The sequence below is a fragment of the Fibrisoma montanum genome (assembly GCF_003583365.1).
Classification (GTDB): domain Bacteria; phylum Bacteroidota; class Bacteroidia; order Cytophagales; family Spirosomataceae; genus Fibrisoma; species Fibrisoma montanum.
On sequence record NZ_QXED01000016.1, the window covers coordinates 57,672 to 104,482 of the forward strand.

At 56.4% G+C, this 46,811-nt stretch carries 48 protein-coding genes (1 of these 48 only partly in view); 20 read left to right on the top strand and 28 right to left on the bottom strand.

Annotation, left to right across the window (positions count from 1 at the left end; all coding sequences use genetic code 11):
- From DYU11_RS31135 to DYU11_RS31145, 3 genes are all read left to right on the top strand, one after another.
- On the top strand, nucleotides 1–609 hold the 3' portion of the coding sequence (locus DYU11_RS31135; RefSeq protein WP_119671662.1) for a hypothetical protein. The gene continues 168 nt to the left of window position 1, outside the view; only the last 609 of its 777 coding nucleotides appear in the window; its start codon lies off the left edge, out of view; it ends in the stop codon at nucleotides 607–609.
- A gap of 27 nt (nucleotides 610–636) precedes the next feature.
- The gene (locus tag DYU11_RS31140; protein ID WP_119671663.1) at nucleotides 637–1,485 is read left to right on the top strand and encodes a phytoene/squalene synthase family protein; all 849 of its coding nucleotides are present in this window, start codon (nucleotides 637–639) and stop codon (nucleotides 1,483–1,485) included.
- A 184-nt stretch (nucleotides 1,486–1,669) separates the two neighbouring features.
- Nucleotides 1,670–2,401, top strand: coding sequence for a head GIN domain-containing protein (locus DYU11_RS31145; RefSeq protein ID WP_119671664.1), 732 nt, complete (start codon nucleotides 1,670–1,672; stop codon nucleotides 2,399–2,401).
- Nucleotides 2,402–2,447: 46 nt separating this feature from the next.
- Here the strand turns inward: DYU11_RS31145 and DYU11_RS31150 are convergent, their stop codons facing one another.
- Nucleotides 2,448–3,212, bottom strand: coding sequence for an SDR family NAD(P)-dependent oxidoreductase (locus DYU11_RS31150; protein WP_119671708.1), 765 nt, complete (start codon nucleotides 3,210–3,212; stop codon nucleotides 2,448–2,450).
- A 211-nt stretch (nucleotides 3,213–3,423) separates the two neighbouring features.
- On the opposite strand from DYU11_RS31150, the gene DYU11_RS31155 reads away from it, so the two are divergent.
- On the top strand, nucleotides 3,424–4,368 hold the full coding sequence (locus DYU11_RS31155) for a 1-phosphofructokinase family hexose kinase (protein ID WP_119671665.1): 945 nt from the start codon (nucleotides 3,424–3,426) through the stop codon (nucleotides 4,366–4,368).
- An 84-nt stretch (nucleotides 4,369–4,452) separates the two neighbouring features.
- Here DYU11_RS31155 and DYU11_RS31160 read toward each other — a convergent pair whose 3' ends face one another.
- Complete coding sequence (locus DYU11_RS31160) at nucleotides 4,453–5,100, bottom strand: cation efflux transmembrane domain-containing protein (protein ID WP_119671666.1); 648 nt, start codon at nucleotides 5,098–5,100, stop codon at nucleotides 4,453–4,455.
- 68 nt (nucleotides 5,101–5,168) lie between these two features.
- On the opposite strand from DYU11_RS31160, the gene DYU11_RS31165 reads away from it, so the two are divergent.
- Genes DYU11_RS31165 through DYU11_RS33400 form a run of 4 tightly spaced genes read left to right on the top strand, consistent with a single transcriptional unit; the run spans nucleotide 5,169 to nucleotide 7,631 of the window.
- On the top strand, nucleotides 5,169–6,134 hold the full coding sequence (locus DYU11_RS31165; protein WP_199736851.1) for an IS1595 family transposase: 966 nt from the start codon (nucleotides 5,169–5,171) through the stop codon (nucleotides 6,132–6,134).
- Between the two features lie 56 nt (nucleotides 6,135–6,190).
- Nucleotides 6,191–6,991 carry a hypothetical protein gene (locus DYU11_RS31170; RefSeq protein ID WP_147368089.1) on the top strand — a complete coding sequence of 267 codons (801 nt, stop codon included), beginning with the start codon at nucleotides 6,191–6,193 and terminating at the stop codon, nucleotides 6,989–6,991.
- A 2-nt stretch (nucleotides 6,992–6,993) separates the two neighbouring features.
- The gene (locus DYU11_RS31175) at nucleotides 6,994–7,488 is read left to right on the top strand and encodes a hypothetical protein (protein WP_119671668.1); all 495 of its coding nucleotides are present in this window, start codon (nucleotides 6,994–6,996) and stop codon (nucleotides 7,486–7,488) included.
- Between the two features lie 2 nt (nucleotides 7,489–7,490).
- Nucleotides 7,491–7,631 (top strand): hypothetical protein, encoded by a 141-nt coding sequence (locus DYU11_RS33400; protein ID WP_158600400.1) that lies wholly within the window; start codon nucleotides 7,491–7,493, stop codon nucleotides 7,629–7,631.
- Nucleotides 7,632–8,059: 428 nt separating this feature from the next.
- On the opposite strand, the gene DYU11_RS31180 is transcribed toward DYU11_RS33400, so the two are convergent.
- From DYU11_RS31180 to DYU11_RS31190, 3 genes are read right to left on the bottom strand one after another with little or no spacing between them, the layout of a single operon-like run.
- Nucleotides 8,060–8,455, bottom strand: coding sequence for a hypothetical protein (locus tag DYU11_RS31180; RefSeq protein ID WP_119671669.1), 396 nt, complete (start codon nucleotides 8,453–8,455; stop codon nucleotides 8,060–8,062).
- Between the two features lie 14 nt (nucleotides 8,456–8,469).
- Nucleotides 8,470–9,357 (bottom strand): universal stress protein, encoded by an 888-nt coding sequence (locus DYU11_RS31185; protein WP_119671670.1) that lies wholly within the window; start codon nucleotides 9,355–9,357, stop codon nucleotides 8,470–8,472.
- Nucleotides 9,358–9,385: 28 nt separating this feature from the next.
- Entirely contained in the window at nucleotides 9,386–9,628 is a 243-nt protein-coding gene (locus DYU11_RS31190) for a hypothetical protein (RefSeq protein ID WP_119671671.1), read from the bottom strand.
- 179 nt (nucleotides 9,629–9,807) lie between these two features.
- On the opposite strand from DYU11_RS31190, the gene DYU11_RS31195 reads away from it, so the two are divergent.
- Nucleotides 9,808–10,929 (top strand): L,D-transpeptidase family protein, encoded by a 1,122-nt coding sequence (locus DYU11_RS31195; protein WP_119671672.1) that lies wholly within the window; start codon nucleotides 9,808–9,810, stop codon nucleotides 10,927–10,929.
- Nucleotides 10,930–10,954: 25 nt separating this feature from the next.
- On the opposite strand, the gene DYU11_RS31200 is transcribed toward DYU11_RS31195, so the two are convergent.
- Together DYU11_RS31200 and DYU11_RS31205 are read right to left on the bottom strand one after the other, a co-directional pair.
- On the bottom strand, nucleotides 10,955–12,016 hold the full coding sequence (locus DYU11_RS31200) for a response regulator (RefSeq protein WP_119671673.1): 1,062 nt from the start codon (nucleotides 12,014–12,016) through the stop codon (nucleotides 10,955–10,957).
- Nucleotides 11,994–13,610 (bottom strand): sensor histidine kinase, encoded by a 1,617-nt coding sequence (locus DYU11_RS31205; protein ID WP_119671674.1) that lies wholly within the window; start codon nucleotides 13,608–13,610, stop codon nucleotides 11,994–11,996. Before DYU11_RS31205 ends, DYU11_RS31200 begins: the two co-directional genes overlap by 23 nt.
- 192 nt (nucleotides 13,611–13,802) lie before the next feature.
- Here DYU11_RS31205 and DYU11_RS31210 point away from each other — a divergent pair, with 192 nt between their 5' ends.
- The 3 genes from DYU11_RS31210 (at nucleotide 13,803) to DYU11_RS31220 (ending at nucleotide 15,500) form a co-directional block, all read left to right on the top strand.
- A complete protein-coding gene (locus tag DYU11_RS31210; protein ID WP_119671675.1) occupies nucleotides 13,803–14,147 on the top strand; it encodes a thioredoxin family protein in 345 nt (114 codons plus the stop codon).
- Nucleotides 14,148–14,258: 111 nt separating this feature from the next.
- On the top strand, nucleotides 14,259–14,654 hold the full coding sequence (locus DYU11_RS31215) for a hypothetical protein (protein ID WP_119671676.1): 396 nt from the start codon (nucleotides 14,259–14,261) through the stop codon (nucleotides 14,652–14,654).
- A 30-nt stretch (nucleotides 14,655–14,684) separates the two neighbouring features.
- Nucleotides 14,685–15,500, top strand: a complete 816-nt coding sequence (locus DYU11_RS31220) for a universal stress protein (RefSeq protein WP_119671677.1) — start codon at nucleotides 14,685–14,687, stop codon at nucleotides 15,498–15,500.
- Here DYU11_RS31220 and DYU11_RS31225 read toward each other — a convergent pair.
- From DYU11_RS31225 to ccoS, 15 genes are all read right to left on the bottom strand, one after another.
- Complete coding sequence (locus DYU11_RS31225; protein ID WP_119671678.1) at nucleotides 15,461–17,791, bottom strand: DUF2309 domain-containing protein; 2,331 nt, start codon at nucleotides 17,789–17,791, stop codon at nucleotides 15,461–15,463. The genes DYU11_RS31220 and DYU11_RS31225 overlap by 40 nt on opposite strands.
- A 27-nt stretch (nucleotides 17,792–17,818) precedes the next feature.
- Nucleotides 17,819–19,360 carry a proton-conducting transporter transmembrane domain-containing protein gene (locus tag DYU11_RS31230; RefSeq protein WP_229366139.1) on the bottom strand — a complete coding sequence of 514 codons (1,542 nt, stop codon included), beginning with the start codon at nucleotides 19,358–19,360 and terminating at the stop codon, nucleotides 17,819–17,821.
- Between the two features lie 150 nt (nucleotides 19,361–19,510).
- Nucleotides 19,511–20,296, bottom strand: a complete 786-nt coding sequence (locus DYU11_RS31235; RefSeq protein ID WP_119671679.1) for a LytR/AlgR family response regulator transcription factor — start codon at nucleotides 20,294–20,296, stop codon at nucleotides 19,511–19,513.
- A complete protein-coding gene (locus tag DYU11_RS31240) occupies nucleotides 20,293–21,339 on the bottom strand; it encodes a sensor histidine kinase (RefSeq protein WP_229366140.1) in 1,047 nt (348 codons plus the stop codon). Before DYU11_RS31240 ends, DYU11_RS31235 begins: the two co-directional genes overlap by 4 nt.
- A 231-nt stretch (nucleotides 21,340–21,570) precedes the next feature.
- Nucleotides 21,571–21,996: a hypothetical protein gene (locus DYU11_RS31245; RefSeq protein WP_119671681.1), complete on the bottom strand. Its 426-nt coding sequence runs from the start codon at nucleotides 21,994–21,996 to the stop codon at nucleotides 21,571–21,573.
- A gap of 166 nt (nucleotides 21,997–22,162) precedes the next feature.
- On the bottom strand, nucleotides 22,163–22,852 hold the full coding sequence (locus tag DYU11_RS31250; protein ID WP_119671682.1) for a hypothetical protein: 690 nt from the start codon (nucleotides 22,850–22,852) through the stop codon (nucleotides 22,163–22,165).
- Nucleotides 22,849–23,994, bottom strand: coding sequence for a serine hydrolase domain-containing protein (locus DYU11_RS31255; protein WP_119671683.1), 1,146 nt, complete (start codon nucleotides 23,992–23,994; stop codon nucleotides 22,849–22,851). Before DYU11_RS31255 ends, DYU11_RS31250 begins: the two co-directional genes overlap by 4 nt.
- 8 nt (nucleotides 23,995–24,002) lie before the next feature.
- Nucleotides 24,003–24,614 (bottom strand): hypothetical protein, encoded by a 612-nt coding sequence (locus DYU11_RS31260; protein WP_119671684.1) that lies wholly within the window; start codon nucleotides 24,612–24,614, stop codon nucleotides 24,003–24,005.
- A 172-nt stretch (nucleotides 24,615–24,786) separates the two neighbouring features.
- Nucleotides 24,787–25,485, bottom strand: a complete 699-nt coding sequence (locus DYU11_RS31265; RefSeq protein WP_119671685.1) for a sulfite exporter TauE/SafE family protein — start codon at nucleotides 25,483–25,485, stop codon at nucleotides 24,787–24,789.
- Nucleotides 25,482–25,910 carry a FixH family protein gene (locus DYU11_RS31270; RefSeq protein ID WP_119671686.1) on the bottom strand — a complete coding sequence of 143 codons (429 nt, stop codon included), beginning with the start codon at nucleotides 25,908–25,910 and terminating at the stop codon, nucleotides 25,482–25,484. The genes DYU11_RS31265 and DYU11_RS31270 overlap by 4 nt, the downstream gene beginning before the upstream one ends.
- A gap of 113 nt (nucleotides 25,911–26,023) precedes the next feature.
- Nucleotides 26,024–27,610: a 4Fe-4S dicluster domain-containing protein gene (locus DYU11_RS31275; RefSeq protein ID WP_119671687.1), complete on the bottom strand. Its 1,587-nt coding sequence runs from the start codon at nucleotides 27,608–27,610 to the stop codon at nucleotides 26,024–26,026.
- Nucleotides 27,611–27,644: 34 nt separating this feature from the next.
- The gene (locus DYU11_RS31280; protein ID WP_119671688.1) at nucleotides 27,645–28,478 is read right to left on the bottom strand and encodes a cbb3-type cytochrome c oxidase N-terminal domain-containing protein; all 834 of its coding nucleotides are present in this window, start codon (nucleotides 28,476–28,478) and stop codon (nucleotides 27,645–27,647) included.
- Nucleotides 28,479–28,484: 6 nt separating this feature from the next.
- Nucleotides 28,485–28,655, bottom strand: a complete 171-nt coding sequence (locus DYU11_RS33545) for a hypothetical protein (protein WP_199736852.1) — start codon at nucleotides 28,653–28,655, stop codon at nucleotides 28,485–28,487.
- Nucleotides 28,656–28,746: 91 nt separating this feature from the next.
- Entirely contained in the window at nucleotides 28,747–30,975 is a 2,229-nt protein-coding gene (gene ccoN / locus DYU11_RS31285) for a cytochrome-c oxidase, cbb3-type subunit I (protein WP_119671689.1), read from the bottom strand.
- Between the two features lie 16 nt (nucleotides 30,976–30,991).
- Nucleotides 30,992–31,162 carry a cbb3-type cytochrome oxidase assembly protein CcoS gene (gene ccoS, locus DYU11_RS31290; RefSeq protein ID WP_119671690.1) on the bottom strand — a complete coding sequence of 57 codons (171 nt, stop codon included), beginning with the start codon at nucleotides 31,160–31,162 and terminating at the stop codon, nucleotides 30,992–30,994.
- Between the two features lie 298 nt (nucleotides 31,163–31,460).
- Here ccoS and DYU11_RS31295 point away from each other — a divergent pair, with 298 nt between their 5' ends.
- The 6 genes from DYU11_RS31295 (at nucleotide 31,461) to DYU11_RS31320 (ending at nucleotide 37,424) form a co-directional block, all read left to right on the top strand.
- Complete coding sequence (locus DYU11_RS31295; protein WP_119671691.1) at nucleotides 31,461–33,953, top strand: TonB dependent receptor; 2,493 nt, start codon at nucleotides 31,461–31,463, stop codon at nucleotides 33,951–33,953.
- A gap of 132 nt (nucleotides 33,954–34,085) precedes the next feature.
- The gene (locus DYU11_RS31300) at nucleotides 34,086–34,433 is read left to right on the top strand and encodes an ArsC family reductase (protein ID WP_119671692.1); all 348 of its coding nucleotides are present in this window, start codon (nucleotides 34,086–34,088) and stop codon (nucleotides 34,431–34,433) included.
- An 80-nt stretch (nucleotides 34,434–34,513) separates the two neighbouring features.
- A complete protein-coding gene (locus DYU11_RS31305) occupies nucleotides 34,514–35,422 on the top strand; it encodes a Nif3-like dinuclear metal center hexameric protein (protein ID WP_119671693.1) in 909 nt (302 codons plus the stop codon).
- Between the two features lie 97 nt (nucleotides 35,423–35,519).
- Nucleotides 35,520–35,906, top strand: a complete 387-nt coding sequence (locus DYU11_RS31310; RefSeq protein ID WP_119671694.1) for a group III truncated hemoglobin — start codon at nucleotides 35,520–35,522, stop codon at nucleotides 35,904–35,906.
- A 227-nt stretch (nucleotides 35,907–36,133) separates the two neighbouring features.
- Nucleotides 36,134–36,799: a GNAT family N-acetyltransferase gene (locus tag DYU11_RS31315; RefSeq protein ID WP_119671695.1), complete on the top strand. Its 666-nt coding sequence runs from the start codon at nucleotides 36,134–36,136 to the stop codon at nucleotides 36,797–36,799.
- A 178-nt stretch (nucleotides 36,800–36,977) separates the two neighbouring features.
- The gene (locus tag DYU11_RS31320) at nucleotides 36,978–37,424 is read left to right on the top strand and encodes a response regulator (protein WP_119671696.1); all 447 of its coding nucleotides are present in this window, start codon (nucleotides 36,978–36,980) and stop codon (nucleotides 37,422–37,424) included.
- A 10-nt stretch (nucleotides 37,425–37,434) separates the two neighbouring features.
- Here the strand turns inward: DYU11_RS31320 and DYU11_RS31325 are convergent, their stop codons facing one another.
- From DYU11_RS31325 to DYU11_RS31340, 4 genes are all read right to left on the bottom strand, one after another.
- Nucleotides 37,435–39,360: an ATP-binding protein gene (locus DYU11_RS31325; RefSeq protein ID WP_158600401.1), complete on the bottom strand. Its 1,926-nt coding sequence runs from the start codon at nucleotides 39,358–39,360 to the stop codon at nucleotides 37,435–37,437.
- Between the two features lie 31 nt (nucleotides 39,361–39,391).
- Nucleotides 39,392–39,817 (bottom strand): response regulator, encoded by a 426-nt coding sequence (locus tag DYU11_RS31330; RefSeq protein ID WP_229366141.1) that lies wholly within the window; start codon nucleotides 39,815–39,817, stop codon nucleotides 39,392–39,394.
- A 215-nt stretch (nucleotides 39,818–40,032) separates the two neighbouring features.
- Nucleotides 40,033–40,482 (bottom strand): response regulator, encoded by a 450-nt coding sequence (locus DYU11_RS31335; RefSeq protein WP_119671699.1) that lies wholly within the window; start codon nucleotides 40,480–40,482, stop codon nucleotides 40,033–40,035.
- Between the two features lie 427 nt (nucleotides 40,483–40,909).
- Nucleotides 40,910–43,375 (bottom strand): TonB-dependent receptor domain-containing protein, encoded by a 2,466-nt coding sequence (locus DYU11_RS31340; protein ID WP_229366142.1) that lies wholly within the window; start codon nucleotides 43,373–43,375, stop codon nucleotides 40,910–40,912.
- 171 nt (nucleotides 43,376–43,546) lie between these two features.
- Between DYU11_RS31340 and DYU11_RS31345 the strand changes: the two genes are divergently transcribed.
- Nucleotides 43,547–43,987 carry a MarR family winged helix-turn-helix transcriptional regulator gene (locus DYU11_RS31345; RefSeq protein WP_119671711.1) on the top strand — a complete coding sequence of 147 codons (441 nt, stop codon included), beginning with the start codon at nucleotides 43,547–43,549 and terminating at the stop codon, nucleotides 43,985–43,987.
- 49 nt (nucleotides 43,988–44,036) lie between these two features.
- Nucleotides 44,037–44,474 carry a hypothetical protein gene (locus tag DYU11_RS31350; protein WP_119671701.1) on the top strand — a complete coding sequence of 146 codons (438 nt, stop codon included), beginning with the start codon at nucleotides 44,037–44,039 and terminating at the stop codon, nucleotides 44,472–44,474.
- Here the strand turns inward: DYU11_RS31350 and DYU11_RS31355 are convergent.
- Both DYU11_RS31355 and DYU11_RS31360 read right to left on the bottom strand, forming a co-directional pair.
- On the bottom strand, nucleotides 44,399–45,151 hold the full coding sequence (locus DYU11_RS31355) for an acyl-CoA desaturase (protein ID WP_119671702.1): 753 nt from the start codon (nucleotides 45,149–45,151) through the stop codon (nucleotides 44,399–44,401). The two genes, DYU11_RS31350 and DYU11_RS31355, sit on opposite strands and share 76 nt — an antisense overlap.
- Nucleotides 45,152–45,261: 110 nt before the next feature.
- Nucleotides 45,262–46,811, bottom strand: a 1,550-nt coding sequence (locus tag DYU11_RS31360; protein WP_119671703.1) for a heavy metal translocating P-type ATPase, incomplete at its 5' end; no start/stop codon positions are given.

A 46,811-nucleotide genomic window follows, 5' to 3' on the forward strand; every position in this document is an offset into this window, starting at 1 on the left:
GCTCCTTTGGCGCTCCCGGTTCTGCGACAGTTTCGAGCCGATACCTACTGGGCAATGGGGGGCGGGGTCAGAACGAACCCATTGCTGCATTCATTTAGTCAGGTCTGCGCCCGGTTTGCCATCACTCTGCTGGAAGTAGATACCTTTCTGGCCGCCAAGGAGGGCTATCTGCTGGCTCTAGCCAAAGCGCAGCCTGATTCGCTCCCACCCCTTGACAGTTCGCACCGACCGCTGATCCGAATGCTGCTGAGAATCATTCTGTCGCCGACCGCCTTAAACGATTCACTGGTTGCAACATGCCAGCGACTGGCCGATTGCCTCCAGGCGATTAACTGGCTCAGCAGCGTATTGAATGCCCGGTCTATCCTGGCAGAACCCTTGGGCCGCCGACAACTGGAGTTGGTATTAGACAGCATACGCACCGAACTGGAAACGCTCGACCTACCGGTCGAATCCCTGCCCGCGGAAGTCCGGTCGGCAATTGGAGTCATTGGCCGTCATTTTGTCGATAAACTGGACGAATTGGAGCAGCTTATGGCCTGTTCAGCATGCCAGATCGCCAGGCGCAGTTGCTGCCGGAACGGTCTGACCACCAGTAAATCTGCTTAATTCGAAAAATTCACCTTTTCATCAGTAATGTCTCTTGATCTGTTTCACTCGACGGCAATAGGCTGTAGTCGGCTGATAACCCAAGCCTACAGTACATCGTTTTCCATTGGCGTCCGGCTGCTCAATTCACAGTACCGGGGAGCGATTTACGCCATTTATGGGTACGTCCGGCTGGCCGATGAACTTGTCGATACGTTTCATCAATTTGATAAAGCAGAGCTATTCCGGCAACTCAGTCAGGAGACCGCTCAGGCTTTGCAGGATGGGCTCAGTCTCAATCCCGTAATTCACGCGTTCGTTCAGGCCGTACGCCGGTACCGAATCGATCCCGCTTTACTTGATGCATTTCTCAATTCGATGGAAATGGACCTCACGGTTCAGACCTATCAGGTATCCCAATACCAGCAGTACGTGTATGGCTCGGCTGAAGTTGTTGGGCTAATGTGTTTACGAGTGTTCTGTGATGGCGATGACACGTTGTATTTTCAGCTTCGGGAGCCAGCCCGTAGATTGGGGGCAGCTTTCCAAAAGGTTAACTTCCTACGCGACATCGCGTCTGATCTGCACGACCGGGGCCGTCTGTATTTCCCGGGCGTTGATTTTATCCAATTTAAAGCAGCGGACAAACAACGCATTGAAGCCGAAATAACCCAGGATTTTGCGGCTGCGCTCCCTGGTATCGTCCGGTTGCCCAGAGGTGTGCGATTAGGGGTGTACGTGGCCTATCGATACTACCTTGATCTGTTTGCTCAGCTTCGGCGTCATGCACCGACAGCCATCCTGACGCAACGGGTCCGTGTGTCGAACCAACGTAAAGTGTGGATTCTGATCCGTAGCTCATTCAGACACCTCCTCCTACCCGTATTGGGCGGATAACCTGGCTGTTATTTTGCGATCACATCGCTATCTGTTACCGCCTTTGGCGAGTCGCTGGTAGCTGTAGGTCGCTATTGTCTATAACCGGAGTTCGTCAATGAAATTTTTTTTCGGTCCTGCGTAGGGGGACGTTCTCCCTTCGCTGTCATACGATCAGAATGCAGTAATCAAACACACAAATCGTATGAACCGTATTATAAACCTTGTAAAGAAATCGCTGTTGTTGTCAACCATTCTCCTGTCTGCTTCCAGTTGTTACATCAATACCATATCGCCGGAGCCGGGCCGGATCACGACGGAAGTACGCAACACGTCCAGCTTCACGGGTCTTGACATCGAAAGTGGCATCCGCGTAACGGTTACGGCCGGCACTTCTGAAACGGTGGAGATTGAAGCCCGCGAAGGGTACCAGCCCTACATCCTGACGGAGGTTCGGAACAACACCCTGCGCGTGTACATCGACCGGCGGCTGAGTAACCGGCGCGGTAGCGACATCCAGGCGTATATCACGATGCGCACCCTGAACTACGTATCCGCTTCGGGTGGGTCGCGGGTAACTACGGGCGATATGTTCCGCCCCGACCGGTTCGATGCGTCGCTGAGCGGGGGCAGCTACCTGCGCGTACCGGTCACAACCAACGCCATTACGGTCGATGCGAGCGGTGGTTCTGAAGCCAGCATCTCGGGCTCAGCGCAACGTATCAATGCCGATGAGCTCTCCGGCGGCAGTCGGCTGCTGGCGGCTGATCTGCGGGTAAGCAGTTGCACCATCGACGCGTCGGGGGGCAGCACCGCCGACGTCAATGTCAGCGATGAACTGAACGTCCGGGCATCGGGCGGCAGCATTGTCCGCTACAAAGGGTCGCCCCGCATCACGCAGAGCGTCAGTGGCGGGTCGCGGGTTACGCCACTGTAAGGTTTACAAAACGGGCCGGCGCAAGTCCGGCCCGTTTTGGGATCGATCAGACCGTCTGCCCGCCGTCGACGGTGAACTGCCCTCCGGTGAGATACGACGATTCATCACTGGCCAGAAACAATACCAGATTCGCTACATCGATTTCCTGGGCGTAGCGCTTCAGCGGAATGGCCTCGGCAAACTGCTTCTGCGCCTGCGTTCCCGCTCCCGGCGCGAAACCCTCCTCCAGCGACCGCATCATCCGGTTATCGACCGGTGCCGGGTGCACGGTGTTTACCCGGATATTGGCGGGTGCCCCCTCCAGGGCAGCGACCTTCATCAGCCCAACGACAGCGTGTTTGCTGGTAACGTACGCCGAGACATTCGGCGTACCGCGCAGCCCCGCTACCGACGACGTAATGATGATGCTCCCTCCTCCGCCCGACTGCATGAGCGGCATTACGTATTTCAGCCCCAGCCAGACGCCAAATACGTTGACGTCCATCACCTTGCGAAACATCTCTTCCGGGTATTCCTGAATGGGTTTTACTACCCCTTCGATACCCGCGTTGTTGAAGAACACATCCACCCCACCCAGCTTTTCGACCGCAGCCTCCGCGTAGACCTTCACCTGATCGGGCTGGGTTACGTCGGCCTGTACGTAGTAAACCCGGTCCGAACCCAGCGTTTCAGTAACTTCCCTAAGTTTGTTCTCGTCCAGATCGACCAGCAGTACACTGGCCCCTTCGTCGAGAAAAAGTTTAGCCGTGGCGGCACCGATGCCCCCTGAACCACCCGTAATAATGGCTCGTTTCCCCTGTAATCGATTCATAATCATAGCATGAGGTTCATAAGACTAACCGCCCCGTACCCCTAATGTTCGGTCGTCGTCAGGCTTTTATTGCCTTCAGACCATGCGCCTGAACTGGTTAACGATCAACGCTGTATTTACGCCCTCTGACAATCGTCAGGCCACGAACTAAGGCCGGTCATAGCACAGGGCGGGTGAATTATCTATCTTTATAGTAGAAAATCGTACCGCTATGATCGTTACGCTCACGCTCAACCCAGCCGTGGATATCAGCATGACCCTGGATCGGCTGATTCCCGAACACAAGCTGCCTTGCTCGCAGCCGCGCTACGATGCCGGTGGTGGTGGCATTAATGTTTCCAAAGCCATTCACCGACTGGGTGGTCAGTCGCTCGCGCTGTTTACGGCCGGCGGCACCACTGGCCTGAACCTGGAAGGACTCGTTGAAGCCGAGGGGATTACGTACCAGATTATCGGTATCGAATCCATCACCCGTGAATCGTACGTCGTTACGGAAACCAGCACCAACAACCAGTACCGGTTCGGAACGCCCGGCCCGGTGCTGACGCCCGCCGAAGCGGCCTGCTGTCTGGCCCGCGTGGAAACCCTGCCGGCTATGGTCGACTACCTCGTTGCCAGCGGGAGTCTGCCGCCCGGCCTGCCGACTGATTTTTACGCGGAGATTGCTCACTACGCTAAATCCCACAACATCCGGCTGGTACTCGATACGGCCGGTGAACCACTGCGGGCGGCTCTGGAGACAGGCGTTTTTCTGATCAAACCTAACGTCGGCGAACTGGCTGCTCTGCTTGGTGTGGACCAACTCGAACCGGATCAGATCGGGGAAGCCGCTACGGCCCTGATTCAGGCTGGTAAGTGCGAACTGGTGGCGGTGTCGCTCGGTCCGCGGGGGGCTATGCTCGTGAGCGCCGATGGGCAGGAATACGTTCAGGCACCGCCCGTTCGAAAGATGAGTACCGTGGGGGCCGGCGACAGCCTCGTGGGCGGCCTTGTGTATGCGTTGTCGCAGGGACGCTCATCGGCCGACGCCATTCGCCTGGGCGTTGCCTGCGGCACGGCGGCCACCATGAACGCCGGCACCGAACTGTTCCATGCTGAGGACGCCGAGCGGCTGCTGGCCTGGATCAACCGACAACAGACTGTTGAACCGGTCTAAAACAGGGGCTATTTCATGGGTATAACAACAGGCAAACCAGCGGTTGATTTGCACAAATCAACCGCTGGTTTGCCTGTTGTGTAATTAGCAGTGACCGCAGCAGGTCGCAGCACCCCTGGTTTTTTCAAAACTCTCCTGCCCTTCTCTGAATGAAAACCAGGCCAGGCCAATCATACCAGCCGCATCAATGTAGGGTACATGAACTAGTTCGTAGAGGACACTTGACGCCAGCAGCACCAGCGACATATACACGCATACCATCGTGCATTTGCCATCGGCGATGATGGCAGCCGAGGCAAGGCGCTGGCCGGTTCGAATTTTCCATCTGGCCAGCACCCGCATGATGGCAATTGAAAGCACCGACACCAGAATTCCGGCTACGGTTGTGTCGGGTTGCCGGCCTTCGCTGATGCTTACTACGGCCCCAGACAGCAGCCCCGCTACCAGCAGGTAAAAACAGGTGCCGGTACTCTGCAGGGCCAGTTTCTCAAAGCGCCCCCGGCCGGCGTTGCCGTACCGGCGCAACCGGGCGATCATGGCCAGGATACCCACCCCGGAAATGACTTCAATGAAGCTATCGACACCAAACCCCGCCAGCGTCAGGGCTTCGTCCTGAACGCCGAAGTAAAGCGAGACGAACCCTTCGCCGAGGTTATACAGTACGGTAAAGACAGCCAGGCCAATCGCTACGTTCCACCCGTTCTGCACGGGCATCATACGGGTCGTTTCCATAGTACGGAAACATTGACAGGTCAGAAATGATTTTTTTGGGAATGATATACTTATGTAACCCAAAATTAATGCTTATCTTTGTCTTACAAAGGCAAAGAGCCATGTGTAAGAAGAAAAGTGTCACCGATTTAAGAGATTTTGATAGCTTCTTTGAACTTGTCAATTACTTTGATACTGAGGAAAAGTGCGTACAATATTTTGCACAATTACGCTGGAACGGCATTCCTCAATGCCCTTATTGTGAACATGAACACGTTTACGAACTAAAGGGTAAAACCAAACGCTGGAAATGCGCTAATTGCCGCCAACAGTTCAGTGTTCGCGTAGGTACTATCTTTGAAGATAGTAAGATTTCGCTCCGTAAGTGGCTCTTTGCCATATACTTAGCTACAGCCCATAAGAAAGGCATATCATCGCACCAGCTTTCTCGTGATATTAAGGTTACGCAAAAAACGGCATGGTTCATGCTCCAGCGTATTCGCCTTGCGTTTGCACCAGAGGACGTACAATTAACGGATGTTGTTGAGGTTGACGAAACGTTTGTTGGTGGTAAGGAAGCCAATAAGCACAAGTCAAAACGTACGCCCGGCACACAAGGCCGTAGCACCAAAACAAAGACTCCTGTTTTGGGGGTTATTCAACGAGACGGTAAAGTTTACGCGGTTCCTGTAGAAAACACGAAGGGAGCCACAATTTTGCCTATAATTGTTTCAAAAGTTGAAGCAGGTGCACGAGTATATACCGACGAATACTATCCTTATAGGGCTTTAGGTAAGCGGTATGAACATTCATACGTGCAACACAGTGCCGATCAATACGTGGACGGTGTAGTACACTCTAACAGTATGGAATCGTTTTGGGCGTTCTTTAAAAGAGGGATTATTGGTATTTACCATCATGCTAGTAAAAAGCATTTAGGTTTGTACGTAAATGAGTTTACCTTCCGTTATAACAACCGTAAAATGAGTGAAGGCTCGCGGTTTGATGTATTTTTAGCCAATAAAACAATAAGTGTATTACTTACAAGAAATTGATTGGAAAAACGAATTAAATGTCGTAATATAAGTCAAATCTGTATTTCATTACAGCTATGAAAACTACGGCAGAAATGATTGGATTAAGGTTCGTTGGTGAAGGTATTAATCCAAAAAACTTAACGGTAAAAGAATTAGCTAAACTATCTTCAAGTTTAGAAGACACGATATTGTCTATTGTTCAAGAAGAACATCCAGACGTAAATAAGGATGAAGTTTACATTAGCTTAGTTGATGTAGTTGATGCCAGTGCTGGGTATAAATACGTGCCTAGTTTAGCTGAGGTTATGATTGGTGCATACTTGACTATGACAACACTAATAAATAACAGAAACTTCGACAAGCTTTCCCCTCAAAGTATAGCTTCACTTCAACCTATTGTTGATTTTACGAATCAACGCCAATGTAAAGCCCAATTAAGGTTAGGCAATAATTTATTGGCAACTGTCGAACCTTCAAATCGAATTAAAGATAGCGAATTAGAGGAAGTAGGAAGCCGATACATTTATGGTAAAACAACTATCTATGCAACTGTTCAGCGAGTAGGTGGCATAAAGAAGCCAAAAGCTATGTTAACCATACCACAATCTGAAACGGCCCTTTATATTGAGACAACGCAAGAGGAAGCAAAAAAATTAGCAGGTCGTCTATATAGTACCGTAGCATTAGCGGGCACGGCAATGTATGAAAGTGATGGTTTCAGAATGGTCAATTTCAAAATTGATGAGATTCTCGATTACGAAGAAGTAAGTATAAAAGAAGCGTTTAATGAGGTGAGCGAAGTTATAGGCAAGTATTGGGATAATATTGAAGATATAGATGAATTTCTATATCATGAAAAATCTGTTGACGAATAGGTATGCGTAAATTTGTCGCTATTGATACCCACACTTTCATTTGGGGCGTAAAAAAAGAGTCCTCTGTCGGTCAGGAATTTATGATTCCAAAGACACTTAGATTCTTTGACTATTTATGGGAAGATGGTTATAATATAATAATACCCACACCAGTACTAGGGGAAGCGCTTGTGCCTATTCCACTAGACGAACACTATAAGGTGTTAAGCAAAATAAATCGTAGAATGATGTTAGCGTCTTACGACCCACAGTCGGCTGCCATTTTTGCTGATATGTATAACTCATTTAAGAAAAACGATGAATTGAATGAATATAAGAAGCTACATGCGGTTCCACGAGAACGAGTAAAAATAGATTATATGATAGCAGCTATAGCCAAAACATACAAAGCAGAATGTATTTATAGTCAAGACCCTCATATTACAAAATTTGCCGGTTCCTTTATAGACGTTAAGTGCATACCTGATATTCCCTATCAAACAGAAATTATTTTTTAGTTGTGGAAAAGCCGAAAGTTAAAAAGTTAGCACACAAGAAAGATGACCTTAAACCCGAAAAAGACGTAAAACGGGAAGAAGGTCAAATCTCGTTTAAAGACGCTTTGAAGAAAGCTATTGTACCACGCAAAAAGAAGAACTAAAATGGCGCGGTGTGGGGGATTTGCACCCCCGGTCCCACTCTGACTTCTTGCGCCTAAGAATGCTGTTCATCGTAATCTGTAGCGTTTTACCACCACGTAAGGACCACCATCACCACAGCACTAATTACTACGTTGCCCATATTTTTACAGCGTTTATTTAATTCATAAATCAACGTGGCAAGTAAACTTGCAAACACAGATTCAACGAAGCCAGCACTCCAAATAACGCTCGAAGTCAAAATCTTTATTGTAAACACAACCACAAAAAGCGAACGTTAGTTCAAACATTTTGGGTTATATAAATATATCATTCCCATTTTTTCACCCGGAATCTTGGTCCTCAAAACGGCTGTTTGTCTGACCAGGCTGCCAATGAAACAACCTGCCCACCGATCATCAGCGGGCGGTTCCAGGGTATTGTGTTCTCTTCAAAACGTAGGCTGGGCGATCAGGTAGCGACGGATTCCGGCCCGGAATAGGCGAAAGTCGGCGGAAAAGCTGGCCATCGCCATCCGCAGGTACTGATGATCAAGCCGGTTCTCCCGATTTAGTACCGAGTCGGCCCGAACGCCATCGGCTACTTCCGCATTGACAAGCCGAATCTCATCGAGCAAACGCCCGGCCAGCCGGCGAAAGTGGTGTAGCTGGTTCAACTTGTTTCGCCAGCTATTCTCATCCGTTATTGTTGGATCGAGACTTTCGTTGAGGGTGCCAAGCAGCTTCTCCCAGAAATCGATTTCCTGAAGCGCCAATTGTAGCTCGCTGGTCCAGATCTGATGCAGCACGTGCACGTCGATCAACTGGTGGTATTTTTGGTTTTTCATCGATACGGGTGTGTTCAGAAATACGCGGTAAACGGAATCGTACTGGTATTCTCTACCGGCTGAGTACGAACCGGCGCATCGGTCGGCTTGTCGAACAGCGTCAGTAGCGGCACCCGGGGCCGGTAGGCAATCGACCGGCTGACACTGCGGCCACTCAGGGCGTCGAAGAGGCTGAGGTGATGCGGCAGCGTAATCAGTAGATCGACTGTATGCGTGTCGGTATACGCCTGAATACCCCGTACCACATCCTCGTCGTGAATGACGTACTGATCGACCGTCAAATCGCTGAGCGCCCGAAGCACATACTGCTCACTTACCTCCGACACCGGCGTTTCTGCTGACTCCGCGTCAGTGATGGTCAGCAGGGTCACTGTCGCCCTCCGGCGGGAAGCCAGATCGTTCAGCAAGGCAAACGACCCGGCATCGTTGACCGACCGGTAATCCGTAGCCAGCACAATACGCTCCAGCGGCCGGATCGGTGCTGATACGGGCACCACCAGTACGTTCGTTTCGGCCAGTCGGACAACCCCCGTTGCCACGCTACCCAGCCATTCACTATAGCCGGTACCGGTGGCTCCCAGTACAATCAGATCAAAGTGCTCCTGCCGCATCAGGCTCTCGATAACGCCCACCGGCCCGCCGGGTGCCACCAGCGTGCGGTACGTATGATAAGGCGGCTCCGGCGACTGGGCAACTTCCTGCCTGAAGCGCTGCAGGTTTTTCCCTGCCATCTGTATTTCGTCGGCCAGCAAAAACGCGGCCCCGGGGGCCATGGCGGTTTCGATGGGGTACGCATGAAGCAGACAAATGTCGGCGGCCGTATCGGCCAGCAGGGCCTGAGCAAAAGCGAGCGCATGGCGCGAAGCCGCGGAAAAGTCGGTTGGCAACAGAATCTTATACATGGTCTGGCAGGTAGTTAACGTGTTCTGATTAATTCACCGTAATCTGTTTCTCGTCGTGATACTGCTGTCGGCCATCCGACCAGTTCAGCCGGGCCAGCCAGATGCCTTTGGTCAGCTGCGCCGTTGACACCACATGACGGGGCTTGCCAGTGGGCAGAATCGGTATCCGGACATCCGATCCGTTCGGCATTGAGCAGAACGTAATATCGCCTTTCTGAAACGACATCGGCAAAACGATTGCCATCCGCTGGGTGGTAGGTTCGAAGGTCATAGCTGCGCTGAATCAGGATTGAACGACCGAACAAAAATGGTGGGTTTTCGCCCCGCTGCCCATGATACGGGTCAGTCAGAAAACTGAATTCAATCACGTAATAACCTGAAGCCCATCACCGACAAAGCCGTTGACACCCGCCAATTTTACCCCACTCAAACCCGCTACTTCCCCTTCCCATGCGCCCCTATCTGCTCTCTTTTCTATTCGTACTGACCCATACAGCGGGCTACGCCCAGTCGACCGACGACTGGAACCGGCTCCGGCAGTACGCCTACAGCATTGGCATCGATCAGCTGTGTGACCAGCCGGACAAAACCTGCCTGACCCGCTACGTTACGGAGATCGTGTACGGGCATTCGCCCCGGCGAATCGGCTACCAGGGCGTAGCCGAGCGGCTGGACACCACCCGCATCAACCGCCTGACGGCGCAGTTGCTGGCCGGGGCCGACTGGTGCCCGCTGCTGGATTCGCTTGAATCGCATGACCGGGCCTATCAGCAGCTCAAAGCGTACTGCCTGCGGTGTCTGGTGGATGATTACATGGCCGATTCGCTAACGCTCGAACAGGTGCGGGAGACCCTCAATACGTACCGGTGGCTCAACCGGTTCGGCTACGAGCAGCGGGTTGTCGTCAACATTCCATCGGCCACCCTGCGTCTGATTGACCAGCGGGGCCGTACCCTGCTACGCAGCCGGGTGATTGTTGGGCAGCCCCGAACTCCCACGCCGGTGTTTACGGCTATGCTTCCGAGCCTAGTTATGTATCCGTTCTGGAACGTACCCCGCTCCATTACGGTTGGAGAACTACTGCCTAAAATCAGGAAAAATCCGGTGGTTGTGCTGGAGCAGCTCAACATGCAGATCGTCAGCGGGAGTGGTCGCATAATCGACCCTGCCACGGTGGACTGGACGGTTCCGGCTACGTCGTTTCCGTATCGGCTGCGGCAGTCGACGGGCTGCGACAATGCGCTGGGGTTGCTGAAGTTCAACGTAGCCAGTCCGTACGACATCTACCTGCATGACACCAACGCCCGGGCTCTCTTCGGCCGGGACAACCGGTTTTTGAGCCACGGCTGCATCCGGGTCGAAAAACCGGCGGAACTGGCGAATCGGCTGCTGGGGTACACCCGCTTTCAGACCGGCTACCTGACAAGCTGCCCCGCCAACGCCCAGCCCAAACCGATCAACCTCCCCCGGGCCGTACCGTTGCTGATTACGTACAATGTACTAGATATCGACGAAGCGGGTGCCATACAGGTGTATCCAGACGCGTATCACTGGTGGCGCGTTTCGTTGTGAAGCGCGACGCCGGCTGAAGAACCGTTTACCAGTTGGCCCGGCGCAGCTTATCCGGCTGAAGCACCCGGATACCACCCGTTGCCGTGATTTCGACCAGGCCGTCCTGTTTAAACTCGCTCAGCGTCCGGATCAGCGATTCGGTGGCCGTACCGATCATGGCAGCCAGGTCGTCGCGCGACAGTTGAATGGTGGCATTCGGCTGTTGTTCATGCAGGCGCAGGAGCGTATCGGCCACCCGGCGCCGGAGCGAGCTGTAGGCCATGCCGAGCAACTGCTGCTCGCGCTCCCCTACCCGCCCGGCCAGTAATTTGATAAACTGCTGGCTTACGTCCGGATTAGCGAGCAGCAGTTGCCGAAAATCCGCTTCCGGAATGTACAGCAGTTCGGTGTCGTCCAGCGTGACGGCCGAGTCGGTATAATCGGTGTTTTCCAGCAGGGCCATGTACCCGAAAAAATCGCCGGTATGGTACAGCCCGGTGATAAACTCCTTGCCGTCGGCATTGGTACGGATCGTCTTGACTTTCCCGGATTTGATAAAAAAAAGCCGCGTCGGTTCGTCGCCCTCCGTGTAAACAAACTGCTTTTTCCGGACGGCATGCACCTTCCGGTCGGCCGAGAGGCTCTGCAGGTTCCCGACCTTCCTGGCCTCGTCGAGGAACTGATCCAAGCCTTCCTGCGGCAGGGGGTAATCGGCGCGAACATCGGCGGGCCCGATGTTCTGAAAGCGATTCAGCCGGCCTTCGATGGCACTGAGCAGTTCGGATTCGTCGAAGGGTTTGGTCAGGTAATCGTCGGCCCCCAGCTCCATACCTTTCCGGAAATCGGCCCGCTCTGTTTTCGCCGTCAGAAAGATGAACGGCACCCCGGCCAGCTGCGGGTTCTTATTGAATATATGCAGCACACCGTAGCCATCCAGCACCGGCATCATGATGTCGCAGATAACCAGGTCAGGCTTGTGAGCCAGGGCTTTTTCCACGCCGATCTTACCGTTTTCGGCCGTATGGACCGTGTAGCCGGTCAGTTCAAGGATTTCGGCCGTGTTTTCGCGGATGGCGTCGTTGTCTTCAATCAGGAGAATGGTTTTCATAAGGAAGGGTAATGGTAATGGTTGTGCCCTGGTTCAATTCACTCTGGAGGTCAATCCGCCCTCCCATCAGTTCGACGTATCGGCCGACGATGTGCAGCCCCAGACCGGTTCCCGCGATGTTCATTACGTTGCGGGCCCGGAAAAACCGTTCGAACAGGTGTTCCTGATCCTCTCTGGAAATACCGATGCCCTGGTCCTCAACGCTGAGTGTTAGCTGTCCATCGACACCGGTTACCCGCACCCACACGACCGACTCCGGGCCGGAATACTTGATCGCATTGGACAGCAGGTTGACCAGAATCTTACGGAACAGCGACGGATCGAGCCAGACCCGTTCATCGCCCGACAGATCCGTCCGGATGGTCTGCCCGGGCTTGAGCATACCGCGCATGCTGGCGATGGTTTCGTCGACCAGCTGCGCGATGTTGACCATACCGGGCCGGGCTTCGATCCGGCCTTCTTCCAGCTTGCCGACGGACAGAAACTCCTCCAGTATATCGTTGAGATGATTCACCGACGTCCGGATGCGGTCCAGGTGCTTCTGGCGCTTGTCCTGCTGATCGCCCCCGGGGTATTTTTCAATCAGGGTGGCCGAAGTCAGCACGGCCGTCAGCGGAGTGCGGAACTCGTGCGACGCCAGCGAAACGAACCGCGACTTCAGTTCGCCCAGTTCCCGTTCGGCAGCCAGGGCTTTGGCCAGTTCATTTTTCGACTGCTCCAGTTGCTCCAGCGTATTCATCAGCGCGTGGGTTCGGTCGGCCACTTTCTGTTCCAGGTTGGCGTTCAGCCGCTCGATATGGTCGCGATGGGCCAGGAGCTGCCGTTCGGCTTCTTTCTTGAAGGTGATATCAACGATGTAGGCCACTACGTACAGTTCGTTGTCGAGCCGGAAATAGCTCAGGCTGATCTCAACCGGAAACACCGACCCGTCCTTACGCTGGGCGTGCAGGTCGCGGTTGTGCCCCATGGCCCGCACCTGCGGATCGGCATTGAACGAGTGCCGCAGGCGTTCGTGGTAGCGGCTCACGCTTGCGGGCACCAGTTGTTCGATGGTCTGGTGGAGCAATTCGCCGGGGTCGTAGCCAAACAGCCGGTCAGCCAGCTGGTTCGCAGAAACGATACGTCCGGCCGAGTCGCAGACGATGATACCGATGGTGGCGTAGGAAAAAATGGCTTCGTTGCGCCGGATGCTATGGGCCAGTTCGCGTTCGGCCCGGTGGAGCCGCCCCTGATCGATGAGCCGAATCAGCGCATACGAGCGATCGTTGGCCGTAAAGGCATTGATAATGAGTTTCCCCCAGAACGCGGTCCCATCCTGACGGCTGATGGCGGCTTCTTCTTCATAATGACCGGTCTGAACAATGCGCTCCACCACTTCCATGCGCAATTCGTCGGCGAGGGGCTGGGCCCGCAGCGACCGCGACCGAACCGGGTCGTTCAGCAGGGCCTCTTCCGACGCAAAGCCCAACAGCCGCACCCCCGCCTGATTCACGCGGAGAAACCGTTCGTTGGTCAAATCATAAATACCGATGAAATCGTCGCTTTTCTCAAACAACAGGTCGGCTACGGCGCTTGAATAGTGGTCCGTGAGCATACAATGGCTGGTCCGGCACTGGTTTTTGCCGGTTGAATTCCCATCAAATTTCGCGATTTTACAAATATCCGTCGATAATCAGCGCCCGAACTGACAAAGATCAGTGTCCCTGCGGGCAGAATCCCTGAGTTTTACGGAGTAATGAATCAGAACCCGGCCAGTGACGTAACGGCGTTCGAAGATTTTTGATTTATGCAGTCCAGCGACACATCTCCCGTTTTCGTTCCGGCCAAAGCAGCGGTGCTGCTTGTGTTTATGCCACCGGAGGGGGCCGACCGACAGCAACGGCAGTCGCTGGCAGCGCTGGCCGACACCCTGCAACGCCACCTCGATGGCTCGGTACGGGTGCTGAAACTCGATGAAACAACGCATCCCGACGTTGTGCGCAGCTTTGACATTGCCCGCCTGCCGGCCTTCGTCCTGATCCGGCGGGGGGTTGAACTGTGGCGACACGAAGGACTGGCCGACGAACAGACGCTGACGCAGGCATCCCGGCAGATGCTGGCCGTCGGGCGGAATGGCCTGAGCGCTCCTTGAAGCGCTTCGGCTGATCGGGATCACTTCCCTGCCTGATGGGGCTCATCGTGACCTGTTCGCCCATCGGCCATTTTTACGACCATAACCAACAGCTCGTACCGTATCAACTTTATGCCTGCACTACCCTATTCTTCCGTCGATCAATGCCAGTCGGCCAATCAGGCCTGGAACGTAACCCTTTCGCTGTACGAACAGGAGATCGATCTGCTGCTGGTTCAGGTGGCCGAACTGCTGAGCCGGTCGACCTACCGCAGCGTACAGCATTATCCGGAGCAGTATTATCATGACCTGAATCAGTTGCGGGCGCTGGTGCAGCAGGTACGCCACGAACGCCTGTGCGAACACCCAATCTGTACGCTGGCCCGGCAACAGACCTGCCCGGCCCCGCAGTTCGGTAAGCACACCAGCCTGCCCGGCCTCTGGACTGCGCTGGCCGATGAGTTTACCCGGCTGAAAAACGGCTGCTGCCAGCTGTTCACTCACCTGGTCAATCTGAATCTGCTTTAACCTTCCTCGTTTTTAACTAGTTATCTGCTTATGAAACGCATTCTGGTTCCAACCGATCTTAGTGAACTGGCAAACCGGGCCCTGCCGGTAGCCGTACGTCTGGCCCGCCAGTACGACGCTGACATCTTCCTCGTTCATTACCTCCCCTTTGCTATCGTCGACCCGGGCCTGACCGAAGCGCCAACGGCCATTACGACTTACCTCAACGATCGCGAAGAGGAAGTGGAAGCGGAGCTGACCCAACTCGCCCGGCATCCGGATTTTCAGGGCGTTACGATCCACCCCGTGGTGAAACGTAGTGACCGGGGACTGTTCGGGATGCTGATCGACCAGCCCGCCGACCTGATCGTGATGGCGTCACACGGCTCGTCCGGGCTGGAAGAATGGCTGTTTGGCTCCAACGCCGAACACATCGTGCAGCAGGCGCATTGCCCGGTGCTGATTATTAAAGAACAGTCCGGCCCGTTCGATCCGACGAACGCGATCTGCGCCATTGATGCCGACGACCGGCTTAAATCACACCCGACCTGGCCTTTTCACCTCAGCGACGGCGTTCGGCAGTTCGTATACGTCATGACCCCGACCGACGGCCGCGTTACCGATGGCATCCGGCAGTGGATGGCCGAATTTGCCGCGACTAAACAGATCACCGATTACGACCTGACGATTTTTGCCGACAGCAACGTACCGGATGGCATCATCCACTTTGCCGAAAGCCGGGGCGCCGACCTCATTCTGCTGTTTACACACCAGAAAAGCGGGCTGCTGCACCTCGTCAGCGGCAGCGTAGCCGAAGATGTCGTCAATCACGCAACGATACCGGTGTTGGTCATGCCGGTGGCGTAGTTGTCGCGAACCGGCAACGTACTACCCTGATCCGGGCTCCAGCGCTGCCACTCGCCCAGCCGGTCGAGCCGGTAAGCCCGGTTTTCCAGCGGGTCAATCGCAACCAGGGTTACCCAGCCATTCAGAAACAGCGTCTGCAGCGTTTTCTGAGCCTGTATAATCCTGTCAATGCTATGCCGGGGGGCATGCACGACCGTTAGCAGCCGCTGGGGTACGTGGTACGGCGTGTCGTCGGTCCGGTACACCGATTGCAGCGGCAACCCATGCATCAGGTCACTGGCATTGCCCTGCATGACCCCCAGCTTGCCCGCTACGTTGTGGGTAATCTTGCTGCCACTGCCGTACGCTACGGGATCGAGGGTCGAGAACAGGTACTGACTGTTGATCCACTGGGCCACAACCATCGGGGCGGTCAGGATGGTTTGCAGCGACGACAGGTCCGTGTCCTGCTGCCAGTCATACGAGTGCAGAAAGCAGCGCCCTTCCAGATCGAGCCCTTCGGTGAGCCGGCGCGGTCCGACAATAAAGGCCGCATTGCGGGCCAGCCCCCACTCCGGACGTACCTCGGCCCAGTCGCTGCTTCGGCGCAGGGTCTGTTTCACCGGATCGCACCCATCGGCATCCGGTCCGAATGCCTGGCACCGGGTTGACGCATTAGCCGCCTGCGCAGCCGTCAGATCCCGTTTCAGTCGGAGCAGAACCGGCAGGTGATGGCGGTTTGCATCGGCGGTTTCGTAGAGTGTTACGGCGTCGGTCGTGGTGTTGTGCTCAGCGGCCAGAAACACCGTACTGGTCGGGATGCGGATGCCCTTTTCCGCCAGACGAGCCCTGACCAGGGGCGTATTCAACAGGGTAGCCAGTATTCTGGCGTTCGGACCGCCGTGGTTACCACCGCAGGCACCACACTCTAGAGCCGACGCATACGGATTGTTCTGGGTAGCCGCGCCATGCCCACAGAAAACGACCAGCTTGCCGAAGTTACTGGTCAGGCCCATCAGCCGCAGGGCCGTTTCGGCATAGGTTACCTGCTGGTCGGGTGCGATGCCGTGTTCCGGGTAAGCGCCCACCACATCCGGCTCCGTCAGCAATGGCGGCCGCACCGTTTCTTTGAGCATGCGCCGACCGTTCACACTGATCACCGGCGCCAGCGTACGCCCCAGCATCAGTACCCCACAGGCCGCACCGAGCGTCTCGACGAGCGCAAATGGCGTAGCGAAATTGTATTTCAGGTCCTCGTAGAAGCTTTTCAACAGGGTGAGGATGCGCTTGCCACGCTGAAAACGGGTTACCTGCCCGGGATTTTCGGTGAGTGGTTTTTCGTAAATATCATGCCGGGGTCTGAGCAATACCGGGCAGGCATCGTGCGCTTTGTCCTGAACGAAATCATGCAGCCGAACCGGCAAGCCGAAAAATCCGGCGAACCCAAGGGTTTCGTAAGCCCCTAACGCTTCCAGCCGACGCCGAAACGGCTCCGACCGCACGTCAATGCAGAACACCAGTTGCGCATCCGGACGCGCTGCCGGCTTCGTGAGCTGATGCGTTGAAGCCAGTACGTTTTCCAGCAGCGCGTTCCGATACGTCGTTTCGGCTTTTTCGAGCCGGGCAACGGTTTGCGAAAGGATACCCGGAGCCGGTGTCGATTCCGGCTGCTGCCGACCCGCTTCCGGCCAGATAACGCAAGTGATGGCCAGCCGAACCGCCAGAAAATCGACCAGCGTAGCCGGGCAAGCTGCATACGAAGCCGGCTGTTCCTGCGACCGCCATTTGATGTACCCCGCCCAACCGGGCAGATACGTCAGGGTTTGTTTGAGGAATGGTTCGTGGTTCGTTTTAGGTACGTTCAGGCGATCAAGACTCAGCAACAGGGCGTCCTCAGCCTTCTCGGGCAGGGCCTTCAGCCAGTTTTTTACGGTCCGGTTGTGCTGGTGCAGCTGGTCGTCAAACCGGGCCAGGTCTTTCCACGCCCGGTAGAAGCCTTTATGCCGGTTCGGCATGGTGATCGTGGCCTGGCCGTCGTCCGTGAACGCCAGGCACCATTTGATCACCTGCAGGTTCACGGCTTCTAGTTCCGGCGATACCTGGGGGTGTTGAAACAGACGCGCACCATCGGCCAGCGCTTCCTCAAACGGAAGGGCTTCCAGCCCCTGCAAGGGATTACAGGCAATAAACGTCCGCAGGGGCCATACGGGCGACAACAGGGTAGCGGCATTGGCAACTTTAGTTCGTATTTCGGCCCGGCCGGTGGCTACGGATAACGGGATGATGGACTGAAACGTGGTCTGTACCTGCATGAGTAATGGGATATATTCAGGTGTCGGTTATACTTGATAGGTTGTGCGAACCGGGGTGGTGGTTGCGGGGTCGGGTTGGCTGCCGTTCAGCGCTGCAACGTACAGATAGGCCCAGAAGCGGGTAGCCTGCAGCGCAGCCAGCGGCTTCAGGTTCATGCTCAGCCAGATCAGTCCCATCAGCCCGAGGGCCGTCAGGTGCAGGCTGTTCAACGGCTGGGGCTCCGAAATTCCAAGCGGCCGGAACAGCGTTTCTACACCATGCACACTGACTCCGTACAGACAACCCGCCACAAAAGCCAGCCCTACCGCCGGAACAAACCGGCTACGCAGGCGGCCACCGGCCAGGAGGGTTTGCGCCACCTGGGTTGTCGCAATGAAGGCGAATCCGATCAGAACGGCGGTAGTGTCGGCGGCCAAAAAGGGCTTCTCACTGACCAGCGCGAATCCATAGGCTCCGGCCACGCCACCCAGACAAGCCGGCAGAAAGACGGCCAGGTTACCGGTCCGCTCGTCGATGGGCCGGCGTTTTTCCTGCAGTACGGCCCCTCCGCTCAGGAACAGAAAGGCTTTGAACAGGCCGTGCCAGCACAGGTGCGCTACGGCCGCCGGAAACAGGCCCAGCCCGCACTGCATCACCATGAACCCCATCTGCCCCATGGTAGAGCAGGCCAGCATTCGTTTTACATCGCTCTGGATTAGCTTCCAGAACGTCCCGACCACCGCCGTAATCACCCCTACGGTGAACAGCACGTGCAGCAGACCATGCTGAGCCAGAAACAACGGGGCAAACCGAATGAGCAGAAATCCACCCCCATTGACCAATCCGGCGTGCATCAGGGCCGATACGGGCGTCGGGGAGTTGAGCGAACTGGTCAGCCAGCGGTGGAAAGGCAGCAGGGCCGACTGCGTCATGGCCGCAAGACTGATGATGAGCAGAGCCGAAGTCAGCGCATTCGGGTTCACCGTACTCAGATCCGCCTGCAACAGGGCGTGGATCGACGCCGTACCGAAGGTAGCCGTCAGGATGGCGAACGCCACCGCCAGGAAGAAAAAGCCCGCGAAGAGCACCTGCAACGCCAGCAGGCCGGATTGGTAAGCGGCCCGCCAGCCGGTTTTGTGCATCATCAGCCGGACCAGCAGCAGGTTGCTGATGCCCCATCCCGCCAGCAGCAGGCCCAGGTGATCGGCCAGCACCATCAGCAGCGCCGAACTGGTTATGGTCGACAGCAGCATGAAGTACAGCCGGTAGTTCCGGTCACCGACCAGGTAGCGAAGCGAAAACTGGTGAACAATACCACTGACGAACAGAATGAGCGTGGCCATTACCCACGATAAAGCATCGCCCCGAAGTCCGGCTACCGGCTCCCCCGCCGGATTTTGGGCTGTCCAGAGTAAGCCCGCTACGGCCACCCCCCATCCCAGCCAGATCAACCGCGTCGTTAAAAGCGCCCCTTTGTCCGGCTGTCGGCGAAAAAAGAGTCCATTGCCGATCGCTCCCAGCAGGGGCAGCCCAATGAGCAGACTATAGTGGATTAACGGCTGAAACAGGGTACTAAACAGGTAGTTCATTCGCTTTTCTGATATTGACGCTCAAAACTACATGGGCCGTTGATCGCAGAAAAACGAATCTTTTTTATAAGATCTATAAGGAAAATTTATACAACTGCTTTAGTACCATAAATTATTGTTTATACCACACGCTGCACGTTCCAGACACAGTTAATCGCCCATCCACGAACGGAACTCCCCGGCCCTTTCGCGGCTGATAAAAACTTCATCGGCGATGATGGGCTTCAGATCCAGCTTCAGTCGGCCATTGAAATGCACATGAACCCGGTCAACCGCTTTGGCATGGATGATGAACTGGCGGTTAGCCCGAAAAAATTGCTTTGGATTCAGTTTTTGCACCAGTTCGTCCAGGGTATAATCAACCACCAGCGAACGGCCATCCCAGGTCCGGACAAACGTCAGCCGGTCTTCGGTGTAGAAATACGCCATGTCTCCTACTTCGACCGGAATCAGTCGCGATCCCTGTTTGAGCAGAAACCGCTCGGTATAGACTGGCAGGGCACTGTCGCTGGGTGTGGGCGTACGGAAAGCCGCCACCAGGGCCCGCAGATCAACGGCCGGGCTGGGTTGCCCGTACAACCGGCGCAGATCGCTGAACTTGGTCAGACTCCGGCGCAGCGAGGCTTCATCAATGGGTTTGAGCAGGTAATCGACGCTGTTGACCCGGAAGGCCCGCAGTGCGTACTCGTCGTAGGCGGTCGTAAAAATCACCGGGCAACGTACGTCGACCCGCTCGAAGACCTCGAAACTCTGCCCATCCACGAGTTCGATGTCCGCGAGGATCAGATCCGGCGGCTCGTTTTGCCTGAACCAGGCCGTAGCTGCCTCAACGCTGTCGAGGGTTGCCAGAATAGTGGCCGTGGGGTCGTAGTCCCGGATCATGGTCTGCAATTGCCGGGCGGCCAGGGTCTCGTCTTCAATAATCAGGATCGTCATGGGGCAATCAGGGGGACTTCGACGGTAAAAAAATCAGGGGTTTCTTCAATCAGGACCGTATCATGGCCCAGCAGCCGGTATTTCTGCGTAATCGTAAGCAATCCTTTTTTATCCGATGCTACGTCGGCCCGCGCTTTCCGCTGCAGGTTATTCCGTACGACCAGCGCCGGATGACCGTTGCTGCGGATGGAGATGGTCAGCGGCCGGCTAGCCGATACGATGTTGTGCTTGACGGCGTTCTCGACCAGCAGTTGCAGGGTCAACGGTGGGAGCCGGTACGCCCGGTAAGCCGGATTGATACCTACGTCAACCCGTAGTCCCTCGTCGAATCGGGTTTTCAGCAGGTTCAGGTAAGCATGGGTGAAGGCCAGTTCGTCTTCGAGCAGAATCAGGGGCTGTTCGTTGCTTTGGAGCAGGTACCGATACACCTGCGCGAGGTCGCCGATAAACTGCACGGCTTTGCTGTTTTCGTTGGTTTTTACCAGCGCCTGCAGGGTGTTCAGGCTGTTGAACAGGAAATGGGGCTGCACCTGGGTCCGGAGGAGACTCAACTGAATTTCGAGCTGCGTCCGCTGGAGTTCTTCGGCTTGCCGCTTGGTACGCAGCCACTGGCGGAAAAAATACCGGGCTTCGTAGATGGATACAATAATGGTAAAGTAAAACAGCCCTACGCCGTACATAAACGGAATATCGCCCGGCTCCCAGTGAGCCGCGTCGGTGAATACGTAATAGCGCGTCAGCAGAATCCGGGCGCCAACCAGCAGAGCCGTTACGGGTATACCCAGGCCCCCCAGCCAGACAAGCCGCTGATTCGTACGTTCCAGCCCCGCAAACCGACGCTGCGCCTGCAGGATCAACCACCGGATCACGAACCACGACAGGTACAGCGTAAAGATGCCGTACGTAATGAAGCGCCACCGGTTAATATCGGCGTCGAGCAGGGTGGACAGGTTAAAAAAGAGCGTAGCCACCACCCACAGAACCAGCGGCCCCACGATGCGTAGTGTTCGATCGTTCAACGAATGCATACGGCGTCGGATCATGAAAGAAACCGTTTCCGGGACAGGCTCAGTACGTTGAGGTGCCCTTGGAAACGTTTGCTCATCAAAGCTACGCAACCCCTGTCGGATCTGGTGCCCGGCGCGTTTGAAGCGTCGGAAATCCTGCGCGAATAGTACGAAAGAAAGATTGATTAGCGCAGAGACTGGTTTATGCCATAAAAAAAGCGGCAACCCTACTGGATTGCCGCGTGTGAATGGTGGAATTCGGATGGCTTAGTTCAGACTGATCAGGCGTGTGGCCGGTACCGGCTGGGCAATCACAAAGTCATGTTTGATTTCACCAGCTTTGTTCTGAACCACTATCCGGAATTTACCGGCGGGCAACTGCGCTACGTTGAATTTAACGTGGTAGGCACCCGCCTTCCGGTTCGTCACCTGCGTAGCCAGTACGTTGCCAGCTTCGTCGAGCACCTGAACGTATGAACGCTCACCGGCGGGCTGATCAACCATAACGTTTAGCACGGCGGCCGATTTTGACGGGAAGATCATCGACCGGACAGCCGCCGGGGCCGTTGGGTTGGTCAGCGCAGGATCATTCAACGGCCGGGCGGTAGCCGCTTCGGCAGTCAGAAACAGAATGGCACCAAATGCACCTAACAGGGTGAGGGCCAGTAACGCAGTTTTCAGGAAGGTTTTCATTGTATTTGTTGTTTGGTTGTGTGTGTTGTTTGCTGTTTGCGATTCAAAGGTAGCACAGCTTAAAGCACTCATTCACAGACATAATGTTGAGTCGGTTATAATACTGTACGAAGTGCGACAAAGACAGGTTGAATGGTAAATTACCCGGCTCTGCACGCCGGTTATTCTACACCCCTACGCCCAGCTCCACCGCCAGACCGAAGCCGACATGCCAGAGGGCGTAGTGCCCCAGCCGGATCGAAAGCCCGGCCAGGAAGCCATAGCGCCGGAAGAAAACGGCCTGCAGAAAATTCATGGCGTAGCCCGTACCGAAGCTGTAGATGATCAGCCCCTGCGAATCGGTGATCAGCTGCTCCAGGGGTTCAACGAGCGAGGTTAGCCCGGCCAGCACCCAGAACAGCCGTTCGTTTTTTTGATCGTGGAGCAGAAACCGCCCGATCAGCCACATCAGCAGCGGAATTGGAATGAGCCGGTACAGGCAATCGGTGTAAAGCGCCCCTGAGCCGTAGAGCAGCATCGAGTAGGGAAACGGCTGCATAAACGGCGTCAGCGACGTAACCGGCTGCGGGTGAATCACCAGTTTGTAGAGCAGCAGATCGGCGAGTCCGAAAGCCAGCCCGATCAGCAGCGGGCGACCGAAGCGGTACCAGCCACTCACACGGGCATCCAGCAGGTCGGCAAAACCGGTGCGGGGTGCCAGCCAGATACCTAGTCCGCCCAGGGCAACCAGGAGTACGCCCTCTACCCCAAACAGGCGAATGGCCGGCGCTGTCAGGGTGGAACCGACCAGGGCCGTAACGACCGTCAGCAGGATCAGGGCGGCATAGAGCCACAGGGAAGCAGACGATGTTTTCATGGCATCAGGCGATCCATCAGGCTCTTGTCGGAGCCGTTTCCATTGTTTTTGTAGAGAACAAATATTCCTTTGTTTTTCGGAAAAAACAGCAGATTGGCTTCAATGCCGACCGAGCCGCCGTTGTGTCCGTAGGCCGTTCCAAGCCCTGTTTTCCAGTGTTCTACGCCCAGGCCATACTCACAGTCACCGCTGGGGCAGGTCGGCAGCAGCGTCGGCTTGACCATCTCCGACAGGGAGCCTTCGGCCAGAAGGTTGCCGTTGAACAGTGCGTCGGCGAACGTAGCCAGGTCAGCGGCTGTGGAGATGATACCGCCGTCGGCTCCCCCATCGGTGTCGGCCCGATCCCAGTGACTCACGTCGTACAGCCGGCCATTGCCGTAAAGATCAGCATACCCCCGGACTACGTTTCGATCATCGCGGACGTCCAGATACGTATCGTTCATGCCCAGGGGCCTGAAAATCCAGCCATCCAGTACCTCATGCAGCCGCTGTCCGGTTTTCTGCTCAATGATCTGTCCCAGCAGCCAGTAGTTGGCATTGCTGTAGCTCCAGGCAGTGCCGGGTGTGAAATGAAGGGGCTTGCCGTACACGTACGTTGTCAGTAACTGCTCGGTCGTCAGCTTGAAACGCGCCTGGTAATCGTCGACAATAGACAACTGGTAGGCGATGCTTTCGTTGGGCGGATCAACGATGCCGCTGGTATGCGACAGCAGGTGGCGGACGGTGATCTGATCGGCCTGCGGAATTCGGCCCTTCAGACCGGGAAGCAACGTAGCCAGCCGATCGTCGAGCCGCAGCTTACCCTGTTCCTGCAATTTCAGTGTAGCCACCGCCACGAACATCTTGGTGATGCTGCCCACCCGAAACTGATCGCAGACCCGGAGGTCGGTCTGGTACGCCAGATTCGATTTGCCGACGGCACCAATCCAGCGCGGTTCGCCGGGTTTCTGAATCAGGAGAAGGCTGCCGGGTGCGTTCGCTTTCCGCCGGTACTGCTGCAATTCGGCCAGATAGGTCTGGTGGCGGGGGTGGTTCACATACGAAACCGGCGAACAGGGCTCCGCTGGGCTCTGCGGTACGTCCAGCGATTCACAGCCGGCGAGCAGAACAGGTAGTAGCGTAAGGATGTATCTTGTTTTCATCAGGTTGATCAGGATTTGGGGTGAAGAAAGAAACGGGTGCCGATGTGGAAGGCCGAGTGCGGCAGCACCGGGATGCCGCGGTTGCTGAAGGGCGTTTCGCCAAACAGTTCATACCGGGCGTAAACGCTGATCGGGGTGGGCGTAAATGGCCGGAACCGGTAGCCAACGCCTGCGCTGACAGACGGCATCACCCGAATCAGAAAGCGGGATGCGGGCTGGTAGTCGCCGGTTTCGGTCTGCCGGTAGCTGCGTAGCTGCTGCGACAGGCCAAGTCCCCCTACGCCGATAAAACCTTCCGCGTACAGGTTGCCGAGGAATTTCCGGTAGCCGAATTCGGTGTTCAGGTACAACCCGCTGTGGACAGTCCGGTGGTGGTAAAAGCCGAGGTTCAGGGTTTGAATCAGTTGGGAGCCGGTACGATTTCGGTAGTAGAACTCGGTACCTATGCGCACACCAACATTGAGTGTACGCAGAAAGCCACGGAACGTTGGGAGGCTGACCGACTCAGAGAAGACGGAAACCGTCAGTGGTCGCGATGCGGGTGGTGATGGCCGGTCCTGGGCCATACTTATCTGGGGAGCCAGGAGAATCAGCAGTACGTGTTTAATCAGGGTGTTCATGGTAGTTATTGGTTGTTTGGCCAAAACTAAGCCCCGGCCTGCCGAAGCGGACCGGGGCTCGTTTGAACCGGCGGAAAACAAACGCGAACCGACCGGCTTTTCGCCTGAACTGTTTACCGGCTCACCGGTAGCTGTCAGCGAATTTATTAGCGCAACCAACCACTATGCTCATCTACCCGTGACAAAGGGGAATGGCTTTCATATCATCGACCGGCCCCAAAGGCATAGCCGGGTAAATCCCCAGCCCTCTGATGAGCAGCCACGTTCCCAGCAGAAGTGTAACAATCGGCAGCGCCCGGCTGAATTGCCGACGTAGCGGCTGCGACAGATACCCGGTCAAAACCCGAACGCCGAGCAGCGCAGGTAACGTACCCAGGCCAAAACTGACCATGTAGCTCATTCCCGCCAGTATAGTATCACTGACCAGCGTACTGGCCAGCGCTACGTATACAAACCCACAGGGCAGCAGCCCATTCAGGAACCCCATACCCAGCCAGGCCGGGAGAGAGGGGCGATGCAGGAGCCGTCCTAGTGCCGACGATAAACCGGTACGCTGTGGTAACCACCGGCTCAGCGGGCTACCGCTGGTGCCGGTCAGTCCCCAGACGACCAACAGTAATCCGGCCCCGATGGACACGGGACGTTGCAAACTGATCAGCAGCAAACCCTGCCCCAGCAGGCCAAAAACAGCACCCAGGCCGGCATAAGCCGCAATCCGCCCGACGTGGTAGGTCAAAATCCCCCACGGTCGCTGCCAGCGCGGCAACCGCCCCAGCGGTAAGGCCATGGCCAGCGGCCCACACATACCGACACAATGCAGGCTACCGGCCAGTCCGGTCATGAAAGCGGCTGTCCACCAGAGAGTATTCATAAATACAGTTCCTTTTCGGCGTAGTATTCCTGCTCCCCGTCCGACCAAGTCAGCTGGACGCGCCAGTACCCTTTGGCCAACGGCGCCGTTGAGACCGTCTGCCGACTCATAGCGTTCGCGGCAATCGGGACGGTGAAATCCAGCCGTCGGTCGGCTGGTCGGTAGAACGTTACGTTCCCCTGGCGGACAGACGCCGGAAGCGTAAAGACGACCTGCTGCAACGCCCGCTGGTACGTCATCGACGCAGCGCCCGACAACCGGGCCGTGTTGCTGATCCGGTTGATCTGCCGTTGAAAGTTCAGTTCATCCTGGTAGTAATCGTCACGGACCAGATCGACCCGCTGCCGGCTCATCAGAAACACCAGGCTGCCGATGAATCCGGCAAACAGGATGAAGGTTAACACGATGCTTTTTCCCCAGTTCATAGGTTTAAAGAGTGAAAGAGCGAATGAGCGAGAGAGTGAAAGAGTGAAAGAGCGAAAGAGTGAAAGATTGGCAGAGTACGTATTCGCTGCGCTCGGCGGTCCAATTCGCTCATTCACTCATTCACTCTTTCGCTCATTGATACAGGTCCCAGAAAACTTGTTTTTACGTTATCAAGCACCTCGTCGCCCGACAGCACCTCAAGCTCAATCGGTGTGCTGTTTTGCCGGATGGTTTTCTCGGGCAACAGGATGAAAAACGTGCCTTTTGTCAGCTCATTAGCCGGTACCTCCCTGATTGGCTGCACGAAACGTATGGTAGCTTCAGGATGGCTGAGCCGGAACCGAATCGGCTGCGTCTGGTTCGTTTTGTTGACCAGCTCAATGAGGTACAAATTGGACACCTGGTGGTTCGCTTCGCGTTGAAACAACTGCCCCGGCGCCCGCAATACCGTAACTTCGACCGCGGCCCGGCTGACGAGCAGGAACACGAGCACGCCAACCAACCCCGCCAGCACCGCACTGTAAGCCGCCATCCGACCGTTGAACCGCACGGGTTGGCGGTGCTCAATGCCCGCCAGTGAGTCAATACGAATCAAACCGCGCGGCCGGTTGAGCTTGATCATCACGTCGTCGCAGGCGTCCATACAGGCCGTACAGTTGATGCACTCCAGCTGGCTGCCGTTCCGGATATCAATACCCATGGGGCAGACCTGCACGCAGAGTTTGCAGTCCACACAGTCTCCGTGCGGGGCAGGGGTGCTTCGCGCAGGGGGCAGGGGGCGCAGGGTTTGGGGCGTGAAGCGTGGGGCATGGGGCAAGGGGCTGAGGGCGTGGGGTACAAGGTTGACCTCACAAGTCTTACCCCGCGCCCCCTGCCCCACGCCCCTTGCGCAAAGCACCCCTGCCCCTTGCCCCACGCCCCTTACCCCCTGCCTTTTCCCCCGCGGTTCGCCCCGAACGTAGTCGTACGCGACGATCAGGGAGTTTTTGTCGAGCAGAACGCCCTGCAACCGACCGTACGGGCAGATGGTGGTGCAGACGATTTCCCGGAGTCTGGCGAATACCAGGTAAAACACCCCCGTAAATACCAGGATTGCCGCCAGACCGCCGAGATGCCGGGCCGGGTCGTCGGTAACCAGCGTCAGCCACTGATCCCGCCCGATGAGGTACGCCAGAAACGTATTGCTGATGACGAACGACAACAGAAAAAACACACTGTGCTTCGCAGTCTTTTTGACAACCTTTTCGGTTGTCCACGGGCCGGCATCCAGGCGTCGGCGGGCGTTGTGGTCGCCTTCGATCAGCCGTTCGACTCTACGGAAAATCATTTCCATGAAGATCGTTTGCGGACACGCCCAGCCGCACCAGACCCGCCCGTAGACGACCGTAAACAAGGCAACGAACGTAATGAACGTCAGCAGACCAATGGCGACCAGGTGGAAATCCTGCGGCCAGAACGTAACCCCAAAGAAGATGAACCGGCGTTCCAGTACGTTGAACAGAAACAACGGATGCCCATCGACCCACACGAACGGACCGGCAAACAAAGCCGCCAGCAATACCCACGCCAGGCCAGTACGCCAGCGATAGAGCCGCCCCGCCACCAGGCGGGGATACAGCCACCGTCGGCCGCCGTTGGCATCGGCATTGGGCACACGGTCGCGGAAGGTGGTCGGGGCGGTAGCTACGTTGCTTTCCATACGTTGTTCAGGGCTGGTTTATAAAGTCAATGGCTTACCGCATCGCAACGGGTGTATCGCCCGATCCGGCCACTTTTTCACCCTGGGGTTCTTTGGCACCGGCCGGGTTGGTACCCTGCAGCGACAGCACGTAGCTGGTCACCTGCTGGATCTGAAGCGGGTTCAGTTGCTTTTTCCAGGCAATCATCCCCTTCTCGGGCACTCCCTCCGTAACGGTGTGAAAGACCGCCTTCACGTTGCCACCGTGCAGCCAGTATTCGTCGGTCAGGTTCGGGCCGACTTTCCCCTCGGCGTTGGTGCCGTGGCAGGCCGTACAATACTGCGTGTACAGTACTTTGCCCGATTCGACGCTCTTGCTGTCCTTCAGCAACGTCACCGTGTTCTCATTGATGGAACCAGCTACTTTTCGGATATACTCTTCGCGCTGTTTCTCCGCGATGGCCACCTCCTGGGTATATTCCTGCTCCATGATGTTGCCCGTACCGATCACGTGGAAGACCAGCAGATAGATGGCCGCAAAACCCATGGTGCTGTAAAACAGATACATGAACCAGGGCGGAGTCGGGTTGTCCAGCTCGTTGATGCCGTCGTAAGCGTGTTCCATCACCAGATCACGCTCCTGGCTCAGCGGCTTCAGTCCGGACACCCGCTGCCAGAACGTTTGTTTCTCCCCGACGGTCTCAGCGGGTTCAATCAGCGGCCGGACACTCAGGTACAGATGCAGGGTAGCGACGGCCAGCACGGCGCAGCCCGCCAGAATAAGAAGCAGCAGGACCACCAGCAGTAAGTCTTCGCCGGTCTGTAGGTTCCAGATTGAGGACGAGGCTGGGTCGGGGGCCATCAGGAGTAAGGTAGGTAACGTGTCCATAGAAAGCTAAGCGTCAGTAGTATCATCTAAAGGCAGGCGGCTGACCTGATCAATGTGCCTGCGATCGACCAGCACCAGATAAAGCCCAACCAGGCAGAAGAAAACCAGAAAGGTCATAAACGAGGTAACCATGTACACGTCGGCTCCGGGGAGTTTGGCTATGAATTGCTTGAACATAGTGTTTTTGGTTTGGGGCAAGGGGCGAAGGGCGTGGGGCTGGGGGCATAGGGTAACATCACCCTTAGCCCTATGCCCCCAGCCCCACGCATTATTTTTCCAGTTTCTTAATGTCCGTTCCCAGCCGCTGGAGGTAAGCGATCAGAGCAACGATCTCACGGTCCGATTCCACGTTGATACCGTCTTTGGCCAGCCGGTCGCTGATCCCCTGGGCCTGCGTCTTCAGGTCGTCATTGGCGTAGGTAATCGTCTGGTCGTCGTATGGCACCCCCACTTTTTGGAGCGCCCGCAGCTTATCCGACGTATTGGACAGGTCCAGTTCCTGCGACAGCAGCCACGGATAGGCCGGCATGATCGACCCCGGCGACATCGACTCCGGTTCGCGCATGTGGTGGTAGTGCCAGGAATCCGGGTACTTGCCTCCCTCGCGGTGCAGGTCCGGGCCCGTCCGTTTCGACCCCCACAGAAACGGGTGATCGTAGACGAACTCACCGGCTTTTGAGTAGTCGCCGTAGCGCTCCGTTTCGCTGCGGAACGGCCGGACCAGCTGGCTGTGGCAGTTGACACAACCCTCGCGGATGTAGAGGTCGCGGCCCTGCACTTCCAGCGCGGTGTAGGGTTGTACGGAAGCAATCGTCGGGATGTTCGACGCCACCATGAACGTTGGCACCAGTTCGACCAGCGACCCGATCAGAATCACAACCAGCGACCCCAGCAGCAGTGGCATCGGCTTGCGCTCGAACCAGCGGTGCCAGTACGTATCCTGACCGATCGGGGTGTAGGCCCGTTCGAGCGCAGGCGCTTCGACCGGCTCATTAGTCGTCAGCGTTCCTGCGGCCATGGTCTTGAACAGATTGTAAGCCATCAGGATCGCCCCCAGCAGGTAGAGCGTTCCGCCCAGGGCCCGCATCATGTGCATGGGCAGAATCTGCAGCGTCGTTTCGAGGAAACTCGGGTACTTCAGGACCCCATCGGGCGTAAATTCTTTCCACATCATGCCCTGCGTAAAGCCGGAGATGTACATCGGTACGGCGTAGAAGAGGATACCGAGCGTGCCGATCCAGAAGTGCGCATTCAGCAGCTTTTTCGAATGCAACGGTGTGTGGTACATCCGCGGAATCAGCCAGTACAGCATGGCAAAGGTCAGGAAGCCGTTCCAGCCCAGCGCGCCGACGTGTACGTGCGACACCACCCAGTCGGTGAAGTGCGCGATGGCGTTTACGTTCTTCAGCGACAGCATCGGTCCTTCAAACGTCGCCATACCGTAGGCCGTCAGGCCCACCACCATGAATTTCAGGATGGCATCCTCACGCACTTTGTCCCAGGCCCCGCGGAGCGTCAGCAGCCCGTTGATCATTCCGCCCCACGAGGGAGCAATGAGCATAATCGAGAACACAACCCCCAGCGACTGCGCCCAGTCGGGCAACGAGCTATACAGCAGGTGGTGCGGACCGGCCCAGATGTAGATAAAAATCAGGGCCCAGAAGTGCAGAATCGAGAGCTTGTACGAATACACCGGGCGCCCCGCCATCTTCGGCAGAAAGTAGTACATCATACCCAGATACGGCGTCGTCAGGAAGAACGCCACCGCGTTGTGTCCGTACCACCATTGCACCAGCGCATCCTGCACCCCGGCGTAGAGGTAATAGCTTTTGAACAGGCTCACCGGCATCTCAAACGAGTTGACAATGTGCAGCACGGCCACCGTCACGAACGTAGCGATGTAGAACCAGATGGCGACGTACATATGTCGTTCGCGCCGTTTGATAATCGTACCGAACATGTTGATGCCGAATACGACCCAGATCAGCGTAATGGCGATGTCGATGGGCCACTCGAGTTCGGCGTATTCGTGAGAGGTGGTCAGGCCAAGCGGCAGCGTAACAGCCGCCGACACGATGATGGCCTGCCAGCCCCAGAAGTGAAGCTTACTCAGCCCATTGCTGAACATCCGGGCTTTGCAGAGCCGTTGCAGCGAGTAGTACACGCCCATGAAAATGGCGTTGCCGACGAAGGCGAAAATCACCGCGTTGGTGTGGAGCGGACGAATCCGGCCGAACGTGGTGTACTGGTTGCCCAGGTTAGCAGCCGGGGCAAACAACTGACTGGCGATCAACACCCCGACCAGCATCCCGACCAGCCCCCAGATGATGGTGGCTATACCAAAATCGCGGACGATGCGGTTGTCGTACTCAAAGTACTCCACATGGGGAGCGGCTTTACGTCCCGGTAGTGGCTGGTCGGCCGCGTCTGGCCGGGCCGCGTTCGGCCGGGCCGCGTCAGGCGGCATAATCGAAGGTGGTTTCTGCGAAACGTTCATAGCAATTACGGACTGGTTATTCGGGGCTATTGGTGGCAGCGGTTGGTTCAGTATCCTCCAGCAGAATGCGGATCGAAGGTGTATACAGATCGTCGTGCTGACCGGTACGCATCGACCAGAGAAAGGCTCCCAGGAACCCCAGCGCCATCAGCAGACTAATACCGATCATGAAAAAGATGATGTACATACCCTGAGCATTTAGTACCTCAAAAGTCAGGGGAATTGGCCGGGCGATGTATGATGCCCGTCAGCCCGGCGACTGATAAACTTCAGGCGCGGAAGTAACCGAAGCCGGGCGGCTGTTTTCGGGCCGGTCATCGTTGAAACAGAACTTCAGGCAGCTCATCCCGATTATTTGTCAGTTTGACCAAAAGGACGGGGTGTAGCCGGAGGGCGGTTCTATATTAGCCCAACTGCGCGATGTCGGGCTGCTTCCGTAAGACAATCGTCTGGCTGGCGAGTCGCGTATCTGATCGATACCCTGAATGAAATACCGTCTAGTTACGATTGCCTTATTGTTCTTCGCCGGGCGTTTGCTGGCCCAGCAGTCTCCCTCCGGTGCAGTTACCGGAACCGTACAGGATTCAACGGGAAAACCACTGGAATTTGTCACTCTTGTACTGGTACAGGCGGCTGATTCTACCCCGACCCCAAACAAGGAAACCACCGATCGGTTTGTGAAAGGGGCGATCAGCGACAACCGGGGGACGTACGTCTTCGAGCGCCTTCAGCCCGGTACGTACCGGGTGTCGGCCTCGTTAATGGGGTATCAGACCGTCTCCTCTCCGCCGTTCACAATTGAAACCGGACCGCAGCCGCAGCTTCTGGCTCCGCTGGTCATCCGTGAGCAGGCCCGGCAACTAACCAACGTGACGGTCAGGGCGCAGAAACCATTCATCGAGCAACGTATCGACAAGACTATACTGAACGTCGAAAACAGCCTTGTCGCCAGTGGCGGCACTGCGCTGGAGGTGCTCGAAAAAGCGCCGGGTATCGTGGTAGACCTGCAATCAGAACGGATCAGCATGAAAGGGCGTGAGAACGTACTGGTCATGCTCGACGGCAAACCGACGTACCTATCGACCGCCGACGTACTGGAACTGCTGCGAAATACGCCCAGCAACACCGTCGAAACCATCGAACTCATTACGAACCCATCGGCCCGCTACGACGCAGCCGGCACCGCCGGTATCATCAACATTCGGCTCAAACGCAACAAATCCGCCCAGCCGCTGAACGGCAACCTGAACGTTGGCGCGGGCTACGGCCGCTTCGCCAAATACAACGCGGCCCTCACGCTGAACGCCCGGCCGGGGAAGTGGAGCCTGTTCAGCAACTACGCCTTCGATCAGCGAAACTACTGGTCGGTGGCCACCATTGACCGGCGACTGACCACCACCGAACAACCTACCCTGATCCAGCAGGACAATTATCGGCCGATCCAGAACTCCAATCATACGTACCGGCTCGGCGCCGACTACGCCTTCAGCAAACGGACCACGCTCGGGGTGCTGCTGACCGGCTTACGTACCGATGGTCGGGCGCAGGGTGGTACAACCAGTGCGATTTATCAGGCAAACGTACTGACGTCAATCCAGCGGACGGAGAATGACAACAAGCGGTTCATCGGTCGGCTGGCCGGAAACGTCAATTTCCGCCACCAATTCGATTCCACGCGCCGGGGCGGACAGGGCCGCGAATTATTGGTGGATGTGGATTACTCCAACGCGACGTTCCGACCCGCCGAGCAGTTCGAAACCCGCTACCTGACGCCCCAACAGATCGAAACGGGTCCGCGGTCGTTGCAGCGCCTGAACACAAGCTCGACGGCGCTTATCCGGGCCGCCAAGGCGGATTACACCCACCCCCTCGACAAGCGGACGACCCTGGAAACGGGCTGGAAAAGCAGCTACGTAACGCTCAGCAACGATCTGCTGGTCGAAACCAAACTGGCCGAGCGCGGCCAAACCGTGCCCTGGCAAGTAGACAGCAGCCGGACCAATCAGTTCGAATACCGCGAATGGATTCACGCGGGCTACGTCACCGGACGGCGAACCTGGCCCGGCTGGACCCTACAGGTAGGCCTGCGGGCGGAACAAACCCGTACGGAAGCGCGATCGCTTACGACGAACAGCACCGTGGAGCGCACGTACCTCAACCTGTTTCCCAGCGTGTTTCTGACCCGAACGGTGGGTGATCAGCACGAATTTCAGTACGCATTCAGCCGCCGGATCGACCGGCCGAACTACCAGTACCTGAATCCGTTCATCCGGGTGTTCGACCCGTATGCGTACCAGCAGGGCAACCCCTACCTGAAACCGCAGTACACCGATGCGTTTCAGCTAGCCTACAGCTACAAACAGGAAACGACCGTTAGCTTCGGCTACAACCGGACGCACGACGTAATCGTCGACATCAACGAGCAAAACGACCAGACGGGCGTGACGCGGATTACGTTCATCAACCTGTCGAAGCAAACCAACATCAGTATCAACCTGAGCGCTCCTCTGCGGTTTACGCGCTGGTGGTCGTCGCGCAGCTCGGCCAGTGTCTTTCACAACGCCTACCGCGCTCAGGTCGCCGGTACCCCATTGAACTACAGCCGATTGTCGGCGAACCTGACGAGCAACCATACGTTTGTGTTCGGGTCTGGGCTTAGTGCCGAACTCAACGCAACGTATAACTCACCCTACGTCTACAGCCAGAACCAGATGCGGGCGTTTGGGCAGTTGAGCGTTGGTTTACAGAAGAACCTCTGGCAGAAGCGGGCCACGCTGCGTTTCAATTGGAACGACCTGTTGCAGACGCAGCGGTTTTACGGAAAAGTACAGTTTCAGAACATGGACTTCCGCTTTGCTACGTACAGCGAAACCCGCGTCGCCCGGCTGACGTTCATCTACAACTTCGGAAACCGCGACCTAAAAGGCGCGGGCAACCGCCGAACCGTGTCGGACGATGAACAGCGTCGGATGAACTGAGGTGAGATCAGCAAAATCGCAAAACCAGTCCACAACATCACCGCCGACATTTCTTATTTCCACGGCCGACAATTACCTTGGCGACTTTTAAAACAACCGGCCGTTACGTCTGGTCCGGCCTGCCTGCATCGAATGTATACCTTATACGCCATTCCGAATTGTGATACCGTGAAGAAAGCCCGTACGTGGCTGGCTGAGCGGGGTATCGAGTACCAATTTCATGACTACAAAAAACAGGGTGTTGATCGGCCGCTGCTGGAACGCTGGCTGGCGCAGAAACCCTGGGAAGAGCTGGTGAACCGGGCGGGAACCACCTGGAAAAAACTGCCCGATGCCGAAAAGCCAACCGACACCGAAGGGGCCATCGCCCTCATGCTCGACAGGCCGTCCGTAATTCGTCGGCCGCTGATCGAAACCAACGGGCAGATTGTCGCCCTGGGCTTCAAGGCAGACGAGTACATGAACGCCTTCAGGGGTTAGGCGGCTGATTTTACCGTTTGCCGAACGGTAAGCCCGGCCAGCCGGCTCCTTTACCCGATAGAACGGTCAACCACTCCGCCATGAATAACGCATTGAATAGACGCCGGTTTATAACCAGCCTGACCCAGGTGCTGGGCACGTCTGTGCTCATGAATACCCCGCTGCTCAGCCAGGCGCAGGTGCCGGCCACCAGCCACGCACCGCTCACGGTTGGGCAGGTGATGGCGCTGATTCTGAAATCGATTTCGGGTGCGCCCTTTCCGAAAACCGTCGATACGTTGAAATCGGGGAGTGAGTCGCAGCGCGTCACCGGCATTGTGTCCACGATGTTTGCTACGGCGGAGGTTATTGAAAAAACCGCTGCGGCCGGGGCTAACTTCATCATTGCCCACGAACCTACGTTCTATAACCACCTCGACGAGACCGACTGGCTGAAAGGCAATGAGGTCCTGCGCTACAAGCAGGACCTGCTGAACAAGCATGGTATTGCCGTCTGGCGGTTCCACGACTACTGGCATTCGCACCGGCCGGATGGCATTGCCAAAGGCATGCTGTCGAGGTTGCAGTGGGAGAGCTACTCAGACGCCGGCAACCCGCTGCTGCTCACGATGCCATCGACACCGCTCCAGCAACTCATCGGTCATGTCAAACAGAAGCTGGACATCAAACTGGTTCGCGTCATCGGGGATACGAATCAGGCTTGTCGGCGGGTGTTGCTATTGCCGGGGGCATCGGGTGGCCGTAACCAGATCCGGGCCATTGCAGACGCCAACCCGGACGTTGTCCTGTGTGGAGAGTCCAGCGAGTGGGAAACGCCCGAATACGTTCGAGACGCGCGTCGGCAAGGGCAGAAGTTGTCGTTAGTAGTACTGGGTCATATCATGAGCGAAGCCGCGGGCATGGAATGGCTCGTTACGTGGCTACAACCCCAGGTACCCGGTATCAGGGTTTCTTATGTACCCTCCGGCAATCCGTTTACGTACGTCTAGCCCCTTGCTGAATCTTATGGCCGTCCAACGGTGTTAAACCGGCAGAAGGCCACCCACACCGGCTGGTGTGGCGCGGCCCGGTCAAATTGCGTAAGCCATGCACAAACAAACCCTGGATTCGCCGGAGGCTATACGGCTGCTGGTCAATTCATTTTACGATAAAGTTCGGGTCGATCCGCTGATTGGGCCCGTATTTACGGACGTAGCGGAGGTCGACTGGGCGAGTCATCTACCCAAGATGTACGCGTTCTGGGAGAACATCATCCTCGGCAACAACGCCTACAACGGGCACCCGTTCCGGCCACATCTGCTGATCAATCAGAAACACACCCTGCATACCGAACACTTCGAGCGGTGGCTCCAGTTGTTTTCGGCAACCCTGGCCGAGCATTTCACCGGCGAAACCGCCGAGCTGGTCCGGCAACGCGCGACCCAGATTGCCATGGTGTGGAATCAGAAGCTGCTGTACCTGAACAGCGACTGATATTTAACCGCAAAGTCGCTTAACAAACAAGGGTACATGTGGCGGGAAGACTACATTTTGGGCGCTGCTCTACACGTTGCCGTCTTTTGTGTACGGACAGCGACCGATGGCCAAGCCCGCGCAGCTGTTTAGTTTCCTGGTGTAAACTCGTTGCGCCTTTGCGGTCAAAAACACCGCATTTCGTGTTAAATTGCTTTTTTCTTACGTATTGTTAAATACCCCCGCCAATGAAAGGAGATAAGCTGGATATGTGGCTCGACCTGGGCTATTTTCGAATGCATCAGGACGTATTCACCTGCCGCTACCTGATGATCGACGATATGATCTGCCCCATTCACTGGCTACGCATTGTCCTTCCCAACGTTGACTACAAAGCCAAACAACGCAGCCTGCTCCGTAGCAACGCCCGGTTTCAGGTCACCATCAAGCCCTTCATTCTGACCGACGAAGCCGAAGCACTGTACGCCCGCTACAAAATCGCCGTTGATTTCGACGCGCCCGAATCCGTGGAGTTCTGGCTCATGAACGGTTCGGATACCAACATCTTCGATACGTATGCGGTAGAAGTGCGGGACGAGAACCGGCTCATTGCCGTTGGGATCTTCGACAAAGGCGAAAAATCCATTGCGGGCATCATGAACTTCTACGATCCGGCTTACCGGAAGCATAGCCTGGGTAAGTACCTGATGCTGCAAAAAATTGACTACGCCCGGCAGCAGCAGATGCTCTATTACTATCCCGGCTACGTGGTCAGTTACTACGCCAAATTTGACTACAAACTATTCCCCTGCGAAGCGGCAACCGAGGTCTTTGATGATATGACCGCCGATTGGCTGCCTTTCTCGCGGGAAACGGTCAACGCCCTGGCAATCGGTATGCTGAACGATATGTGAGCCGGCCGCTGAGCCATGCCGCCCCCTACGTACATACCCACGTTAGGCACTGACAGCTAAGCAGGGGTATTTCCCGGCCGGCTACGATGAAACCTCAGCGATAATTTAATAGCCTTACCGACCAGTTAAGGTAAATTTGCTTAGTTTTGACTTTTCATTCCCGTTCACAATTGTCCTTATGCTCTCAACGTCTACGCGCAGTCAAACCACCGACAGATTAGTGTATTTGGTCGATGATGATGAGGACGATGCGCTGCTGGTTCAAACTGCCATTCATGAGGCCATCCCCTACTGCAAGGTGCGCATATTCCAGAACGGACTGGTCATGCTCGAAATCATGGCTGAACCTGGCGCCAAGCCAAACCTGATCTTTCTGGACATGAATATGCCAATCGCTCATGGCCTTGAAGTGCTCACTAATCTGAAAATGAACCGGCAATGGGCCGATATTCCCGTTATCATTCTCACCGGCAGTGATGACCCGGAACAGATAAAACTGGCGTATCAGCTGGGCGCCCAGACCGTTATCAATAAACCCAATAAATACACTGAACTGGTTGACATCGTGATGATCATCCGTCAATACTGGTTCAGCGTTGCCCGACTCCCCCAGGCAGATGCCTGATTATCTACGGTTAGCCCTCCCCTGTTGCTTTGGGCAGATACAGCGTAAACGTAGCTCCTTGATTTGGCTCTCCCGTGGCTGTCAGAAACCCGCCATGATTCTCCGCCACCTGCTTACAGATGGCCAGGCCTAGTCCCGTTCCAACCGTTCGGCCCGGCAACCGCTCAAACGACTGAAAAATACGCTCCGCGTGCCGGGGCTCAAACCCGATACCATTATCGGTCATGACAATCCGCCAGAATCCGTCCGAAACCGGTTCGGTGGGTTGCGGTAGTAACTGCGGCAGTTCATCGGCCGTAACCCGATCGGCGCGAACCTGCAGACGCAGTGACACATCCGGCCGGCGGTATTTCAGTGCGTTGTTGACCAGGTTCTGAAACAACTGTCCCAGTTGGATCCGGTCGCCCATAACGGTCGGCAATGGCCCAACATCAATCGCAGCCCCCTGTACATTCAGCGACAGATCCCCGATTACCTGACCTACCAGTTCTTGTAAGTCAACCGGCTTTGCATCGGCCAGACCCGCGTCCAGCCGGGCGTAAAACAGCAGATTATCGATCAGCCGCTGCATGCGTTCAGCGGCTTCGCGCATCGTTTTCAGTAAGATGACCCCTTCCTCCGTCAAAGTCGGGGCGTACTCATGCAGCAGCATGTCGCCGTAAAACTTGACTTTCCGCAGCGGCTCCTGCAAATCATGACTGGCCACGGCCGAAAACCGCTGTAATTTTTCGTTCAGTCGATTCAGGGCTGCGTTGGCATCTTCAAGGCGCTGCTGATACAGGTGGCTTTCCGTAATATCGACCGACGCGACCACCACACCGTCGTCGGCTTTGGCCACCAGCACCTTGTGCCAGCGTCCGTCTACCGGCGACCGGGTCTCCCAGGTCTCAGGCCGACCGGTTTCAACCACCCGAACAAAGCGATCCAGCACCGACGATGGGTCCGGTTCGTCAGGCTGTGTGCCCAGGGCAGTCAGGTTACCAGACTGCTCAGCCGGCAGTCCCCAGTTTTGCTGGGCTTGCTGGTTGCTCAATACCACCTGAAAATCCTGAATTGAGCCGACCTCCTCGCCGGGCAGCGACTCCCGAACAGCGCGGTACAGCGAGATCCCCGTCTGCGATACGTCCACCACCGTCTGAAGCAAGCGGGCCTGCAGTTCCTGCTGCTGCTCGGAATCTTTCAGGGCCGTTATGTCCAGAAACGTAAACAGCACCCCATCGGCCTGGCGAACAAAGGTCGATTCAAACCAGCCCCGAATGCCCTCGCCCTCGAAGGGAAACGTAAACTGCCGGGGAACGCCCGTCTCCGTAACGCTTACCAGCACCTGCAAAAAATCGCCATAAAAGGCAGTTGGAGAAACTACCGATAAGAGCTGACCGGTCATTTCGGCAACGCTTTGGTTGGTTACCCGGGCGTTGGTGGGGTTAGTCAGTACGTACCGAAAATCAACAATCTGTCCCTCGTCATTACGTATGGCTTCGTACAGAACAATCCCCGCCGGCGACGTATCCAGCATCGTCTGCAGCAGGTCGCGCTGGTGCTGCATCAGCCGTAATGCCCGGTTCGCCTGCGTCACGTCATGGAACGTAATCATGAGCTGATCCCCCACCCGGGCGGCCGTCAGCTCGTACCATTCGTCTTCGTCGGGTTGGTAATCGGAGAAGTGGATAGACTGGCCGGTTTGAAACACCGCCACGTACTGATCGAAAAGACCGACACGGCCTTTCCCGGCGTACCAGTCGAGAAGCGTCGTGCCGGCCTGCCAGCCTTTGAGCAGACCAGATTTCGAAAAAGCACGGTCGTTGATAAACGTAAAGGCAAAATCAACCACCGTTCCATCGACATGCCAGATGGGCTGGAGTAAAATAACACCGTTGGGGGACGCATTAAATACATCCGCCAGCGGTAGTGTTGGTGACGAAAAAACTGGAGTCATTCCGAAGAAACTAACCTGCTTGTGGAAGAGGTTAGAACTCGGAATAGACGGTAACGGTTTCAAACCAGTATTGACGGGTAATCTGCACCAGTTCAAGCAAGCGGTCATAGCTGGCCGGCTTGGTAACGAACGAACTGGAGCCTGACTGGTAGCTCAGGGATATATCTTCGGGCCGGCTCGATGTGGTCATGATCACCACCGGTATAACTCGGAGACGCGGATGCGCTTTCAGCCGCTTCAGGACTTCAAAGCCACTCATCCGGGGCATATTCAGATCGAGAATAATCAGCCGGGGCAGTTCATGAGGGGGGGTGTTGGTAAGCGCTGACAACAGTTCGTCGCCGTCGGCGAAGAAAACTAACTGGCAACCCGGCGACTGCTGCTGAAACGCCTGTTGCAATAACAGCCGATCATCTTCGTCGTCATCCGCCGTAAATATTAGATTGTTGTAAGCCATTGGCATAGGACTAGGTGAACAAAACTAATCTCTTTTTCCTATTTTCTTACTTAAGTAAACAATAAAATCTACGTGAGTAAACCCTGTGTTGTCTGAGTTGTTGCTGCGGTTCGCTCACCGCCTGTTCAAACTGACCGGGTTAGTCGTGTATCGCTTGCTTCCGGCTTGTCCTGGCAGATTAGCTAACCGTCTATAGGTCAACATATAGCCCCAAATCAGGCCATATAGGGCGTCCGGGCGGCTGTATTCCAGTACGTCTGCACCACGCCCATCAATTGATCCATCGCTTCCTGCGACTCGGGTTTGGCAATCCAGGACTGCGCTCCCAACTGGTAGCATAACTTCAATTCCTGAGGCTCCCGGCTGACCGTCAGCATGATGACGGGGACCGCTGACCATCGCCGATCAGCTTTCAGACTCAGTAAGGTTTCAAACCCGTCCATCAAGGGCATTTTCACGTCCAGAAAGATCAACATGGGCAAACGGTCGGCCTGACTGGTAGCGGCCATCATCTCAAACCCACTCGAAAAAAGTTCGACGTCATGGTTGTGAAAAGTACGCTGAAAGGCCTTGTAATATAACTGCCGGTCTATCGGGTCGTCGTCGACAAAGTAAATCAACGGGCGCGGAGCCGGAATCAAAGCTGGATAAGGGGAGTTACGCATACGTTTAATACGAGACAAAAGCTTGTACCAAAGTAACTCATAAAGCAGATGCAATGGTGCGATTAGCCCATTAATAATCGATTAAACTAATAGAGTATCCCTTTTGCCTTAATCCCCACCATACTGATGCAGGCTCAGTCCAGCCACCGATCAGACCATCGACACGAGCAGGATGCAAAGTGGCAGCAGGAACTGAACTTGTACTCACAAGGTAAAGGACTGGTTGTAGCGCAGCCAATAAATTAGTCCCGGCAATGACACCGGTGGCAAAAACAGGAATCGGCTGGCCCTGCAACACCGTATCTGGACGCTTTAATCCATAGCCAGATCCCTGCTCAACACAAAAACGCGTCTGGCCCGGAGTCGGTTAACTACCTCCAGGCGCAGACGCGTTTGTATACTCTGTAGACTACGTTACGTCAACCCGTTACGCGCCCCCGGCCCGGCGTTTTTCGTCCTCGGCTCCGGTGGTACGTCGGCGAGTCGGAGTCACTTTGTCGTTGCCAAACCGGTAGGAGAACGACAGGGTAGCCGTGCGGGAATCCCGGCGTTGATAGAACCGCTCGATGTAGTTGTCGTAGGCCGACACCGCCCGTACTTTCTGCGTGAAGAAGATATCCGCTACGTTCAGGCGCAGTGTTCCCTTTCGCTCCCAGAGGGCTTTCTGAAATCCGGCCGTCACCTGACCGTTGGGCCGTACGCGCAGGAAACCGTACTGCTCCCCCGACTGGAAGCTGCCGTTCAGCTCGGCCGACCAGCCTTTACTGAGCGTGAACGTATGGTTGCTGCTCAGATTAAACGCCGGACGCCCTTTATTCAGCGCCGTACCGGCCAGATTACCCACAAAATGGCTGTAGTAGAACACGGCGTTGTTGTACATCTGCCACCATTTGGCCGGCTGCACCGGGGCCGTGATGGTCAGGGCAAAATAATCCTGCCGGTTCAGGTTTACGGCCGTGGACAATACGGTTGAATCCGTTTCGGGCTGCACTACGCCTATGATGGGCAAGTTCGTGCGGCTGTAGCTCAGCCCGGTACTGAACGTCCCTTTAAACGTATGCGTCAATTCGAGGTTGTAGCTGGTTTCGGGCCGCAGGTTGGGATTACCCGAGCCGGCTGTAGTGGGGTCGATAATAATCCGGAACGGATTCAGCTGTCCGTACGACGGGCGGTTAATCCGGCGGCTCAACGTCAGGTTCAGTTCATGATTTTTGCTCAGCGTTCGTTTAATGGCCGCGCTGGGAAATAACTGCGCATACCGGCGCGTAAAGCTGCTGTCACCTACCGCCTGCCGCCCCTCCGCCAGTGTTTGCTCGGCCCGTACGCCAAACTGAAGCGTGGTTTTGGCGAGGGTCCGGCTCCAGTTCCCGTAAGCCGCCAGGATAGTCTCGTCGTAGCGGAAGCGGTTGGTACGGCTCAGGTCGACGATCGTCAGCGCTCCTTCGGTCAGGCGAAACACGACGTCGTTGTCCGACGACACCCGGCTGGCTTTCACGCCAGCCTCCAACCGGCTGCGTCTGGCGAGCGGGCGGGTGAAATCAGCCTTGGCCGACATGATGGTCAGATCGCCCTGCTGGTCGCCAACGAGGAGCGTGTTGATCCGGTCAGACAACGCATAGTTTGTAACCAGCTCCTGCAGGCGGTCCGTGCGGTAGCGGGCGTAGTCGACATCGGCCGTCAGCTCGGGGCTATTGGTAGAGTCGGCGAAGTTGTGTTTAACGTTAAAATTAATCGATCCGTTCGGCGACAGGAAGTTGCGCGTGTTGCGGGCGTTGTAAACATCCGTCGGCCGACCGGCTGCGTCGTACAGGGTCGTCTGGTTCTGCGCAATCTGACCGGGCGATCGGCTCTGCTGGTAGCTGCCGACCAGGCCCAGCACCGTCCGCTTGGAGAGGGTATAATCCAGCCCCGCCCGGGCGGAGTGCGACAGGAAATACATCCGGCTCCGGTTAATCTGGTCGCTGCTGCCGGTCAGCGTCTGCTGCCGGTTCGGCCCAACACTATAAAAATCGCGGTGAATATCGAGCATGGCCAGTCCATCGCGGTTGGCGTAATTGTACGAGCCGAACAGATTCAGCCCTTTCTTCCGATTGTTGAGTGTAAGGCCCGCCGTGTATTTATCGTACTGGCTCCGGCCGTAGCTGCCCTGTACAGTTCCGTTGGTCCCCAGCCGCTGGTCTTTGCGGAGGTTGATGGCAATGATCCCCGCGGTGCCCTGGGCGTCGTACTTGGCCGGCGGGTTTGTAATCAGTTCAATGCTTTTCAACTGATCGGCGGGTAAGGCCCGCAGGTAGTCGGCCAGTTCGGAGCCGGTCATGGGCTGGCGTTTGCCGTCGATGAGGACCAGGACGTTCTGCCGCCCGCGCAGGGCCAGGTTGTCGTTGTTGTCAACAGTCACCCCCGGTGCCCGGGCCAGCACATCCAGCGACGTATTGCCGGCCGCCAGTGAGCTACCCTCTACGTTCACGACGGTGCGGTCGGCCTGCCGTTCATAGAGCGGTTTCTGAGCCACCACCTTTACTTCGTTCAGGGTCGTGCTCTGGCTGGCCCGAAGGACCAGCGCCGGCAGGGTCTGGCTGTCTGTGGCTACGTCGACTACGGTGGTTTTCGCTTTCGTAAAGCCCACCTGCGAAGCGGCTACGTAGTACCGCCCCGGCGCCGACAGGCCGAACAGGTAAGCCCCGTCGGCATCGGTAAACTCCGCCTTGACCACCACCGAATCGCCGGCGCGGTGGAGCGTGACGGTGGCAAATTCGACCGGCAAGCCAGACTCGGTCCGAACAGTTCCCTTCAACTGACCCGTTGATTGAGCCTGACTCTTACCACTGTACACGGCTATGGTAAGCAGCATCAGTAGCATTGATACGTATTTTGGGTAAAGCGCTGTTTTCATACATGCGTAATTAGACGACCAGACAAATCTATGATATATCATTTAGATAAAGAGACGGATTTGAACTGAATTGTGCGAAAAGCAGGACGAATGAACTATTTTGCGGATGAACGGTCGATTTACGGCGAGTTTGGATATACTTGCAGCCAAAATCCCTTCCGTAGCGGTTCTATGCTGAATGACGTCATTTTTTACGTGCTCGACAAAACAATCAAACGCTACCGGCAATACGCCCAGAGCAACATTGATCGGGCAGGCATCCCAATCACTGTCGACCAGTGGTTGGTGTTAAGTGTCATTCAGGAATCGCCCGAGCTGGGGCAGACGGAGATTGCCGAGCGGGTGTTTAAGGATCAGGCGTCGGTGGCCCGCATCATCGACCTGCTGGTTAAAAAAGAGCTGCTCGTGCAGAGCGCCAGCCAGCAGGACCGTCGGCGCGTAGACCGGGCCATTACGCCCCAGGGGCAGGCGCTTCTGCAGGCCGTTGCGCCCATTATTGCCCGGAACCGTAGCGTGGCTCTGCAGGGGCTTTCAGAACCGGCCATTGAGCAACTGCGGCAAACGCTGGAGACGATCTACGGCAACTGCCACACCACGACCGCCGAGGATTGACAACCGCCCACAGCGGCCCCTGCGCCTGCCGCAATTTCTCAGTCGCTGTATGAAATGGGTTCTCTTCGCGGGCATCGCCCTGCTGTTCGCAGCAATTCTCTTCCCGAAACAAACCCTCGTTATTGCTTTCATTACCGGCGGCAGGTTCATGGCTCCGGAAGGGTCTGCCATCCTGACGCAGTACTGGTTCGGGAAGGGCGATACGCTACAGCTGAACCCGGAGTACATCAGCCGGTCGCCGGTGGTGCGGAACGCACTTAAAGGTCTGCAACCCGGAGCGGTTCGGCGGGTTACGATCACCGTACGCGATAACCTCGTGCATGCATTCGACTGTACACCGTTTGCCGGTTCAAACCATCAGTTAGTTGACGGTCTTGACGAGTACGTCCCCCGGGCGGGTTTTCTGACTTTCTACATGTACTTCAGGTCGTTGTTGGTTTTCAGCCGGATAATTCCCAGTCGGTTCAGCAGGCGGATAAGGGGGTAGGTCGGGTCAAACTCGTGCCAGCGAAAACCGCCGAAGTTGGCCCGGCCGCCAAACTTATGGTGGTTGTTGTGGTACGACTCGCCCATCATCAGAAAATCGAACGGCAGCAGATTCCGGGCCGTATCGTCGACGGCGAAGTTGACGTAGCCATAGCGGTGCGCGTACCAGTTGATGATGGCGCCGTGAATGGGTCCCATCAGGTAATGCACCGGCAGCAAGGCAAACCACCACAGCGACGGCGCATAGGCGATGTACACCAGCGTATAGGCCGTACCCCAGGCAATACGTACCGGCCAGCGGTCGCCGAGCCACTCCATAAATGCCCAGTACGGCACCCCTTTCTTGAACTTGAGGGCGACCGTGTCGCGGTTATTCAGGATGTCGTTGTAGACCAGGCGCGTCTTCCACATCATATCAAACAGCCCCGTTGAGTACGACGGTGAGTGCGGGTCGTTTTCCGTGTCGGCATGGGCGTGGTGCAGCCGGTGCATAATGCCGTAGGCCCGCGGGCTCAGAAACGACGATCCCTGCCCGATGAACGTCAGTACGTAAAAGAACTTCTCCCAGCCGGGACTCATGGTAAACATCCCGTGGGCGGCATAGCGGTGGAGAAAAAAGGTCTGGGTGAAAATGGACAGATACCAGTGGCAGGCAAAAAACGTAAGGATGATAAGCATAGTGAAACCGAAACGTGGCGGTGCAAAATTGCCCCGGCAGCCATCCCGGCTCCATGATCTTTATCAGCCCCGGCGCTGATTCAGGCCAGTCCGCGAAAACAACGTTTCTGCTATTGACGCGTATCGCCTTGATCAGCCAGCAGCCGACCAGCCCAGCCCCGCATGCCGATGGTAGCGATCAGGAGCATGGTGGCGGAACTGAGCGGCATCAGAATGGCGGCTACTACCGGCGACAGATTACCCGCCACGGCGAACCACAAACCGACCCCGTTGTACAGCAACGAAATGCAGAAGCTGAACCGAATCAGTCGCATGGCAAATCGGCTGTAGCGCAAAAAACCGGGCAACCGGGTGAGCGACGACGCGTCCAGAATGGCATCGCTCGACGGCGTAAACTGAACCGTATCCTCCGACACGGCAATGCCGACATCCGCCTGTTTCAGCGCCCCTGCGTCGTTGAGACCGTCGCCGATCATAACGACCCGACGGCCTTTCGCCTGAAGTTGCTGAATGAAAGCCAGCTTTTCCGGCGGCCGACACTGAAAGACCAGGTGATCGTCGGTCGCGAACCACTCGGTTAATTCCGCCCGCGCCGTATCGGTATCGCCCGAGAGCAGGTACAGCTCGTACGTCTGCCTGAGTTCGTTCAGCAGCGAGGCTACCCCCGGCCGGTACTGGTTCGGGAAGTGGAAAGAGCCCATCGGAATTCCGTCGATGCTGATGTACACGGCCGCTCCCGCCGAGGTCTGGTCTGACAGGCTGCCGGCCGGATCGACAAACGAGCGCGCGCCCAGCCTGACCCGGATACCACTGACGTACGCGTCAATGCCCTGCCCCGGCGTTTCCACAAACCGGCTGACGGGCCTGGGGGCAGCCTCCGCCAGATACGCCACCAGCCGACGGCTGAGGGGGTGGGCCGACTGTTGCGCGACCGATGCAATCAGCGACCGTTCGAACGAATCCAGACCGAACGAGAAGGATTCCGTCGGTTCCGTACGCGCCGTAGCCGTCAGGGTGCCGGTTTTGTCAAAAACAAGGGTATCGCAGGCAGCCATCTGCTCGATTACGTCCGCATTTTTCAGGTAGAACCGCAGCTTACCCAACAGCCGCATGCCGGTTCCGAGCGCGAACGGATACGACAGCGACAGTACACACGGGCAGGCAACAATCAGCACGGCGGTGCTGGCATTCAGGGCTTTTTCCGGATCGACTACGTACCAGTACGCCCCAACCAGAACGGCCAGGATAAGTACCGTACGGGTAAAGTACTTTCCCACGGCATCGGCAAAGGTTTGCATACGGCTGGGCGCTTCCTTCCGAAACACGTCGTTGTTCCAGAGCTGGGTCAGGTAGCTCTGCGATACGTCCCGCACCACTTCCAGCTCAATGGCCTCGCCGACCTGTTTGCCCCCGGCGTACAGCAACGTACCGGGCTCTTTATGTTCCGGCGTCGATTCGCCCGTCACGAAACTGTAGTCAATCGAGCCCGTACCTGTATACAGGATACCATCGGCCGGAATCAGTTCGCCGTGCCGAATCCGAATCCGGTCGCCTTTGCGCAGCTCCGTAACCGGAACGATTTCCTCGCGGGGGGTAATGGGCGTGGGGCAGGGGGCGAAGGGCAGGGGGTGCGGGGCTGAGGTAGCGGGGGGCGAAGGGC

Excerpts from the sequence above, each read along its gene's own strand:
- DYU11_RS31140 (WP_119671663.1), top strand. The coding sequence starts at position 637 with ATGTCTCTTGATCTGTTTCACTCGACGGCAATAGGCTGTAGTCGGCTG.
- DYU11_RS31145 (WP_119671664.1), top strand. The coding sequence starts at position 1,670 with ATGAACCGTATTATAAACCTTGTAAAGAAATCGCTGTTGTTGTCAACC.
- DYU11_RS31150 (WP_119671708.1), bottom strand. The coding sequence starts at position 3,212 with ATGAATCGATTACAGGGGAAACGAGCCATTATTACGGGTGGTTCAGGG.
- DYU11_RS31155 (WP_119671665.1), top strand. The coding sequence starts at position 3,424 with ATGATCGTTACGCTCACGCTCAACCCAGCCGTGGATATCAGCATGACC.
- DYU11_RS31160 (WP_119671666.1), bottom strand. The coding sequence starts at position 5,100 with ATGGAAACGACCCGTATGATGCCCGTGCAGAACGGGTGGAACGTAGCG.
- DYU11_RS31165 (WP_199736851.1), top strand. The coding sequence starts at position 5,169 with ATGCTTATCTTTGTCTTACAAAGGCAAAGAGCCATGTGTAAGAAGAAA.
- DYU11_RS31170 (WP_147368089.1), top strand. The coding sequence starts at position 6,191 with ATGAAAACTACGGCAGAAATGATTGGATTAAGGTTCGTTGGTGAAGGT.
- DYU11_RS31175 (WP_119671668.1), top strand. The coding sequence starts at position 6,994 with ATGCGTAAATTTGTCGCTATTGATACCCACACTTTCATTTGGGGCGTA.
- DYU11_RS31180 (WP_119671669.1), bottom strand. The coding sequence starts at position 8,455 with ATGAAAAACCAAAAATACCACCAGTTGATCGACGTGCACGTGCTGCAT.
- DYU11_RS31185 (WP_119671670.1), bottom strand. The coding sequence starts at position 9,357 with ATGTATAAGATTCTGTTGCCAACCGACTTTTCCGCGGCTTCGCGCCAT.
- DYU11_RS31190 (WP_119671671.1), bottom strand. The coding sequence starts at position 9,628 with ATGACCTTCGAACCTACCACCCAGCGGATGGCAATCGTTTTGCCGATG.
- DYU11_RS31195 (WP_119671672.1), top strand. The coding sequence starts at position 9,808 with ATGCGCCCCTATCTGCTCTCTTTTCTATTCGTACTGACCCATACAGCG.
- DYU11_RS31200 (WP_119671673.1), bottom strand. The coding sequence starts at position 12,016 with ATGAAAACCATTCTCCTGATTGAAGACAACGACGCCATCCGCGAAAAC.
- DYU11_RS31205 (WP_119671674.1), bottom strand. The coding sequence starts at position 13,610 with ATGCTCACGGACCACTATTCAAGCGCCGTAGCCGACCTGTTGTTTGAG.
- DYU11_RS31210 (WP_119671675.1), top strand. The coding sequence starts at position 13,803 with ATGCAGTCCAGCGACACATCTCCCGTTTTCGTTCCGGCCAAAGCAGCG.
- DYU11_RS31215 (WP_119671676.1), top strand. The coding sequence starts at position 14,259 with ATGCCTGCACTACCCTATTCTTCCGTCGATCAATGCCAGTCGGCCAAT.
- DYU11_RS31220 (WP_119671677.1), top strand. The coding sequence starts at position 14,685 with ATGAAACGCATTCTGGTTCCAACCGATCTTAGTGAACTGGCAAACCGG.
- DYU11_RS31225 (WP_119671678.1), bottom strand. The coding sequence starts at position 17,791 with ATGCAGGTACAGACCACGTTTCAGTCCATCATCCCGTTATCCGTAGCC.
- DYU11_RS31230 (WP_229366139.1), bottom strand. The coding sequence starts at position 19,360 with ATGAACTACCTGTTTAGTACCCTGTTTCAGCCGTTAATCCACTATAGT.
- DYU11_RS31235 (WP_119671679.1), bottom strand. The coding sequence starts at position 20,296 with ATGACGATCCTGATTATTGAAGACGAGACCCTGGCCGCCCGGCAATTG.
- DYU11_RS31240 (WP_229366140.1), bottom strand. The coding sequence starts at position 21,339 with ATGATCCGACGCCGTATGCATTCGTTGAACGATCGAACACTACGCATC.
- DYU11_RS31245 (WP_119671681.1), bottom strand. The coding sequence starts at position 21,996 with ATGAAAACCTTCCTGAAAACTGCGTTACTGGCCCTCACCCTGTTAGGT.
- DYU11_RS31250 (WP_119671682.1), bottom strand. The coding sequence starts at position 22,852 with ATGAAAACATCGTCTGCTTCCCTGTGGCTCTATGCCGCCCTGATCCTG.
- DYU11_RS31255 (WP_119671683.1), bottom strand. The coding sequence starts at position 23,994 with ATGAAAACAAGATACATCCTTACGCTACTACCTGTTCTGCTCGCCGGC.
- DYU11_RS31260 (WP_119671684.1), bottom strand. The coding sequence starts at position 24,614 with ATGAACACCCTGATTAAACACGTACTGCTGATTCTCCTGGCTCCCCAG.
- DYU11_RS31265 (WP_119671685.1), bottom strand. The coding sequence starts at position 25,485 with ATGAATACTCTCTGGTGGACAGCCGCTTTCATGACCGGACTGGCCGGT.
- DYU11_RS31270 (WP_119671686.1), bottom strand. The coding sequence starts at position 25,910 with ATGAACTGGGGAAAAAGCATCGTGTTAACCTTCATCCTGTTTGCCGGA.
- DYU11_RS31275 (WP_119671687.1), bottom strand. The coding sequence starts at position 27,610 with ATGGAAAGCAACGTAGCTACCGCCCCGACCACCTTCCGCGACCGTGTG.
- DYU11_RS31280 (WP_119671688.1), bottom strand. The coding sequence starts at position 28,478 with ATGGACACGTTACCTACCTTACTCCTGATGGCCCCCGACCCAGCCTCG.
- DYU11_RS33545 (WP_199736852.1), bottom strand. The coding sequence starts at position 28,655 with ATGTTCAAGCAATTCATAGCCAAACTCCCCGGAGCCGACGTGTACATG.
- ccoN (WP_119671689.1), bottom strand. The coding sequence starts at position 30,975 with ATGAACGTTTCGCAGAAACCACCTTCGATTATGCCGCCTGACGCGGCC.
- ccoS (WP_119671690.1), bottom strand. The coding sequence starts at position 31,162 with ATGTACATCATCTTTTTCATGATCGGTATTAGTCTGCTGATGGCGCTG.
- DYU11_RS31295 (WP_119671691.1), top strand. The coding sequence starts at position 31,461 with ATGAAATACCGTCTAGTTACGATTGCCTTATTGTTCTTCGCCGGGCGT.
- DYU11_RS31300 (WP_119671692.1), top strand. The coding sequence starts at position 34,086 with ATGTATACCTTATACGCCATTCCGAATTGTGATACCGTGAAGAAAGCC.
- DYU11_RS31305 (WP_119671693.1), top strand. The coding sequence starts at position 34,514 with ATGAATAACGCATTGAATAGACGCCGGTTTATAACCAGCCTGACCCAG.
- DYU11_RS31310 (WP_119671694.1), top strand. The coding sequence starts at position 35,520 with ATGCACAAACAAACCCTGGATTCGCCGGAGGCTATACGGCTGCTGGTC.
- DYU11_RS31315 (WP_119671695.1), top strand. The coding sequence starts at position 36,134 with ATGAAAGGAGATAAGCTGGATATGTGGCTCGACCTGGGCTATTTTCGA.
- DYU11_RS31320 (WP_119671696.1), top strand. The coding sequence starts at position 36,978 with ATGCTCTCAACGTCTACGCGCAGTCAAACCACCGACAGATTAGTGTAT.
- DYU11_RS31325 (WP_158600401.1), bottom strand. The coding sequence starts at position 39,360 with ATGACTCCAGTTTTTTCGTCACCAACACTACCGCTGGCGGATGTATTT.
- DYU11_RS31330 (WP_229366141.1), bottom strand. The coding sequence starts at position 39,817 with ATGGCTTACAACAATCTAATATTTACGGCGGATGACGACGAAGATGAT.
- DYU11_RS31335 (WP_119671699.1), bottom strand. The coding sequence starts at position 40,482 with ATGCGTAACTCCCCTTATCCAGCTTTGATTCCGGCTCCGCGCCCGTTG.
- DYU11_RS31340 (WP_229366142.1), bottom strand. The coding sequence starts at position 43,375 with ATGAAAACAGCGCTTTACCCAAAATACGTATCAATGCTACTGATGCTG.
- DYU11_RS31345 (WP_119671711.1), top strand. The coding sequence starts at position 43,547 with ATGCTGAATGACGTCATTTTTTACGTGCTCGACAAAACAATCAAACGC.
- DYU11_RS31350 (WP_119671701.1), top strand. The coding sequence starts at position 44,037 with ATGAAATGGGTTCTCTTCGCGGGCATCGCCCTGCTGTTCGCAGCAATT.
- DYU11_RS31355 (WP_119671702.1), bottom strand. The coding sequence starts at position 45,151 with ATGCTTATCATCCTTACGTTTTTTGCCTGCCACTGGTATCTGTCCATT.